This window comes from Cryobacterium sinapicolor, assembly GCF_004403465.1.
Classification (GTDB): Bacteria; Actinomycetota; Actinomycetes; order Actinomycetales; family Microbacteriaceae; genus Cryobacterium; species Cryobacterium sinapicolor.
This window is the reverse complement of record NZ_SOGQ01000048.1, coordinates 57,398-103,515: the sequence shown is the minus strand read 5'-3', so window position 1 is coordinate 103,515 and position 46,118 is coordinate 57,398. Positions and strand designations below refer to the sequence as shown.

Genomic DNA, 46,118 nt, shown 5'->3' with positions numbered 1-46,118 from the left:
CACCGCGGCAGCCCGAAACTCCGGGCTGAAGTGCTTGTGTTTCTCGTGTTCCATTTGTCTATCCAATCCTGAATTCAGGAGGACTGTCCGGAAACACTGGGTCACCCCAAGCCAGGAGAAGCGGCGTGTCGCGAAAATCTCCGCGTACAGAGGCGACGACGGATGTCGGCGCGCAACGGTCCGGAGGACGGCTCACCGGGTCTCGACGAGATCGACCACCGACGGGCGCAGGGCGCGGCCCGGGTTAGAGGGTGGTGTGGGTGAAGCGGCCGGCGAGCAGGGTGGCGGCCACGGACATCCGTCGCAGGTCGGGCACGGAGGCGCCGAACGGGTCGAGTTCGCACACCGCGAGGTCGGCCACGTCGCCCACCAGGACCCGGTGTCGGCCGCGCGCGGACGCGGCGAGCGCGGCCTGCCGGGAGATGGCCTGCTCGGGGTGCCACGGTTCGCGGCTGCCGCGGGTGCGTCCGACCGCGGCGGCGATGCTCACCCACGGGTCCAGCGGTGCGACCGGGGCGTCGGAGCCGAGGGCGATCGTGACCCCCGCGTTCAGCAGGCTCTTCAGCACGAAGGCCCGGTCGGTGCGTCCTGCCCAGTAGCGGTCGGCGACGTCCCGGTCGTCGAGGGCGTGTTCGGGCTGTACGCTCGCCACCACGCCGAGCCGGGCGAAGCGGGCGACGTCCTCCCGGTCGAGCAGTTGAGCGTGCTCGATGCTCCCGGCGCAGCCGAGCCGCTCGAAGGCGTCCAGGGCCAGCGCATTGGCCCGGTCGCCGATGGCGTGCACGGCGGGGCGGAGGCCGGCGGCCACGGCCCGTCCGAGGTACGTGAGCAGTTCCTCCGGCGGAACGGTGAGCACCCCGTGCGAACCGGGCTGCCCCTCCAGGCCGGGGTATTCGTCGACGCAATAGGCGGTGCGGGTGTTCAGCGAGCCGTCGGTGATCACCTTGTACGCCCCCACCGAGAGCAGCCCGCCGGTGCCGTCGACGCCGGCGCCGCTCTGCAACCCCAGCTCGATGGCGCGTTCCAGGTGCTGCGTGTACACACCGAACTCCACCCGCAGCGAGTCGGTGCCGCCCCGGATGCGCCGCCGCCAGGTGTCCAGGTTCCAGTCCATCTCCATGTCGACGATGCCCACGACCCCGCGGGATGCCGCGGCCCGGGCCGCGCTGTCGGCCCAGCCGTCCATCACCGCGTCGGGCACCTCGGCGAGCGCCCGCACGACGGCGAAGCAGTCCTCCTCGCGGAGCAGCCCGGTGGGGTGCTCCGGGTGACCGTGGCGGGCGAGGGCGGCCGAGTTCAGCCAGCAGGAGTGCAGGTCGCCGCTGATCAGCACGACCGGAACGGGGCCGGTGGCGGCGTCCAGGAGGGCCCGGCCCGGGGCATCCGGCCACAGACCGTCGCGAAAACCGAACCCGACCAGGGTCTCCCCCATCGAGATAACGGGCGCCCGCCCGGCCACCAGGTCGGCCGCGGCGGCGGCACTGCCGGCGCCGGACAGGTCCAACCGCTGGTTCGTCTGCGCCCACTGGCTGAAATGCACATGGTTGTCCCAGAGGCCCGGAATCAGCCAGCGCTCGGCCAGATCGACCGATCGGATGCCCGCAGCGACCTGGCCAAGATACCCCAGGCGGCGCACTCGGCCATCGACGATCAGCGTGTCGACGATCTCGTCGCTGCCCGGGAGCCGGCCGTTGCGCAGCACGAGCGGAGGTGCGGCCGCGGTGACGGGTGCGGGAGGGGACGCTGGAACGGGCACGGGCACGGGCCCGGGGACGGGCACGCTCACCGGTCGGCCCCGTGAACCCGGCGCATTTCGGCGGCGAGACCCGGGCTCGCGTAGGGGCCGTCGCCGTCGAGTTCGCCCAGGATGCGCGCCACGGTTTCGGCCGGCTTGTTCTGGCTGAGCTTGCTCTTGGCGGTGAAGCGGCTCACCGTGAGCCGGAAGCCGACCGTGCCGGCCACGATGCGGGAGGCGTAGGCGGCGTTCGCCTCGGTGCCGAACAGGCGGCGTGGTTCAGGCATCCGTTCCTCGAAGTGGTCGACCAGGCGGTCCAGCACCCGCAGGTTCTCCTCGTCGCTGAGCAGCTTGGGCGTGCCGTGCAGGTGCGCAGTGACGAAGTTCCAGGTGGGCACGGCGGGCGCGGCGTCATACCAGCCGGGCGAGATGTAACCGTGGGGACCCTGGATGATCACCATCAGTTCGTGCCGGCCGAGCTCGTGCAGGACCTCGTCGGGTCGTCCGACGTGGCTGACCAGCACCACACCGTCGGCCTCGTCGGCCTCGTCGTCGAGGAGCACGGGGTAGTGCGAGGCCACCAGCCCCGACTCGGTGTGACTGATCATCGTGGCCCACGGGTTGTCCCGGATGAGACGGCGGATCTCGGCCGGGTCGTCGAGGGCGAAAGTGCGGTTGTGTCTCATCGGTTTCCCGTTCTCTGCTGGGGGGCTCAGGTCAAGTCGGATCGGATCGGGTCACATCGGCTCAGGACTGGCACTCCGGGCACCAGTACAGCTTGCGGGCGGCCATCTCCTCGAGGGCGATGTGGGTGCCGCAGACCCGGCAGGGCAGTCCCTCGCGCTTGTAAACCCAGTGCCGGTCGGCCCGTCTGCGCAGGGCGCGCCCGTAGGCCGCGTCGCTGAGGCCATCCCTGGTCATCATCTGCCCGGTCTCCACGCCGATCTTCAGCAGGTACGCCCAGTCCTGCCAGAGCGCCCGGGCCTGCTCGTCGCTGAGCGACTTGCCCGGCGCGTGTGGATTCAGCCCCGCGCGGAACAGAAGCTCGGCCCGGTAGACGTTGCCGATGCCGCTGACCACCAACTGGTCCATCAGCAGGCGTCCGATCGGGGTGGGCTTCTTCCGAACCACCGTGACGAAGCGGTCCTCGGCGGCGCGGCTATCGTCGAGCAGCGGGTCGGGGCCGAGGCGGTCCATGGCCACCTGCACCTCCCGGGGGTCGAGCACCACGCAGGCCGTCGGCCCGCGCAGGTCCGCCACGACGTCATCGGCCAGCAGGCGCACGCGCACCTGGCCCACGGGTTCGGGCGGGAACCCATCGGGTTCGACGCTGACCTTCTCGTCTTCCGCCATCCGCAGCCGGGTCAGGCGGGGCGCGCCGATGCTCTGCAGCGAGTCCTCCCCTGCCAGGTCGAGCGTGACGTCGGCAGCACCCGGCCGGACGCTCCGGCGCCGGCGGCCTCTGAGGGCGGCGTCCGTGCCGCTGGCGTGGATGTCCCCGGCGAAGTCCCAGGCCCCGTAGAGCCCCAGGTGCACGCGCAGCCAGAGGCCGTTGTCGAACTCCAGGAACATCTGCTTGCCGACGGCACGGGCATCCGTCATGGTGTGGCCGTCGAGCATCGCCGCGCCGTCCACGAATCGGCCCTGCGGCGATGACAGCCGGATGCGTTTGCCCACGAAGTTGCGGGCGAACTGGCGCGCAATGCGGTGGACGGAATGACCCTCAGGCACAGTCAGTCGGTGAGGCGCGTGCCGTTGATGGTGCGATGAGTCTCGTACTCCGCCAGCTGCAGGATGCGGCGGCAGTGGCGCTCCTCGCCCGGGAACGGCTCGGCGATGAAGGCGTCGATGAAGGCGATCGCGTCCTCGATGGTGTGCTGCCTGGCACCGATCGAGATGACGTTGGCGTCGTTGTGCTCGCGCGCAAGCGTGGCGGTGCTGAGGCTCCAGACCAGCGCGGCGCGCACGCCCTTCACCTTGTTCGCCGCCATCTGCTCGCCATTGCCCGAACCGCCGAACACGACGCCGAGCGCGTCGACGCCGAGGGCCAGGTCGGCGACGACGGCCTCGGCCGCCCGGATGCAGAAAGCGGGGTAATCATCGAGGGCGTCGTAGACCTCCGGTCCGTGGTCCACGACCTCGTGGCCGGCCAGGGTGAGGTGCGTGACCAGCTGGTGAGAGAAGTCGAGTCCGGCGTGGTCAGTGGCGATGTGGATGCGCATGCATCCGATTCTATTTACTCGGCCGGGGCGCTCGTAGCCGCGGTGCTCGCAGCGGGCGCGAAGATCGGCTCGCGGGTGCGCGAGCGCTTCAGTTCGAAGAAGCCGTCGAACCCCGCCACGGCCACCACGCCGTCCCAGAGCTTGAGCGCGTCGTCCCCGGTGGGTGCGGGTGAGATGACCGGGCCGAAGAAGGCGACATCGTTCACGGCGATGACGGGCGTGCCGACATCCTGGCCCACCCGCTCCATGCCGTCGAAGTGGCTGGCGCGCATCCGATCGTCGTAGTGGTCACTGTCCGCCCAGTCTGCAAAGGATGCCGGCAGGCCCACCTCGGCGAGCGCGGCGGGAATGACCTCGTCGGGGTCCGTGCTGCCACCGAGGTGGATGCGGGCGCCCAGGGCGTCGTAGAGCGCCTTGACCGTTTTCTGGCCGTGCAGCTCCTGCGCGGCCTGAGTCAGGCGGGTGTACCTGAGGGCCCGCGGAAAGAATGCGCGGTACTCCTCGGACACGTCTTGGTCCTCGTTCAGGACGGCGAGGCTCATCACCTTCCACTCGACGTCGAAACCGCGCAGGGATGACACCTCGTCCACCCAGCGGGAGGTCATCCAGGCCCAGGGGCAGGAGGGGTCGAACCAGAACTTCACCGTGTCAGCCATGGGCTCAGCCTAGGTGTCCCCCGGCTGGGAAAGCGTCGACGAAGACCCGACGTAAACCCCTGTCCAGAGCGGATATCCCCGGCAAAATGTCTGATTAGTGACCATTTCCGACTAAAATTATTCGTTATGCCCGGAAGCGGGCCCCTACTTTTCGCAGCAACATGATCTCCACGAGAGAAGCTCCAATGCCTAGAACCAGCTCACTTTCCGGTGCCGACGGCACCGCGGTGAAAACCAAGAAGCCGCTCCTGCAGCGACGATTAAAGGTGTCCCACGTGAACGTGGTCGACCAGTCCAGACTGAAGAAGGCACTCGGCGGAACCATTGTGGGAAACACCATGGAATGGTACGACGTCGGCGTGTTCGGCTACCTGATCACCACCATGGGCCCGGTGTTCCTGCCCGAGTCCGACCCGACGGTGCAGACCCTGTTCCTGCTCGGCACCTTCGCCGCGACGTTCATCGCCCGCCCGCTGGGTGGCGTGTTCTTCGGTTGGCTCGGAGACAAGATCGGTCGCCAGAAGGTGCTGTCGATGACCCTGATGCTGATGGCGGCATCCACTTTCGCCGTGGGCTTGCTGCCCGGTTACGCCCAGGTGGGCATGCTCGCCGCCGCGTTGCTGGTCTTCACCAAGCTCGTGCAGGGCTTCTCCACCGGCGGTGAGTACGCCGGTGCGACCACCTTTGTCAGCGAACATTCGCCCGACAAGCACCGCGGCTTCTTCGCCAGCCTTCTCGACATGGGCAGCTACCTCGGTTTCGCGATCGGCGCCGCGCTCGTCTCGATCCTGCAGGTCACCCTCGGGCAGCCGACGATGGAGGACTGGGGTTGGCGCATCCCGTTCCTGATCGCCGGACCGCTCGGCCTGATCGCCATCTGGTTCCGCCTGAAGATCGAGGAATCCCCCACCTTCCAGGCCACCCTGGACGCGAAGGAACTGGCAGCGAGCGACCCGTCGTTCTCCGACGAGTCCGCCGCGTCCAACGGCCCGGTCAGCATTTTCAAGAACCACTGGCGCGGCATCATCGTCGCCATGATCCTCGTCGCCGCGGCCAACACCCTCGGTTACGCGCTCACCTCGTACATGCCCACGTACCTGACTGCCACCAAGGGCTATGACGAATTGAACGGCACGCTGTTGACCATCCCGATCCTCGTCATCATGGCGCTGTGTATCCCCCTGGCCGGCCGCCTGTCGGACAAGATCGGCCGCCGCCCGGTGCTGTGGATGGGCTCGGTCAGCGCCGTGCTGCTCTCCATCCCCGCCTTCCTGCTGATCGGCGTCGGAGAGATCTGGTCGACGCTGCTCGGCCTGGCCATGATCGCCCTGCCCGTCACGTTCTACGTCGCGAACCTCGCCTCGGCCCTGCCCGCGCTGTTCCCGACCGAAAGCCGTTACGGCGCCATGGGCATCGCGTACAACTTCTCGGTGGCCATCTTCGGTGGCACGACGCCGTTCATCATCGCGGCGCTGATCGCCACGACCGAGAACGACATGATGCCGGCGTACTACCTGATGGGGACATCCGTCATCGGTGGAATCGCGATCTTCTTCTTACGTGAGTCCGCCGGGCGTCCACTGATCGGGTCGATGCCCAGCGTGGACTCGGTCTTCGAGGCCCGCGAGCTGGTCGCCACCCAGGACGCCAACCCCGCCCTGGACACAGACGAGATGCCGTTCGACGAGACGTATGAGCCGCCGACCTCGTCGATGGACCTGTCCGTGCTGCTGACGAAGCCCGAAGCCGAGCCGGAGCCGGTGAAGGCCTAGCCACACCCGCTCCACCACCCGCTCCACCATGTGTTGCCCGAACGGACGACTGTTGCCGCCATGCCGGCAACAGTCGTCCGTTCGGGCAACACTTGCCTGTCGACACTTGCCTGTCGACCGATCGTAGAATTGTCCGATGATCACGACGCCTCCGACCGTGCCCGTTCCGGGGGCCGTTTCCTCGCCGGGCATCGACCCTGCCGAAATGGCCATCGCCCTGCGCGTGCTTGCCTCGCTCAGCGAGATCGACCCCGAAGACCCCGACTTCGTCACCGTGCGGCAGGCCACCGCCAAGATGTTCAAGTCCGTCAAGATGGTGCGCCGCGGCGAGAAGCGGCAGGCGATCGCGGATGCCGACCGTGAGGTGATCGCGGCGACCGCGACCGGCGCCCCCACCCGCATCGACGACGAGACCATCGGCGCCCAGCTGCGCCTGGGCACCGACCGGGCGTCGGCCGGCGAACTCCTCGTGCCACGGGCCTGCTACATCTGCAAGCAGAAGTACACCCTCGTCGACGCCTTCTATCACCAGCTCTGCCCGGCCTGCGCGGCGATGAGCCACGAGAAGCGGGATGCCCGCACGGACCTGACCGGCAAGCGCGCCCTGCTCACGGGCGGCCGCGCCAAGATCGGCATGTACATCGCCCTCCGCCTGCTGCGGGACGGCGCCCACACCACCATCACCACCCGGTTCCCGCGCGACGCGGTACGCCGCTTCGGCGCCATGCCCGACTCGGCCGACTGGCTGCACCGCCTGCGCATCGTCGGGATCGACCTGCGTGACCCGGCCCAGGTGATCGGCCTGGCCGACTCCGTGGCCGCGGCCGGGCCGTTGGACATCCTGATCAACAACGCCGCCCAGACCGTGCGCCGATCCCCCGGCTCGTACTCGATGCTGGTCGAAGCCGAGCTGTCACCGCTGCCGGAGGGCACCATCCCGGAGATCGTCACGTTCGGGCACACCAGCGACGCGCACCCGAGTGCGCTCGCGGCATCCGTCACCAGCCACCCGATCCTGGCCGCGGCGGCCGGCGCGACCACCGCGCTCACCGCCGACGACCTCACCGCCCTCGCGCTCGCGCCGGGTTCCTCCTCGCTGGAGCGCCTCGCCGCCGGCACCGCAATCGACGCCGGGGGGCTCGTGCCCGACCTGCACGACGAGAACAGCTGGACCGCGAACGTGGAGGACGTCGACCCGTTGGAGATGCTGGAGGTGCAGCTCTGCAACACCACGGCCCCGTTCCTGCTGGTCAGCCGACTGCGTTCCTCGCTCGCGGCATCCGGCGCCCGCCGCACCTACATCGTGAACGTGTCCGCGATGGAGGGCGTGTTCGGCCGCGGCTACAAGGGTCCCGGCCACCCGCACACGAACATGGCGAAGGCCGCGCTGAACATGCTTACCCGCACGAGCGCGAAGGAGATGCTGTCCGACGGCATCCTGATGACCAGCGTCGACACGGGTTGGATCACCGACGAGCGGCCGCACCCCACCAAGATCCGTCTCGCCGAGGAGGGCTTCCACGCCCCGCTCGACCTGGTCGACGGCGCGGCGCGGGTCTACGACCCCATCGTGCGCGGCGAGGCCGGCGAGGATCTCTGCGGAGTCTTCCTCAAGGACTACAAGCCCGGCACCTGGTAAGGCCCACCCGACCTGGAACAACTCGACCGTGCTGGCCACCGACATCCTCGCATCCGTGGTGCGACTGAAGGCCCAGCCGTGGCGCGAGCTGCCGGTACACGGCAAATGTCGGCTGGCACGCACCCTGCACGACGTCGGCCTCGTCGACGAATATCGGCTGGTGTACTTTCCCGTCGTCGTCGGCCAGGCCAAGCGGCTCTTCGAGACGGGCTCGGTGCCGTCGGCGTTCACGGTGCTCAACTGCGAAACCACCGATGCCGGAGCGCTCGGGCTGACGCTGCGTCCGACGGCGTTCGTGGCCGCCGACCTGGCGCTGCCTGAGAGTGGCGCCGAGGCGGGGTGGGAGCAGCCCTGACCACTCGACGACTCCGTGACGCGGGGATACACTCCGCCGCATGGAAAAACTGCACTTCACCGTTCAGATCGACGCCCCCGTTCACACCGTCTGGACGACGATGCTCGACGACGAGACCTACCGAGAATGGACGAGCGCGTTCAACGAGGGTTCCCAGTACGAGGGAAGCTGGGACCTCGGTCGCGAGATCCGCTTCCTCGGGCCGGAGGAGGACGGATCGATCAGCGGCATGATCGGCACGGTCATCGAGAACCGACCGGACGAGCTCGTCACCGTCGAATACACGGGCGAGATCATGCACGGTGTCGAGCGCACCGGTGACGAGGCGCAGTTCTTCGGCGCCCAGGAGAGCTACTCCTTCGCCGAGTCCGGCGGCGTCACCACGGTCGAGGTGGAGGTCGACACCCCGGAGGAGCACGCGTCGATGTTCGACGAGCTCTGGCCGGCCGCTCTCGGCAAGCTCAAGGAACTGGCCGAGGCACGCTGAGTCCGGCGGCTGACGAATTCGACGGAGATTTTCGGCTATCCGCATCTGAACGGGCGACTTTGGCCCGATTTCGGCAAAATCTCCGTCGAATTGGTTCGGGCGACTGAACGGATGCCGCCGCGCGCCGGCAGCGGGATCTCGCGGCCCGAAGCGCCAGTCAGTTGAGCGCCGCGGGAGTCCAGACATATGGAGTCGTCGTCGTGATGGCCTGGAAGCCCAGCCGGAGCAGGATCGGCTCACTGGCGGCGGAGGCGTCCACCTGCAGGTACCGCACGCCGCGGTCCTGCGCCAGCCGCGCGCGATGGGCCACCAGCGCCCGGTAGATGCCGCGACCGCGCCACTCCGACAGGGTCGACCCACCCCAGAGGCCAGCGAAGTCCGTTCCCGGGGTGAGCTCGAGCCGGCACGACGAGACAATCTGTCCGCCGGCCTCGGCGACGAAGACGAGCACGTCGTCCGGGGTATCGCAAACACTCGTCTCGAGCTCGGTGGCCAGCCAGGCGTGGTCCTCGTCCCAGACCTCGGTCTGCAACGCGGCGATGCGCTCGAAATCGGCGCGTGTTCCGACCTGCCGGATCGTGACGCCCACCGGCAGCACCGGCTCGGCGTTCAGGCGTCCGGTCTCGGCGACGACGACCGTCTCCCGTTCCTCGGGCGCGAACCCGGCCGCGTTCAGGCGTTCCGTCAGGTCGGCGGGCAGGTCGTGGCCGCGGGTCTTCCACTCGACGCCCTCGCTGCGGGCCGCGAAGAAGTCACGGTGCTCCGCGATCAGCGCGTCGAGGGCCGCACCGGCCACCCCCACATCGCGGGTTGTCTCGACGAAGCCCCGGTGCCGCCCCGAGATGCGCAGCACCGAACCCTGCACGTCGTAGCGGATGCCGGCAGGGAGGACGCCCGGCACGGCGCACCGCAGTTGGGCGTCATAGGCGGCGAGGAGCACATCACGGTTTGTCATAGAGCCTCACTCTAGGCCGAGGCCTCAGCGCCGACCCGTGTGCAGACGCTCGCTCTCATGCGGACACCATATTCCTTGGCTAGGCTGGTTATTCGTGCGCGGCGTCACCAGCGTCAGCATGCGCGCACACCGCGAAACCGAGATGGAGAAACCGTTGCCCGGAGAGAACCTCACCAGGATCGAAGCCCAGGAGCGCGCCGCGCTCATCACCGTTCAGAGCTACGACGTCACCCTCGACCTCACGGCCGGACCGGAAACGTTCGGCAGCGAGACCACGGTGCACTTCACCGCGACGCCTGGGGCGTCGACCTTCATCGACGCGATCACCCGCACGGTGCACTCGGTGACACTCAACGGAGCCGCGCTCGACCCGTCGGTCGTCAGTGACGGCATCCGGATTCAGCTCGACGGCCTCGCCGCCGAGAACACGCTCACCATCGTCGCCGACGCCGAGTACACCAACACCGGCGAGGGCCTGCACCGCTTCGTCGACCCGGTCGACAACGAGGTCTACCTCTACAGCCAGTTCGAGGTGCCCGACTCCCGTCGCGTCTTCGCCGTGTTCGAGCAGCCCGACCTCAAGGCCACGTTCGTCTTCACCGTCACCGCCCCCGCCGCCTGGGAGGTCATCTCCAACTCCGTCACGCCCGAACCGACGGATGCCGGCAACGAGAGCAAGACCTGGGCGTTCGCCCCCACCCACACCATCTCCAGCTACATCACGGCCCTCGTCGCCGGCCCCTACGCCGTCGTGCGCAGCGAGTTGACCTCCAGCGACGGCCGCGTCATCCCGCTCGGCCTCTTCTGCCGGAAGAGCCTGTTCGAGTACCTCGACGCCGACTACCTGTTCGAGAAGACCCGCCAGGGCTTCGAGTACTTCGAAGGCAAGTTCAACTACCCGTACCCGTTCGACAAGTACGACCAGATGTTCGTGCCGGAGTTCAACGCGGGCGCCATGGAGAACGCCGGCGCGGTCACCTTCACGGAAACCTACGTGTTCCGTTCCAAGGTCACCGACGCCATCAAGGAACGCCGCGTCGTCACGGTGCTGCACGAACTGGCGCACATGTGGTTCGGCGACCTGGTCACCATGAAGTGGTGGAACGACTTGTGGCTGAATGAGTCGTTCGCCGAGTGGGCGTCGACCATGGCCACCGCCGAGGCCACCGAATGGACCGAAGCCTGGACCACCTTCGCCGTGATGGAGAAGAGCTGGGCCTACAAGCAGGACCAGCTGCCCTCCACCCACCCGATCACCTCCACGATCACCGACCTCGAAGACGTGCAGGTCAACTTCGACGGCATCACCTACGCCAAGGGCGGCTCCGTTCTCAAGCAGCTCGTGGCCTGGGTCGGCCGCGACGAATTCTTCACCGGCGTCGCCGCGTACTTCCAGAAGCATCAGTGGGGCAACACCGAACTGAACGACCTGATGGTGGAGCTCGAGGCATCCAGCGGCCGCGACCTCGCTGAGTGGACGAAACTGTGGCTCGAGACCGCGGGCGTGAACACCCTGCGCCCCGAGATCGCCGTCGACGAGTCCGGCACCATCACCGGATTCACGGTGCTGCAGAGCGCCGCCGCCGACTACCCCACTATCCGCCCGCACCGCCTCGCCATCGGCTTCTACGACCTGGCTGACGGCACCCTGGTGCGCACGCACCGGGTTGAGATCGACGTCGACGGCGAGCAGACGGATGTCCCGTCGCTGCTCGGTAGGAAGCGCCCCGACCTCGTTCTGCTCAACGACGACGACCTGGCCTACGCCAAGATCCGCCTCGACCCGGCGTCGCAGGAGGTGGCCCTGGAGAACCTCTCCGCGATCGAGAGCCCCCTCGCCCGCGCCATCATCTGGGGCGCCGTCTGGGACGCCACCCGCGACGCCGAGACCGCGGCGCGCGACTTCATCACGCTCGTGCTCGGCAACGTCGCGACGGAGACCGAGTCCACCACGCTGCGCACCGTGCTCGGCCAGGTCGTGCTGGCCGCCACGTACTACGTCGCGGAGGAATTCCGCACGGCGACGATCAAGGAGGTCGGGGACGCGCTCTGGTCCCTCGCCCGCCACGCCGAGGCCGGCACCGACGAGCAGTTCCAGTTCGTGAAGTTCTTCGCCGCCATCGCGTCCACCGAGAGCCAGCTGGCATCCGTCGCCGCGCTCCTGGACGGCTCGGCGCCGCTCGACGGCCTCGAGATCGACACGGACCTGGCGTGGGAGCTGCTCATCGCCCTCGTGGCCGGCGGCAAGGCCGGCGCGGCCGAGATCGACGCCGCCCTGGCCGCGGACAACACCGCGACCGGCGCCCAGTCGGCCGCACAGGCCCGCGCCGCCGTTCCTACCCTGGAGGGCAAGCAGGCCGCCTGGTCGTCCCTGATCGACGTGGACACCGCGCCGAACACCATCGTGCGGGTCACGGCCGCCGGCTTCCTGCGCGCCACCGACACCGCGCTGCTGGAACCGTTCGTCGACCAGTACTTCGCCATGCTGCAGCCGGTCTGGGCCGCCCGCAGCTTCTCGATCGCGGAGAAGCTGGTTCTCGGCCTCTACCCGGCGCCGCTCGCGAACCAGGCACTCGTCAGCAAGACGCGCACCTGGCTCGACGCCAACCCGGAGCCGCTCGCGCTGCGCCGCCTGGTGATCGAGAACCTGGCCGGGGTCGAACGCGCCCTCGCCGCCCAGGAGCGCGACGCGGAGTAGTCGCGCCGCGGCATCCGCCGTCCCTGCCCGAACGCTCGAGGGCCCTGCCGCACCACTGCGGCAGGGCCCTCAGCAGTTGAACAGCACGCGGCTCTGTAGACTCGCCTTGTTATGGACTTTGACGCAATCTGGCTTGAACTGACCAACTTCTTCTCCATCATCCTGTGGCTCAAGGCCATCAATCTCGTGGTCATCATCGTGGGAGCGCTGGTGATCCGGTGGGTGTTACGCTTCGTGATCGACCGTGTCGTGCAACAGATCGTCACGGGGGTGAAGAAGAACCAGAACGTCGAGGACACGCAGGCGCTGAGCGTCTCGCCGCTGGCCGCCGTGCGCGTGGTGCAGCGCACCCGCACACTCGGTTCGGTGCTCTCGAACATCCTCAACGTGACACTGCTGATCGTGACGATCCTGCTGATCGTCAACATCATCAACACGGACATCCTCGGGTCCTTCGCCCTCCTCACCGCCGCACTCGGCGCCGGCCTCGGTTTCGGCGCGCAGAACATCGTCAAGGACATCCTGAACGGGCTGTTCATGGTGGTCGAGGACCAGATCGGCGTGGGCGATGTCGTCGATGTCGGCTTCGCCTCCGGTGTCGTCGAGAACGTCGGCATCCGGGTGACCCAGGTGCGCGACATCAACGGCACCCTGTGGTTCGTGCGCAACGGCGAGATCCTGCGCGTGGGCAACATGTCTCAGGGCTGGGCGCGCGTGATCATCGACCTGGCCATCCCCTACGCCTCCGACGTGGAGGCCGTGCAGAACGAGCTGCTGCGCGTCGCGAAGGCACTGGCCTCCAGCCGCAAGTGGCGGTCCGTGATTCTGGAGAAGCCGGAGATCTGGGGGCTCGAGTCGATCTCCGCCGAGGCCCTCGTCGTGCGCCTGGTGGTGAAGACCCGGGTGGCCGCCCAGTGGGACTTCGCCCGCGACCTGCGCCTGCACCTCAAGAAGGCCCTCGACGGCCTCGGCATCGGCCTGACCCCGCTCAACAGCGTCGTCATGGCCGGCACGGATGGCGCGGTCACCGCTGCCTCCGAGCCCGGCTCCGAGGGAACGCCCGACGCGGCCGCGGAGGCAGCCGCGGCCATGCCCGACCTCACCACAGGCCCGTTCACCGCCCCCATCCCGGTGCGCAAGAACAAGGCTCCCCGCGCTCCCCGCCGCCCCAAGAACGCCGGGATCGCCCTTCCCCACGCCGCGCAGACCCGAGCGGTGACGGCGGCGGTCACCGACAGCGACCCGGTGGCGCCTCCGGCACCGGTGACGCCCCCGGCCCCGGCAGCCAAAGCCCCGTCAGCCAAGACCCCGACCCCCAAGACCGAGGCGCCCAAGGCTCCGACGCCCCAGACCGAGGCGCCCACGCACACGGCCCCAGATCCGGAGACCCACGATGACGAATGACACCCCCACGCCGGCCACGCCCGGCGCGGTTCACCTGCGCGACGGCGAGAACGGCACCGCCATCGGCGCCACCTTTTACGAGCAGGTCGGCGGGAGGCCGTTCTTCGAGAAACTCGTGAACGAGTTCTACCGCGGCGTCGCCACCGACCCGGTGCTGAAGCCGATGTACCCCGAGGACGACCTGGGCCCCGCCGCCGAGCGCCTGACCATGTTCCTCGAGCAGTTCTGGGGCGGTCCGACCACCTACAGCGATCAGCGCGGCCACCCGCGGTTGCGCCAGCGACACCAGCCGTTCACGGTGAACCCGGACGCCCGCGACCGCTGGCTGAACCACATGCGCGTCGCCGTCGACAAGGCCGGCCTGCCCCCGCTGCAGCGCGACCAGCTCTGGGACTACCTCGAGCGCGCGGCGTACGCCATGATCAACACCTTCGACCACTAGCGGCACCGAACCGGTCCCGTTGCTCGCTCCCGGCGCACCCTGACCGGACGGATGCCGCCGCGCCGGCCCTACCTGTCGAGCTCGGCGACGATCTCCGCGGCCGACTGGCGTCCCATTCGAATGGCACCGTCGACGTGCTGGTAGCCCTTTCCGGCGAGGTCGCTGCAGGAGAAGAAGATCGGGCCGACCGGGGTGCGCAGATCCGCGCCGAAACGGGCGAGTCCACCCAGGTCGAAGCTGGCCGCGTAGGCGCCGCGGGTCCACTCCTCGGTGCCCCAGTCGCTCTCGTAGTAGACGACCGGCGTCAGCGCCTTCTCACCGAAGTAGTGCGAGAGCGAGGTGAGGATGCGCTGCTTTCGTTCCTCGGCCGACACGGTAAACACGCCGTCGGCGGCCTCATCGGAGACGAAACCGACCAGGGTACCGCGCGGGTCGCCGAAGTTGGTGTTGTCGTAGGCCTCGTGGGAGAGCTCGTAGGGGCTGAAGGCCGTGCCGGAGAGGCCGTCCTCCCGCCAGAACGGGGTCTCGTAGACCGCGTGCACCTTGATCACGAAGCCCATCGACAGGTGCTGGTGCATCATCTGCTGGCGGCGCGGCAGCGGCGGGTCGAACGAGATCCGAGTGTAGAGCACGGGTGGCACGGCCACGATCACGCGGCGCGCGCGCACCTCGAGGTCGTCGGTGAGCACGGTCACCCCGGCGTCGCGCCAACGAACGGTGCGCGCGGCCTGGCCGAGGAAGACGTCGCCGCCGAGGTTCTCGGCCAGCAGGATCGGCACCCGCTGCAGGCCGCCCACGACCCGCTCGTCGAGGATGAAGTCGGCGTCGACGAGGTTGCTGAAGCTGCCGGCGCTGGCCGCCATCAGCAGCGCTTGCAGGGTGGAGAAGGCGTGGGCCGGCTTGGTCAGCATGGCACCCGCGATGAACAGGCTGATGTTGTCGCGGGCTTCCTGGTCGTCGGTCTCCTGCTCCAGCCAGCGGCGGAAGGAGATCTGGTCGAGTTCGACGGCGCGCGGGTGCGCCCACGGGCGGTCGGGGTCCATCTGGGCCACGAGTTCGTCAAGGGTGCCGATCAGGGCGACCATCTCGCGCTCGGTGTCGGCCGAGACGGGGAAGATCTCCCCCTCGAACCGGGTGCGCTCCCCCGACGCGTTGATGTAGACGCTTTCGCCCTCGCGGTACCGCGCGAAGGTCTCGAGGCCCAGCTCGGCGATGGTCTCCTTGAGCGCGTCCTGGTCGGGCGAGACCCATTGGCCGCCGATCTCGAGCATGGCGCCCTCGATGTCGTCGGTGTGGAGCCGGCCGCCGACCCTGTCGCGCGCTTCGAGGACGGCCACGGTCAGGCCGGCCTTCCGCAGCTCGGTCGCGGCGGTCAGGCCCGTTGCGCCGGCGCCAATGATGACGATGTCACGTTCGATGATGCTCACGGAGTGCTCCAGTGCGTTCTTCAAGTGGGGAGAGGGAAATGATTGTGCAGGTGACGCGGGTGACGCGACCGGTCAGGAGACCGGGATGAGGGTGTACTTGGTGGACAGGTACTCCTGGATGCCCTCCAGCCCGCCCTCGCGGCCCAGACCGGACTGCTTGACCCCGCCGAACGGTGCCGCTGCATTGGAGACCAGGCCCGTGTTCAGGCCCATCATTCCGGTTTCAAGCTTGGCGATCATCCGCTGCCCGCGGGCGAGGTCCTGGGTGAAGACGTAGCTGATCAGGCCGTACTCGGTGGAATTGGCCAGGCGCACACCCTCGGCCTCGTCGGCGAAGGTGACGATGCCGACGACCGGGCCGAAGATCTCCTCGGTCAGGATGGCGCTGGCCGGGGCCACATTGGTCAGCACGGTCGGCTCGTAGAAGGAGCCGGGGCCTTCGGGGCGCTTGCCGCCGGCGAGCAGGGTGGCGCCCAGGGCCAGTGCGTCCTGCACGAGGGCGTCGGTGCCGGCGACGGCACTCTCGCTCACGAGCGGGCCGATGGTGACGCCGGTCTCGGTGCCACGGCCGATCTTCAGCGCGCCGACTCGCTCGGTGAGGCGCCGAGCGAATTCGGCGGCGACGGCCTCGTGCACGATGAAGCGGTTCGCCGCGGTGCAGGCCTGACCGATGTTGCGGAACTTGGCGAGCATCGCACCCTCGACGGCCTTGTCCAGGTCGGCGTCTTCGAAGACGACGAATGGAGCGTTGCCGCCGAGCTCCATCGAGGTGCGCAGCACACCCTCGGAGGCCTGCTGGATGAGCTTGCGGCCGACCGGGGTCGAACCGGTGAAGCTGAGTTTGCGCAGACGCGGGTCGGCGATGATCGGCCCGGCCACGGCGGAGGACGTCGACGTGGTGATCACGTTGACGACGCCGGCCGGCACCCCCGCGTCTTCGAGCAGCTGCACGAAGAAGAGGGTGGTCAGGGGGGTCAGTTCGGCGGGCTTCACGACGACCGTGCAACCGGCGGCGAGCGCGGGGGCGATCTTGCGAGTGGCCATGGCCAGCGGGAAGTTCCACGGGGTGATCAGCAGGCACGGGCCGACCGGGTGCTGGGAGACGACCATCGTGCCGGTGCCCTCCGGGTTCAACCCGTAGCGGCCGCCGACGCGCACGGCCTCCTCGCTGAACCAGCGCAGGAACTCACCGCCGTAGGTGACCTCACCATTGGCCTCGGCGAGAGGCTTGCCCATCTCCATGGTCATCAGCAGGGCGAAGTCGTCACGGCGCTCCTGCAGCAGGTCGAAGGCCCGGCGCAGAATCTCCGCCCGCGCACGCGGCGCGGTCGCCGCCCAGGACTCGGCCGCCTCGACGGCCGCGTCGAGGGCACGGATGCCATCAGCGGCATCCGCGTTCGCGATCCGTTTGAGCACGGCACCGGTCGCCGGATCGGTGACCTCGATGGCGGCGCCGCCGCCCTGCTGCCAGGTGCCGTTGATGTAGAGGCCGTCCGGGACGCGGGCGAGCAGTTCGGTTTCACGAGTGGACACGATGAGTCTCTTTCCGATGCGATGCGGGTGATGCGATGCGGGTGATGCGAATGGGGTGTGATCAGGGGTAGCGGTGCAGCAGGTGCGTTTCCGCCACCCTTCGCCGCGGCGTTCCCCCAGTATGACTGATCGCCCTGTACCCCCGTCGAGCGCGGGCAGCAGACCGCCGGGACCGGTTTCAGGCGGCGGCGAGTACGCTCCCCAGCACCTGCAGACCCTCGACGAGGAGGTCGTCGGGGATGCTCAGCGGCGGCAGGAAGCGGATCACGTTGCCGTAGGTGCCGCAGGTGAGCAGCACGACGCCCTGCGCGTGGGCGGCCGCCACGACGCGGCCGGTGAGGGCGGCATCCGGGTCGCCGGTCACCGGGTCGACCATTTCGATGGCGATCATGGCGCCGCGGCCGCGCACATCCCCCACGCGCTTGTCGACGGTTCGGATGGCGTTCAGCCGGCCGGTCAGGATGGCGCCGATTTCGCGGGCGCGCAGGGCCAGATTCTCGGTCTCATAGCTGTGCATGGTGGCCAGGGCCGCGGCGCAGGCGAGCGGGTTCCCGCCGTAGGTGCCGCCGATGCCGCCGACCTGAGGTGCGTCCATGATCTCAGCGCGGCCGGTGACGGCGGACAGCGGCAGTCCGCCGGCGATGCCCTTGGCCAGCACCATGATGTCGGGCACGATGCCCTCATGGTTGCTGGCGAACAAATCGCCGGTCCGGGCGAAGCCGGTCTGCACCTCGTCGGCAATGAATACGACCCGGTTGGCGCGGCACCAGTCCACCAGGGTGGGCAGAAAGCCGGGCGCGGGCACGATGAAGCCGCCCTCACCCTGGATAGGCTCGATGATCAGCGCGGCCAGGTTGTCGGCACCGATCTGCTTCTCGATCTGGGCGATGGCCCGCTTCGCGGCCCCGACACCGTCGAGGCCGGCGTCGCGGTAGGGGTACGACGTCGGTGCGCGGTAGATCTCCGCGGCGAACGGGCCGAAGCCGTTCTTGTAGGGGAGGTTCTTCGCGGTCAAACCCATGGTCAGGGTGGTGCGGCCGTGATAGGCGTGGTCGAACGCGACGACGGCCTGCTTGCCGGTGTAGTGGCGGGCGATCTTGACGGCGTTCTCCACGGCCTCGGCGCCGGAGTTGAACAGGGCGCTGCGCTTCGCGTGGTCGCCCGGAGTGATCCGGTTGAGCGTCTCAGCCACCTCGATGTAGGAGTCGTAGGGCGTGACGGTGAAGCAGGTGTGCGTGAACTGGGCGAGCTGCGCCGCCACGGCGGCCACGACCTCGGGGGCGCTGTTGCCGATGCCGGTCACGGCGATACCGCTGCCGAGGTCGATCAGCGAGTTGCCGTCGACGTCCACGAGCACGCCGCCGCCGGCCGCGACGATGTAGGCAGGCAGGGTGACGCCGACGCCGGCGGAGACGGCCTCGCTCTTACGACGGCTGAGCTCCTGGGACTTCGGGCCGGGGATGGCGGTGACCAGGCGTCGTTCCTGGGGAAGGGACGGTCCACCGACCGGGATCACGGAAAGGGCGTCTACGAGGGTCATGGCTGCTCCAGTTCTCTGGCTGTCGCATCGGCGAGGGGCCGGCGGCAATGCCAATTCCAGAAGGTTACGCAGGGCGACCACCCACGGCATCCGCCACCGTGTACAACTCCCTGGTGACCTTTCGCCACCGTGTACACTCGTCGCATGGCTCCGTCTACGGCACCGCCGCCTCTGCCCACCCTGCGCCGTCTGCTGGCCCAGCCCGGGCTCCAGCTGCGGCTGCTCACTTCCGAGCAGGAGCTACCCGCCCACGCGCTCGACCAGCCCGTGGAGTGGGTGCACAGCTCCGACCTGGCCGACCCGACGCCCTTCCTCTCTGCCAGCCAGGTGCTGCTCACCACCGGCACCCAGTTCGCCGACCCGGCGACGGATGCCTACTACCGCGACTATGTTCGCCGGCTCACGGCCCGCGGAATCGCCTGTCTCGGCTTCGGTACCGAGGTCGTGCGCGCCGGCACACCGGAGGCCCTCGTCGCGGCTTGCCTGGCCGAAGGGCTCACGCTGGTCGAGGTGCCCTACGACACACCTTTCATCGCGGTGGCCCGCGCGGCTGGCGACCTGGTCGCCGAGTTGCGCTACGCCCGCAACACCTGGGCTCAGGGTGCCCAACGCGCCATCTCGCACGCGGCCCTGCGACCCGACGGCCTGAGCAACATCCTCAGCGAGCTGTCCCGGCAGCTAGGCCACTGGGTGGCGCTCTTCGACGGGGGCGGCGCGCTCGACCGGGTCTTCCCCCGCGACGCATTCTCCGGCGCCGACGCCTCCCCGGCCCTGCCGCAGGTGCAGGCGGAGGCCGGCCGCCTGCTCCGTCGCGGGCAACGGGCCGGCACCACCCTCGACGAGGGCGGCGAGACGCTGACCCTGCAGACGCTGGGGCGGCAGGGCCGACTGCGCGGGGTGCTGGCCCTCGGCGGTGCCACCGAACTCGACCAGGCCAGCCAACAGGTGGTGACCAGCGTCGTCGCCCTCGCCGGGCTCGCGCTCGAGCAGAACAGCGCCCAGGATCGCGCCCGCGGGCACCTGAGGTCCGGGCTGCTGCAGGCGCTGCTCGGCGGCGAGCTGCCGCTGGTGCAGAGAATCTCCCGGGAGCTCTGGGGCACCCTTCCGGCCGAGCCGGTGCGGGTCGCCGTACTCTCCCCGCCGCCCGAGCGCCTGGACGCCCTCGCCGAACTGCTCGAACTGCGGGTCGAGGAGCGCCCCGGACACCTTTTCTTCGCCCGCGACGGCCGCCAGATGCTGCTGGTCGTCGACCCCGCCGTCGAGCCGCTGCTCACCGAACTGGTGGGCTTCGGCCTGCACGTGGGCGTCTCCGACCGGAGCGACTACGGCGCCCTGCCGCATGCGGTGGTCCAGGCACGGCAGGCGCTCGAGCGCGCCCACGAGGGTGCGGTCGGAATCGTCGACTTCGAGGTCATCTCGCGACAGGGGGTGCTCGCCTTCCTGGCCCGAACTGATGCCTCGGAAGTCGGCCGCGCCACCCTCCAGCCGCTCTCGGACCACGATGCCTCGCACGGCACCGCCCTCCTCCCGACCCTGCGGGTCTGGCTCGAGCACAACGGCCAGTTCGGCCCGGCCGCGACGGAACTCGGCGTGCACCGGCACACCGTTCGTGCCCGGATCAGCCACGCCGAGCAGCTGCTCGGCCGCGACCTGGGAGCCTTCCACGCCCGCGCCGACCTCTGGGCGGCGCTGCTGGCGGCGGGCTAGCCGTACTGCTAGCACGGACACACCATACGCACTGCGCAGCACGCACCAAACACTGGGGAGAGACCATGTTCAGCCTGACAGACCTTCGCGTTCCGATCATCGCCGCGCCCATGGCCGGTGGCGCATCCACCCCAGAGCTCGTGCGCAGCGTCAGCGCGGAGGGCGGCCTCGGCTTCCTCGCCGCGGGGTACAAGACCCCGGATGCGCTGGCCTGGCAGATCACCGATGCGCAGCGGAGTCCACGACGACCATTCGGCGTAAACGTGTTCGTCCCCGCGCCACCGCTCACCGATCGGACCGGAGTCGAGGCCTACCGCCAGGAACTGGAGGCGACAGCACGGGATCACGGTGTGGGATTGCCCCCGACCCGGGACGCGGACGATGACGGGTTCTCCGGCAAGGTGGCCCTTCTCATCGAGCAACAGGTCCCCGTGGTGTCGTTCACCTTCGGGTTGCCGCCGGCCGAGGCGGTGGACGGGCTTCACGCCGTCGACTCATGCGTGATCGCCACCGTCACCTCGGTTCGGGAGGCGGTGCTCGCGGCGGAACGCGGAGTCGACGTGCTCTGCGTGCAGGGTCCGGAGGCAGGCGGACACCGGGCGACCTTCACGACGGCCGAGGAACCGGGGACCACTCCTCTGCCGGACCTGATCTCCGCCATTCTGGAACTGTCGAAGCTTCCGCTCATCGCGGCCGGGGGCATCCGCTCCGGCGCCGGGATCGCGGCGCTCCTAGCGGCCGGAGCGCATGCCGTGCAACTGGGCACGGCGTTCCTCCGCACCGAGGAGTCCGGCGCTCACCAGGCGCACAAGGACGCTCTCGTCAACCCGAACTTCGATCGCACCGTGGTCACGCGCGCGTTCTCCGGGCGTCCGGCGCGGGGGCTGCGCAACGCGTTCATCGCCGAGCACGACACCACCGCGCCCCGGGCGTATCCCCAGGTGCACCACCTCACGAGCGGCCTCCGGGCGGATGCGGGTCGACGCGGAGACCCCGACGGGCTTGCCCTCTGGGCCGGAACCGGGTTCCGCGCTGCACGGGACGAACCGGCGTCGGTCGTGCTCGCCCGGCTCTGGCAGGACACCAGCCGAGCTGAATGAGTGTCTGACGCTGAACCAATTCGACGGAGATTTTAGTGTCTAAGCCGGTTTTCGGCCAGTTTCAGGCCGATCAAGGCAAAATCTCCGTCGAATTCGTTCGAGGCAGAGTGCGAACACTGCCACGCGACACAGGTGGCCAGCGGGCCAGCGCCTCGGCAAACCGGCGGGCGATCGGGCCAGCGGCTCGGCAAACCGGCGGGCGATCGGGCCAGCGGCTCGGCAAACCGGCGGGCGATCGGGCCAGCGGCTCGGCAAACCGGCGGCTCAGCGGCTCAGCGACCAGGGCTTGCGACGCACGAGGATGTGGCCGCGGCTCGTGCTCAGCCGAGTCCACAGGCCCGTCTCGAACAGGCGCACGGGTTCGTCTTTCGGTAGGAAGCCGAGACTGACCGCCGCGAAGGCGGCGCCGGCCGGCACGATCTCCAGGCCGGGGATGGGGCGGCTCCAGACCTCGGAGCGCACCCGCTGCACGATCTGCCCGCCGGTCCCGGCCGGGATGACGGCGGCGACCTCCTCGATGCCGGCCTGGGCGGCGCCGTCGAGCAATGCGGCATCCGTTTCACCGAGCAGGGTCCAGCCGCCCTTGGGCGGAGAGATGCCGGCCCAGGTCACGGTGGTCACTTCAAGGGGCACGGTGACGGCCACCGGCACCTCCTCCGCCCGCACGGCCGCGGTCAGTCGGGCGAGGCGGTCCAGCAGGGAGCGCACGGGCACGACGGCGTCGAGCTCGACCGGCGCGGTGAGCGCGAAGGTGCGCAGGCCCAGAACCGTGGGGCTGGAGTCGAGGAGACCGCGGGGATAGAGGATCGCGGTGTACACGGCGAGCACCCCTGCGGCCTGCATCAGGCGCACGGAACCGTCTTCCACCCGGCTGGCACGGGACAGGTACACCTGGAGGTCGCGAAGGGACAGGGAGTCTGGGAGAGAAAATGACTTGCTCATCTGCTCCTAAACTACCAAGGTACGGCGGGCATCACAGCGACGCCCCGACACGTAACGCCACGCGCCTGAGGAGGCCACATGGACTTGCCGATGGAGGGCCTTCTGGCCGCCCTGGACCTCACCGACACCGGCGCACGCACCAGCGAAGACATCTTCACCGGACCGTCGCAGTGGATGCCGCTCGGCCGGGTTTTCGGCGGTCAGGTGCTCGCCCAGTCCCTGGTGGCGGCGATGCGCACGGTGCCCGACGATCGTCATGTGCATTCGATGCACGGCTACTTCCTGCGTCCCGGCGACGTGGGCCAGCCGATCACGTTCTCCGTCGACCGCATCCACGACGGCCGTTCGTTCTCCACCCGCCGCACGCAGGCCTATCAGGACGGGCACCCGATCCTGTCGATGATCGCCTCGTTCCAGGACGAGGATGAGGGTCTCGAGCACCAGATCGAGATGCCGGCCGACATGCCCGAACCCGAGTCTCTGCCGACCGCCGCGGATGCCCTCGCCCAGGTCGACCACTCCATCGCCCGGTACTGGGCGAACGAACGCCCGTTCGACATGAGGCACCTACCGTCGCCCATCTACCTCAAGGTGAACGGCGAGCACACTTCCCGCCAGGCCGTGTGGATGAAGACCATGGGCCCGCTGCCCGACGACCCGGACCTGCATCGCGCCGCCCTGGCCTACGCCAGCGACTACTCGATCATGGAGCCCGTCATGCGCCGCCACGGCGTCGCCTGGGCCACCCCGGGCCTCAAGGTCGCGAGTCTGGACCACGCCATGTGGTTCCACCGTTTCGGCCGGGTCGACGAGTGGATGCTCTACGTGCAGGATTCCCCGACCGCCCAAGGCGGGCGTGGGCTCTCCACCGGCAGCATCTACAGCCGGGCGGGCCTGCTCCTGGCCACCGTCGCACAGGAGGGCATGCTGCGCGTGCCCACGAACGCGGAGTAGATTCTCAGAACGGTCTTCATCCGCACGCCCCCGGACCGACCCCGCATGCCCCGACCGAGGAGAACCATGACGAATGACACCGACATCTCCCGCCGCACCGCCCTCCTGCTCGGAACGGCAGGGACCGCCGTTGCACTGGTCGGGTGCGGCACGGGTGGGGCGGATGACTCCGGCACCAGCGACAACGGGCCCGTCGAGATCACCAAGCTCGCGGACATTCCCGTGGGCGGATCGATCGAGGCTTCCCTCGACGGCAAGCCGATCCTGATCAGCCAGCCCACCGCCGGCACCGTGGTGGCGTTCAGCGCCATTTGCACGCACCAGGGATGCGTGGTCAAGCCCGTGGAAAACGAGTTCGATTGCCCCTGCCACGGCTCGAAGTTCGACCCGACTACCGGCGAAGCCCTTGCCGGGCCGGCGACCACGCCGCTGGCGACGGTGAAGGTCACCGTCACCGGCGACGCGGTCATGGCCGGTTGAGCCGAACCGTTCTGCCCGGTCTGTTTCGGGGCTGCCCTACTCCGCCGGCACGCTCGCACGGCGGGTGAACCGGATGGGCTCGTCCACGTACGGAGCCCAGGCGGCCCGCTCGACCTCGTTGATCTTGCGGGGCCGCTCGGTCGCGGCGTCGACCAACACGATCGTGGTGCTCGCCTGCGCGAAGAGGACCGCCGGCTCCAGGCCGATCGGGGTCCACACCTCGTAGCAGACCTCGAGGCTGGCGCCGCCGAGCTTTCCGAGCCAGAGACGGATGTCCAGAGGCTGCCTCAGATACGGGATCGGAGCCAGGTACTCGGCCTCCATTCGCGCGATCAGTGTCAGCGTCGCTGCGCCCGGGCGCCCGTCCAGCACCGCGGTGCCGGCGAATGCCCCGGGCCCGTCGCCGTCTTCATCCGGCCAGAACGCCTGGATGCGCGCATCCTCGAGCACACGCAAGAGCTCGGCGTTGTTGACGTGACCGTAGGCGTCCAGGTCCGACCAGCGCAGCTTGACCGGCACATGCAGCTTCATCGTGGGCCCTAGTCGCGGGTCAGCTTGCGGTACGCGGAGCGGTGCGGCTTCGCGGCATCCGGACCGAGGCGCTCGATCTTGTTCTGCTCGTACGACTCGAAGTTCCCCTCGAACCAGTACCAGTTCGCCGGGTCTTCGTCGGTGCCCTCATAGGAGAGGATGTGCGTGGCGATGCGGTCGAGGAACCACCGGTCGTGAGTGATGACCACGGCGCAGCCGGGGAATTCGAGGAGCGCGTTCTCGAGTGAGCCGAGCGTCTCGACGTCCAGGTCGTTGGTGGGCTCGTCGAGCAGCAGCAGGTTGCCGCCCTGCTTGAGAGTGAGGGCCAGGTTGAGGCGGTTGCGCTCACCGCCGGAGAGCACGCCGGCCTTCTTCTGCTGGTCGGGGCCCTTGAACCCGAACGTGGACACGTAGGCCCGCGACGGAATCTCGGTCTTGCCGACCTGGATATAGTCCTGGCCGTCGGAGACGACCTCCCACAGCGACTTGTTCGGGTCGATGCCGGCGCGGCTCTGGTCGACGTAGGAGATGTCGACCGTCTCACCGATCTTCAGCTCACCCTGGTCGAGCGGCTCAAGCCCGACGATGGTCTTGAACAGCGTGGTCTTGCCCACGCCGTTGGGGCCGATGATGCCGACGATGCCGTTTCGCGGGAGTGTGAAGGAAAGGTCCTCGATCAGAACCCGGTCGCCGAATCCCTTCTTGACCTTCTTGGCGTCGATGACCTGGGCGCCGAGGCGCGGGCCGACGGGAATCTGGATTTCTTCGAAGTCGAGCTTGCGGGTGCTCTCCGCAGCCGCCGCCATCTCTTCGTAGCGGGCGAGGCGCGCCTTCGACTTCGCTTGGCGGCCCTTCGCGTTCGAGCGCACCCATTCGAGCTCGTCCGCGAGGCGCTTGGCCATCTTCGCGTCCTTCTTGCCCGCGATCATCAGTCGTTCCTGCTTCTTCTCGAGATAGGTCGAGTAGTTGCCCTCGTAGGGGTACAGGTGGCCACGGTCGACTTCGGCGATCCACTCGGCCACGTGATCGAGGAAGTACCGGTCGTGGGTGACGGCCAGAACGGCGCCGGCGTACTGGGCCAGGTGCTGTTCGAGCCAGAGCACGCTCTCGGCGTCGAGGTGGTTGGTGGGCTCGTCGAGGAGGAGCAGGTCGGGCTTCTGCAGCAGCAGCTTGGTCAGCGCCACGCGACGCTTCTCACCACCGGAGAGGTCGGCCACGGCGTAGTCGCCCGGCGGGGTACGGAGGGCGTCCATGGCCTGCTCGAGCTGGGAGTCTAGATCCCAGGCGTCGGCGGCGTCGATGGCCTCCTGCAGCGTGCCCATTTCGGCCAGCAGCGCGTCGAAGTCCGCATCGGGTTCGGCGAGCGCGAGGCTGATCTCGTTGAAGCGGTCGACCTTGGCCTTGATCGGGCCGACGCCTTCCTGCACGTTCTCAAGGACCGTCTTGGTCTCGTCGAGCTCGGGCTCCTGCATCAGGATGCCGACGGAGTAGCCGGGCGAGAGCTTCGCCTCGCCGTTGCTGGGGGTGTCCAGCCCGGCCATGATCTTCAGGATCGTGGACTTACCCGCGCCGTTCGGCCCCACGATACCGATTTTGGCGCCCGGGAAGAATGACATGGTGACGTCGTCGAGGATCAGCTTGTCGCCGACCGCCTTGCGAGCGCGGACCATCGTGTAGATAAATTCAGCCATAGTGTCTACCAGTCTATTTGCCGCGTGGCCCCGACCAGACACGTTCCCGATGCAAGGATCGCCGTCACCGTGCTGTGGTAGCCGTCCGTTGCCGGTCCGTTCTGCCCGATCAGGCATTCCCCGTTGAACCGAACGGAGAATTGGATCGAGTCCGCGGCCAGGTCGATGTTGGTCTCGTCGAAGGTGACCTCCATCTCCGCCTTGTCGAAGCCCGCGGCCACCAGCGCGTCCACGAACGCCCGCCCGCCTGCGTTCTCGTCGCCGGCCACGACCTTGGTCGCGACGGTGTCGAAGTAGTCCAGGTTCGCCGCGGCGTCCTTCCCCGGCTGCAGCGCCGGGGCGGGGGCAGCCGTCGCGCTCGGTGCCGGAGTGTCCGTCGCCGAGGCAGTGGCGGGCGCCGACGGTGTTGCGTCGGGCACCGCCGAACAGGCCGCCAGGCTCACACCGACCGCCAGCCCGAGCACGAGCGAGCCCCAGGCGCGTCCGAAACGGATGCCGGTTCGGCGCCTCCGGGGTACCCGATCTGATCCTGCCGGCACGTGATCCTTCCGCGACCGCGGTGCGGCCAGACCTCCGAGTCTGCCAGATCCGCGAGCGCCCCTAGGAATCGACCCCGACCAGTGCCGCGGGCTCTGCCTCGCCGCCCAGCCGAGGTGCGTCGTCGCTGTCCGACGGTAGAAAGCCATCGGTCGGCTCGGTCTGCTCGGTCTGCTCGGTCTGCTCGGTCGGCTCGGTCGGATGTGGTGCGGAAGCCGCGCCGGGCGGCGGCGAGCGCGTGTACACCGTGCTGCACCAGGCCAGGTCGTGCCCGACGGTCTCGGCCTCGACCTCGACCGAGGTGCCGTTGCGGTCGGCGTTTTCCCAGGGCCGGATGCGCAACCGCCCAGCGACGACCACGTGCTCGCCCTTCCGCACCGAGCTCACCACATTGTGGGCGAGCTGCCGGAAGGAGGAGACCGTATACCAGTTGGTCTCGGCGTCGACCCAGGACTGTTTGACCCGGTCGAAGCGGCGCTGGCTGGACGCCAGCCGAAACGAGGTGATGGCCAGTCCGGAACTGGTCACGAGGTGACGGGGCGTGGTGGCCACGATTCCGGTCACAGTGATGGTGTCGCTCATTGCGGTCTCCCTCATCCAGCGGGCCCCGGACGCATGCCCGGAACACGCGACCTGGGAGCGACGGCTCGTGCCTGTCTCCGCCGCCCCCCAGATCACGTTCTCCGAGTGTGCGGCGGCAGAATGACGCGCGGGGCGGTCATTCGGAACCTGTGCTTGATGACTGCCCCGCGCGCCTGGGGAGGGTTGGACGAGCCGCTAGAGCAGGTACCCGGCGTAGGACTTGCGGATCTTGTTCACCTTGGGCACCGCGACGGCCATGCAGTAGCCCTGGCCGGGGTTTTTCGCGAAGAAGTCCTGGTGGTAGTCCTCGGCCACGAAGTACTCGCCGAGCGGCTCGATCGTCGTGACGATGCCGTCGCCCCACCATTCGGCGGCGCGAGTGCGAGCCGTTTCGAAGAGCTGCTTCTGCTCGTCGTCGGTGTAGAACATGGCCGACCGGTACTGGGTGCCCACGTCGGCGCCCTGGCGGTTCAGCTGGGTCGGGTCGTGCAGTGTGAAGAACACGTCGAGGATGACGCTGGCCGGGATGACCTCCGGCTCGAACGTCACGGCGATGGCCTCGGCATGGCCGGTGCGGCCCGAGCACACCGACTCATACGTGGGCCTCTGAGACTCGCCTCCGGTATAGCCGGAGACCACCTCACTCACGCCACGTAACACCCGATACACAGCATCGAGACACCAGAAACATCCACCTGCGACCACAAAAGTTTGCACCCCCCTAGAGTAACGGCATGACCTTCGTACCAGCTCCGAACCGCTATGCCGACATGACCTACCGCCGCACCGGACGGAGCGGCCTCAAGCTGCCGGCGCTGTCCCTCGGCCTCTGGCACAACTTCGGCCACGAGCGCCCGATCGAGCCACAACGCGCCATCCTGAGGCGTGCTTTCGACTTGGGGGTCACCCACTTCGACCTGGCCAACAACTACGGCCCTCCTCCCGGGGCCGCCGAGACCAACTTCGGCCGCATCTTTGCCGAGGACTTCCGCGCCTACCGGGACGAGATGATCATCTCCAGCAAGGCCGGCTACGACATGTGGCCCGGCCCCTACGGCGATTTCGGCTCCCGCAAGTACCTGCTCTCCTCCCTCGACGCGAGCCTGGGCCGGCTCGGCGTCGACTACGTCGACATCTTCTACTCGCACCGCCCCGACCCGGAGACGCCGATCGAGGAGACCATGGGCGCGCTGGCGTCGGCGGTGCAGCAGGGCAAGGCGCTGTATGTGGGCATCTCCAGCTACACGCCCGAGCAGACGCGGGCGGCGGCGACGGCGCTGGCCGAGCACAGGATCCCGCTGCTGATCCACCAGCCGCGCTACTCGATGTTCGACCGGCACGTCGAAGACGGGCTCTTCCCCGTGCTCGACGAGCTCGGCATGGGCAGTATCGTGTTCTCGCCCCTCGCGCAGGGTCTGCTCACCGACCGTTACCTGGACGGGTCCGTGCCGGCCGGCTCGCGGGTCGCGACGAGCGGTTTTCTTTCGGAAGAGGTGCTCACGGACACCTACCTGGGCCGTGCCCGTGCCCTCAATGCGATCGCCGCCGAACGCGGCCAGACGCTGGCCCAGCTGGCGGTAACCTGGATCCTGCGCCAGCCATCCGTCACCAGCGTGCTGGTCGGCGCGAGCAGCGTGAACCAGCTCGAGCAGACCGTGGCCGCGCTCGATGCCCCGGCCCTGACTCAGGGCGAGATCGACGCGATCGAACCGTACGCTGTGCACGGCACCGGACTGGGCTGAACCACCTGGGCTACCTCTACGCTCTCCTCGCGGCGATCAGCCTGCTGCCGGTGGGCATCGCCCTGATGATCGAATTCACCGGCGTGCTGCTCGTCGCCCTGGTGGCCCGGTTCCTACCGGGTCGTGGACCTCGACCTGGCCAGCCAGGACATGGCCCTGCTGAACGGGCCTCCGCGCTAACGCCGCAGCGATGTCGGCGGCTCTCCATAGCCTGAGGGGACCATCACCCCTGAACGGTTGACCTCGGAGGAATTCATGTCCGCACCAGCGTCCGCACCACCCCGCCTGCCGGTCATCCGCGGCCTGCTGCTCGTTCCCGTGAAAGACGGCCTCTGGCGGGTCTCGAATCCGTCCGGCATGGTCCTCGGACACATCGAGCGGCGCACCGAGGCCGACGGCGACCGCTTCTCCGCTCGTCGCCTGCTTGCCGCCAGCCGAACGATGAACGTCGGTTCGTTCTGGCGCATCGACGACGCGGCGGACTGCTTCCGCTGACGGGGCGCACCTCCTCGCGGGGCACGCCGCGCCGCTCCCGGAGAACGGGCCGAGACGCCGGTAAAGTGCGCTCATGCAGTGGTGGAATAATTTCGTATCCTGGCTCACGGCAGCCAGCAATCAGTCCATGGTTTTCAGTGCCGTGGTGCTCATCGTCTCGATCGTTGTCGCCAGCGTTCTGGCGGCACTGATCTCCCGAGGGGCGATCAAACGCCTCCTCGCGCAGAACGACCGGGCTCTCAAGGCGGCCGTGATCGGGACCCTCGTGGATGCCGCGACCGAGGCATCCGTCTGGAACTCCCTCACGCCGCAGGAGCAGGTCATGGCGGACCGGGCGGTGGGCCAGGCCGACGTGCAGCTGCGCCTCCTGCCGATCAAGGGTTCGGGAGTCGCCGCGAACTGGGCCGCGCATCAGCTCGCCGAGCTCAAGCGCACCTCGGCCACGTTCGGTTATCAGCTCGAGCCCGCGCTGCTCGAATTCCGAGACCGACTGGTCGAATGGCAGGAGAAGCCGGGCCGCACCCGCAAGATCTTCCAGAGCGACCTCGACCGGTGGAAGGTCTCCAAGAACAGCACCGAGAAGAACCTCCTCGCCGAGCAGGATGCCTGGACCGCCCAGCAGCACCACGACCAGTTCGACGCTGCGCCGGCCGCTCCCGTCCCGCACCAGTACGCGTCCGGAACGGCCTCCGCGTCGACGGAGACCCAGCGCCTCCTCGACGACGTGCAGGCTCTCGAGGTGCGCCCCACCCCGCTCCAGAGCTAGACATCCGTCAGCCGCCGCCGCGCTCCCGAGCGAGGCGGCGGTTCACGCTTTAACGGCTAGCGCCACCACTCGTCGAACATCGACACCGGCACCTGGCGCTTGTGCTCGGTGTTGAGGTAGCGCTTTTCCAGCGTCTCGGCGACGTCGTCGTCGACGGGCAGCCCCTCCAGGAAGTCGTCGATCTGCTCGTACCGCAGCCCCAGGTTGGCCTCGTCGGTCTGGCCGGGGTTGTCGTCGAGAAGGTCGGCGGTCGGCGCCTTGAGGTACAACCGGTCCGGTGCCCCCAGCTCCACCAGCAGCGCGCGACCCTGACGCTTGGTCAGTCCGGTCAACGGCAGGATGTCCGTGCCGCCGTCCCCGTACTTGGTGAAGAATCCGGTGACTGCCTCGGCCGCGTGGTCGGTGCCAACGACCAGCAGGCCGGCCGAGCCTGCGAGGGCGTACTGGGCAACCATACGCACGCGGGCCTTGACGTTCCCCTTATCGAAGTCGGGCAGCGACCGGCCCGTCGCGTCGGCGAATTCCGCTTCGATGCCGTCGACGGCGCGCAGGATGTCGAAGGTGACGGTCTCCGCGGGACGAATGAACTCCAGGGCGAGCTGCGCGTCATCCTCGTCTCGCTGCACCCGGTAGGGCAGGCGCACGGCCCGGAACGTGACCGGTCGTCCGTCCGCGGCGAGCTGCTCCACGGCCAGCTGGCACAGGCGGCCGGCGAGGCTGGAATCCTGGCCTCCGCTGATGCCGAGCACGAGACCCTTCGCACCGGTTCGCACCAGATAGTCCGCGAGGAACTGCACCCTGCGGCGTACCTCCGCGGCGGCATCGATCCGGGGGGACACGTTCAGCTCCGCGATGATTCGCGCCTGTAGTTCTCGCATCCTGCAAATCTACCAAGCCGAGGGATCGGCGACGGGATTCACGGGTGTCGTGCAGTGCCCCCGGTAGGAATCGAACCTACGACAAGCGGATTAGAAGGCCGCTGCTCTATCCACTGAGCTACGGGGGCCGAACAACGCTCAACAATACCGCAGACCCGGCCTCTCGGCGCTCAAACGGCCTTCGCGGCCGCGACCAGGACCTGGGCGAGTGTCGGCACACCGACGCCGCGGAAGACCTCGACCCCGGCCGCGTCCCGGATGATCACTGTAGGGGTGATCCGGATTCCTGCGGCCTCGGCCTCCGCGGCATCGCGCGTCACGTCGAACTCGCGCACCGTCGCCTGGGGCACGAGGCGTTCGACCTCGGCCAGGACCGCCCGGGTCTGCATGCAGGGCTCACAGAACGCGGAGGAGAAGTACGTCAGTTCCATGCTGGGTAGTCTACGGAGCGCGCGTGGCGGCCTCGCCGGTGCCGGTGCCGGTGCCGGTGCCGGGACTGGGACTTGGACTAGGACCGGGGCAACGGGACCGGTCGGTGGCCGCCGTTAGACTCGGCACATGACAAAAAGTAGTGACCGGTTGGTATGGATTGACTGCGAAATGACCGGTCTGGACATTGATTCCGACGAGTTGGTGGAGATCGCCGTGGTGATCACCGACTACGACCTCAACATCATCGACCCGGGACTCGACCTCATCATCAAGCCGAATCCGGCATCGCTGGAGAACATGAACGATTTCGTGCGCAACATGCACGAGACCAGCGGGCTGATCAACGAGATCCCGAACGGAATCAGTGCGACGGAGGCCGAGACCCTGGTTCTCGAATACGTGCTGAAGTTCATCCCGGCCGATCAGAAGGCTCCGTTGGCCGGCAATTCCATCGGCACGGACCGGGCCTTCCTGACCAAGTACATGCCCCGCCTCGATGACCAGCTGCACTACCGCAACGTCGACGTGTCCTCGATCAAGGAACTCGCCCGCCGCTGGTACCCGCGGGTCTACTTCAACGCCCCGGCGAAAGACGGCGGACACCGCGCGCTGGCCGACATCCTCGAATCCATCCGCGAGCTCGCCTACTACCGCCAGACCGTGTTCGTGGCCGATCCCGGGCCGTCCAGCGAACAGGCCAAGACCAGCGCGGCCGAGGCCGTGAACATTTTCGCTCCCAACATGTAATACACTTGTGGAGTTGCTTTCCCCTGGGAAAGTGCCGAATGGTGGGTATAGCTCAGCTGGTAGAGCATCCGGTTGTGGTCCGGAAGGCCGCGGGTTCAAGCCCCGTTACTCACCCCAACTGAAACATGTAGTACCGGTGATGCGAACGCACATCGGGAGCCTCGGCTCCCGGTGTGCGTTTCGTTTTACCCGCTGTCGCCGCCGTGAGATGCTGAACGGATGCCGCAGCTGACCCACGAGGAATTCGAACGTCTCGTCGTCGACGAGCTCGATCTCCTGCCCGACGATATGGTCGACGGCCTGGACAACGTGATCTTCGTGGTCGAGGACCGCCCCGAAGACGGAACGATGGACACCCTGGGGCTCTACGACGGGGTTGCCCTGACCGAACGCGGACAGTACGGCTTCGGCGAGATGCCCGACCGGATCGTGCTTTACCGAGAACCGCTGCTGGAGCTCTGCGCAGATCTCGAGGAGTTGCGCGACCAGGTTCACATCACCCTGGTGCATGAGATCGCGCATTTCTACGGTATCGACGACGACAGGCTGCACGACCTCGGCTGGGGATGACGAACCACCGTTAGCCTTGCGTCATGAGTAGATCCCGGCCTGCCCGCGTCATCGGCGCCGCGATCGGCGCCCTCGTCATCCTGTCCGTCGGCGTCTATGGGCCGGCCACCCTGCTGGGGCCGCTACCCGAAGCCACCGCCACCGTGATCGCCCCGGCGGCAGACGAGACGGTTCCGGTCCCACCGGCGCTGCCGCCCACCGGCGGCAGCGCCGTCATCGGCCTGTCCCGGGTCACGCCCACCCCGGCCGCCCCGGAGACGACAGTGCTGGACGTCGACGCTCTCGCCACCACCCTGCCGCTCGCCGTGGCCGGCACGGCAGATCCACTGCCGATGGCAGCGGCGACGAAGATCGTGACCGCCCTGGTCGTGCTCGACGCCAAGCCATTGGCCCTCGGTGACCCAGGGCCGCAGATCCCGATCACGGCCGCCGACTACCAGGACTACATCGATTACGGCAATTCCGGCGCCCGAACCGTCACCGTCTTCCCGGGCGAATCGTGGACCGAGAACGAGCTGCTCCAGGCGATGGTCCTGGGTTCCAGCAACAACCACGCCGACACGCTCGCCCGCTGGGCCTTCGGCTCCCTCGACGCCTACACCGCCGCCGCCAACACCTGGCTGGCCGAGCAGGGACTCGACGGCACCCGCGTCGCCGACGCCACCGGGCTCAGCGACGACAGCGTGGGAACGGCCATCGACCTCGCCCGGCTGGCGGGCCTGGCCGCCGCCGACCCGGTGATCGGCGCCATCCTCTCCCAGCCGGCGTCCGCCCTGGTGGGCCAGCGCGGCGTGGACAACACCACGGCGTTCCTCGCCGAGGAGGGAGTCACCGGCATCACCCGCAGCTACACCGACGGTGCCGGCGTCTGCTTCCTCTTCACCGGCCAGGTTCAGGGCCCCGACTCGGTGTACACCTTCGCCGGCGCCCTGATCGGCGAACCCGACTACGACACTCTCACGGCCGACGTCACCGCCCTGATGGCGAGCGCCCGCGCCGGGGTGCGCGAGCTGCCCACCCTCGCACTGGGTGACGCCTACGTGGACTTCCGCACCCCGTGGGGCGCCGAAGCCTCCGGGACCGTGCGCACGGCCACGACCACGTACGGCTGGCAGGCGCAGGCCCCGGGCGAGGCCGAGGTGACCGTGGACACACTGTCGACCGGCCGCGCGGGCACGACCGTCGGCCGGGTCACTGTGGAGGCCGGAGGCGCCGAGGTGACGTCGACGCTGGTGCTCGACCGCACGATCAGCGCACCGGGCCTCGGCTGGAGGCTCCTGCACCCGGTGCCGATGATCTCGGCGCTGATCGGCGCGAACCGCTAGCGGCAAACGGCCGCGGCGGGCGGGCGGCGGGCCACGGCAGCCACTCGTCGGCGGCTACGGGTCGGCGGCTACTCGCCCTCGCCGGTAGGCAGGTACGGGTCGCTCTCGCCCGCGTCGAACCGGTAGCGCACGTGCAGGCGGCCCTGCACATCGCGGGTGTCCTCCTCGTCGTACCAGAACAGTGTTTCGACCCCCTCGACGGCGGCCATCATACTGACCCGAGGTTCGTGCTTGCCGTGGAGCAGCACCCGGGAATCGACCTGACCGGCCAGGGGCCCGTCGATGAACTCCGCGGTGTAGACGACAGCTTCCGTGCTCTTACCAGTCATGACCTCACCCTAGCCCGGCAGGCGGGCATCCGGCGGGCGCCGGGCACGATTCCCCGGACGCGTCGGGGCGACGGATGCCCGGGGTCCCCGTGATCCGGATCGTCGCCTGCCGCTCGGGCGCTTCCCTCTCCCGGTAGGCCTCCCAGCTGGTCTCCCACTGGTCCCAGCGCGACCGGAACAGCTCGCCGTCCCGGGCGAGGGCCCGCTGCTTGCGGATCCGGTCGTCGGCGTGCAGCCAGACCCGGATGTCGCTGAGCGGCGCGTGGGCGGCCGCGAGCGTTCCGCAGCCCTCCACGATCAGCGGGCGGGCCGGGTCGACGGGGTGCCATCCTGCCGCCTCTCCCCGTTCCCAGTCGTAGCGTTGCCAGGCCGCGGGCAGGCCGCGCGCCCGCGGCGCGAGCACGTGCTCGGCCAGATGCGCAACGGCGGCGTCCAGGCCCTGCCAGCCGGGGTAGATGTCGTCCAACCGCACCAGGGTGGGGCGGAGCGGTCCAGGCCAGGCGTCGACGAGCGCGTCGGCGAGGGTGCTCTTGCCGGCGCCGCTCGGCCCGTCGATAAGAATGACGGGTGCCACCCCGGCGGCCGCGAGGGCGCGGAACACGGGGGCCAGCAGCATCCGCCGGTCGCCGGCCGTGTGCAGATCAGGTGAGGACACAGTTCCAGCTTCCCGTCGCGACGGAGACGCCCACCGCGAGCAGGGCCACGGCCAGGCCGATGCCGACCAGGGCCACCTCGCACCCCCGGAAGGTCGACGGGCGGGCCCAGGTGCGCCGCACCGGGGCGCCGAACCCGCGAGCCTCCATCGCGGTCGCGAGCTTGCTGCCGCGCCGGATCGACAGCACCAACAGGGCGAAGGCCTGGCTGAGCAGTCGGCGCAGGGCGCCGTGGTCCGCAATGCCCCGGGCCCGCCGGGCCAGTTCGAGGGCACGCCAGTCCTCGAGGAACAGGCCGACCAGACGCAGCCCGGCCAGGCCGCCCAGCACGAAGCGGGCCGGCAGTTTCACGACCTGGGCAAGGCCGTCGGCCAGGTCGGTGGGGTCGACGGTCACGAAGAGCACGACCGAGGGCAGCCCGATGGCGAGGATGCGCAGGGTCGTCGCGATGGCGAGCTCGAGCGATCCCTCGGTCACGTTGACCAATCCGAAGGACCAGTAGACCGCTCCGGCTGCTTGCCCGTAGAGCAGGGTGGTGACGCCGGCGGTGGGGGCGGCGATCCAGACCGGCAGGGTGCGCAGCGCGAAGGCCTTCAGGGACAGTCCGGCCCAGAAGAAGAGAACGAACTCGCAGGCCAGGGCGACCGCGGCGGAGACCCAGTCGATGGTCAGGATGAGCACGCCCGCCAGCAGCAGCGCGGCGGCCAGCTTCGCGACCGGGTTGATCCGGAAGATGGCCTGAGTTCCTCGGGCCGGCGTCAGCACACTCACCGGGACACCGCGGCCCGCGGCGTGACGCCGGGGCCGGCCTGCCCGGTCAGACGGTATTCCCGCTCGAAGAGGGCGGCCACGAAGTCGGTGTCATGCGAGACGGCCACCACCGCCGTGCCCTCCAGCAGAAGCTCGTCGAGCAGGACCACGATCTCCCGCCAGGTGCGCAGGTCCTGGCCGAACGTGGGTTCGTCGAGCACGAGCAGCCGTGGCTGGGTCGCCAGCACGGTGCCCACCGACAGTCGGCGCTTCTCGCCGCCGGAGAGTGTGAACGGGTTCGCCTCCGCCAGGTGGTCCAGGCGCAGGCGCTGCAGCACCTCGTCGACCCGGGCGTTGACGGCCGCCTCCGGCTGGGTGAGGGCGCGCGGCCCCACGGCGAGTTCGGCCCGCACTGTGGCGGCCACGAACTGGTGCTCGGGGCTCTGGAACACGGTGCCGATGCGGGTGAGCAGTTGGCGGGACTTCCACCGGATCGGTTCCGCGTCGGCCCCGGCGGCAAATTCGGGGCTGGCGAGCACGGCTCCCCCGGCCGGTTTCAGCAGGCCGGCGAGGGTGAGCGCCAGGGTCGATTTTCCGGCGCCGTTGGGCCCGGTGACAGCCAGGGCGGTGCCGGCGTGCACCGTGAGGTCGATGTCCCGGGCGATGACCTCGGTGCGCGTGCGGGCGATTGCCAGTCCGGGTGTGCGGAGCAGAGGCACCGAGCCGGGCGCCGAAGCGGGATGCGTCCCGCCGCGCGATGATGCCAGGCCACTGCCTCGCCCGGGCACCCAGACGCCCGCGGCCGCGAGCCGTTCACCCTGTCTCGTCAGCACCTCGTCGGGGTGACCGTCGGCCAGCACTCCCCCGGCCGCGTCGAGCACGATCACCCGGTTCACGAGGTTCTGCCAGACCGCCACGCGGTGTTCGATCACGATGAACGTCGCCTCGGAGTGCTCGAGCACGCGGGCGACGGAATCGCGCACGTCGAGCACTCCCGCCGGGTCGAGGTTCGCCGTGGGTTCGTCGAGCAGGAGCAGCCCCGGCCGCATCGCCAACACCCCGGCAAGGGCGAGGCGCTGCTTCTGCCCGCCCGACAGCGCCGACGTCGGATGACTGAGCGGCAGGTGTAGGCCGACCATGTCCAGGGCGTCGTGCACCCGGCGCCAGATCTCCTCACGCGGTACCCCGAGATTCTCGCAGCCGAAGGCGACGTCGTCGCCCACCCGCGCCAGGATCACCTGGGAGTCCGGGTCCTGCAGCAGCAGCCCGGCCTGGCCGCGCGCAGCGGTCGGTTCGGCGCCGTTCACGAGCAGCTGACCGCGCTGCTCACCCTCCTCGTCGCCGCCGAGAACACCGGCGAGGGCGTGCAGCAGGGTGGATTTGCCGGCCCCGGAGGCGCCGAGCAGCAGCACGCGCTCGCCCGGCTCGATTCGCAGGTCGAGACCGTCGACGGCCCAGCCCCGCCGCCCGGCATGCCGCCAGCCCCAGCCGCGGGCGACGACGGACGCGCCCAAGACGGATGCCGCTGCTGCCGGTGTCATCGCCCGTCCCTAAACCCGGGCGCGGTTCGATCGCCCCGCGGCGAAGCGAGACAGCGCACCGGTGCGGGCGAGACCGCGCATGGCCAACCAGGACAGCAGCCCGGCCACCAGAACGCCGGAGACGATCGAGGAGGTGGTGTAGATGGCGATGAACGGCGCGGCCGACCCGGGGTACCAGAGCACCAGGTCGTTGACCGCGAGGGCCAGGCCGGCTCCCGCGCCGGCGAGCAGGGCCACGACGAGGCGGTAGTTGGCGTAGAAGAACAGCGCGAAGACCAGCTCGGCGCCGAGACCCTGCACCAGGCCGGACACCAGGATGGTGGCTCCCCAAGCGGTGCCACCCACCAGGGTCGACACGACAGCCGCGAGCAGCTCGGTGTAGAGGGCCGCGCCGGGTTTGCGGATGATGAGGCCGCCGAGAACGCCGGCGAACAGCCATCCGCCGCCCAGCAGGGCCTGCAAGCCCGGCAGCAGCGGAGTGAGCAGGCCGCTGAGCGGGTTGTAGGCCTGGTTCCAGACGACGAAGATGAGCCCGCTGGCCACGCCGATGACGCTGGCGATGACGATATCGACGACCCGCCAGCGGAAATTCCGCGGCTTACGGTTCGTGGCGGAGGTGAGAAGGGTGGTTGTTGCGTGCACTGGTCGTGCCCTTTCCGTAGATGGTTCCAGGGCACGGGAACGAGAAGATCTGCCTCCCTGCGCTGGCATGATCCAGATCAGGTTCGACGGTCGAAGCTTCAGAAGCTTCCTCTCAGCCCGGTTGACCGGACTCCCGTGTTCGAACCCAGTATAGACCGCGGCCTAGAATCGCGGGATGGAGTCCACGTCTCGCCGCCGCATCGCCGACGGGATCGAATGATGTTCACCGTTCCCCTGATCCTCGCCACGCTGCTGCTTCTGCTGCTGCGTCACTTCGTTCTGCGGCGGCGACGGATGCGCCGTGGGCTGCCCGTGCGCGGCCCCTGGCATATCCCCCAGGGCTGGCGCGACCTTCCGAGCCGGTGGTGGCGCGGACGGCGCTGACGGCGCTGAGCCCCCGAACGCGGTACGCTGGAAGTGGTGAGTCGGGAAGTCTGGTCGACAGAATTGTTCGTGTGCCACAAAATCCCGATTGTCTGAGGCTCGTCTATGACGAAACCATCACCCCTTCCTGCCACTCCAAAACTGAATGTCTTCAACCGGAGCAGCTACCCCGAGTACCTGCACGTCTCGACGATCCTGCGCAAGGAGACCGTGGGTGGTGCGCTCCTGCTGGTGGCGACGGTGCTCGCCCTGGTCCTGGCCAACACCGGCGCCGCCGATCTCTACTATTCCGTGCGGGATTTCACGATCGGCTATGAGCCGTGGCACCTCAACCTGAGTCTCGGCGCGTGGGCCGCCGACGGGCTCCTGGCAATCTTCTTCTTCATCGCCGGGCTCGAACTCAAGCGCGAGTTCGTCGCCGGAGACCTGCGCACCTTCAGCCGCGCGGTCGTCCCGGTGGCCGCGGCCATCGGCGGCGTCATCGTCCCCGCGCTGATCTTCACCGCGATCGCGTTCAGCTCGGGGCCGGAGATGCTGCGCGGCTGGGCGATCCCCACCGCAACCGACATCGCCTTCGCCGTTGCCGTCCTCGCCGTGATCGGCTCCAAACTGCCCAGCGCACTGCGCATCTTCCTGCTGACCCTGGCGGTGGTCGACGACCTGCTCGCCATCGCCATCATCGCCTTCTTTTATTCCGGCGACCTCCAGCCGGTCCTGCTGCTGCTCGCCCTCGTGCCGCTGGGCCTCTTCGCATTCCTGTCGCACAAGTACTCCTATGTGTTCGCGACCACCAAGTGGGCCGCCGGCACGATCCTGCTGCCGCTCGGCCTGGTCACCTGGGCACTCGTGCACGGCTCCGGCATCCACGCCACCGTCGCCGGAGTGCTGCTCGGCTTCGCCGTGCCCGTGCTGCGCAGCCGCCGAGGCGGCGGACCCGACGCCGGCCCGGGCCTCGCCCAGAACCTGGAGCACCGCATCCGCCCGCTGTCAGCCGGCTTCGCCGTGCCCGTGTTCGCGTTCTTTTCCGCTGGCGTCACGCTCGGCGGCGTGGAGGGTTTGACCACGGCCCTCACCGACCCGGTCGCGATCGGAATCGTCGTCGCCCTGGTGGTCGGCAAGCCGGTCGGCATCATGCTGGCCACGTGGCTGGTCACCAAGACCACCCGGGGCGCCCTCGACCCGGATCTCGCCTGGGTGGACGTGCTCGGTGTGGCCATGCTCGCCGGTGTCGGCTTCACGGTGTCGCTGCTGATCAGCGAACTGGCCTTCGGACAGGGCAGCCCGCACGACGATCACGCCAAGGTGGCCATCCTGACCGGGTCGCTGCTGGCCGCGCTGCTGGCGAGCGTCGTGCTGCGCAGCCGCAACCGGCACTACGGGCGCATCGCCGAGAAGGAGGCGCTCGACGCCGACAACGACGGCATCCCCGATGTGTTCCAGGCCGACCCTGCACGAAGCGAACGGCCCGGCGGGCGCTGACCGCCCCGGAGTGCAGTCGACCGCCCAGCCGACGTGGCTGGGCGGCTGGTGGTTTTCGCGCCTAGCGCTTGAGGGCGCGGATGATGCGGGAGATGGCCTTGCCGGCCACCCACAGGAACGGGATGCCGACCGAGAGCAACGAGATGACGTTGGGCTCGAAGCGCACCGTCGTTCCCGACTTGACGTAGGCGCCGATCGGCAAAGATGCCCCGCCGCCGCCGCCGCCGGAACCGGTGCCGGTGGCGGCGGAATCGCCCTCACCGCCGCCGAAACCGTAGTAGACGAGAGCAACGGGAATCAGGGTGACACCGTCGACCTGGACTGGATCACCGTAGGCCGACCTGACGCCGGCGGTACGAGAGATATCTGCGAGCTTCTCTGGAAGGCTAGTCATGGTTTCAGGCTACCCCCTGTCTGGTTCGAGATCGCCGAACGGAAGTCGTCCGGCGCGTGGCTGCTCAGGAGTTGCCGTTCGGGGGGTGTCCGGGTCCAGCAGTGAGGCAGGCCGCAGCGTGCCGCGGCCGAACCGTGCGGTCACCGAATCGACAGCCCGTTCGGCGCTGCGCCAGTCGTCGTCGGGGTCCCAGAGGCCCGCACCGCTGCCGTCGCCGTCGCTGAGCTGCTCGACGCGCACGCCGATCAGGCGCACCCGGATACCGGACGCCGCCAGCACCTCGAAGCTGGCGGCCACCTCCTCGTAGATCCGGCGGCCGACACTGGTCGGCTCCGACAGGGTGCGCGAGCGGGTGACGGTGCTGAAATCGGTGTAGCGCAACTTGAGCACCACGCAGCGGCCGACGAGGCCGGCGCGGCGCAGCCGGGCAGCCACCGCGACGGACTGCCGCAGCAGTTCGCTGCGGAGCCGGGCGGCATCCGTCACGTCGTATTCGAACGTGACCTCGTGGCCGACGCTCTTCTCCTCGTGTTCCACGGTGACCACCCGCGGGTCCCTCCCCCAGGCCAGCTCGTGCAGTTTGCGGCCGGAAGCATCCCCCACGCACTTCTGCAGCACGGCGAGCGGGGTGCGGGCGAGGTCGCCGATCTGACGCAGGCCCTGCCCGAGCAACGCCTGCTCGGTCGTTGCGCCGACCCCCCACAGGGCGCCGACGGGCAACGGATGCAGAAACGCCAGCGTGTCCTCGGCGGGGATCACCAGCAGGCCGTCGGGTTTGGCCCGGCCCGAGGCCATTTTGGCGACGAACTTCGTGCTCGCCGCACCGACCGAGCAGGTCAACCCCGTCTCCGCCTTGACCTGGGCCCGGATCTTGGCGCCGATCTCGGCGGGCGAGCCGTGCAGGCGGCGGGCACCGGCCACATCCAGGAACGCCTCGTCGATGCCGAGCTGCTCGACCAGCGGCGTGAAATCTTCGAAGATGCGCATCACCCGGTCGGAATACTCCCTGTACCGGCCCATGTGCGGCTCGAGTACCACCGCCGCCGGGCAGCGCCGCAGGGCGAGCGCCATGGGCATGGCCGAATTAACACCGTAACGACGGGCCACATAGTTCGCCGCCGTGACCACCGAGCGCCCTGATCGGTGCCCCACGATCACCGGGTGGTGCACCAGCTCGGGGTGATCGAGCAGTTCGACCGACGCGAAGAAGGCGTCCAGGTCGATGTGGAGCAGAGTCGCGGTGCTGTCGTCGACGGCGTCGGTCGAGACCGTGCGATCGCTGCCGTCCTGCCTGCTCATGCGTCCTGCCTGCTCGTCGTCCTTCAACTCCTGGAGAGACCCTAACCCGGACCGGCGACAGGCCGCACCGATTCCGCGACAGGAGAACGCGCCCGGTGCCGGGAATGAATGCACGGTGACGGAATGCACCGTGACGGAATGCACAGTGACCGATGCCGGTTGTAGCGTTGCAGGGGCATCCGTTCCAGTGTTCCAGTGTTCCAGTGTTCCATCGTTCCACCGAAGGAGTCCCATGACGCATGGCTGGCTTGCGCTGCAGAAACGGGCCGCGGAGGAGTTCGGCAGCCGCGTCGACCTGATCACCGACTGGGCTGCCGCCACACCAGACACCGAGTGGAACGTGACCGACCTGGTGCGCCACGTGGTGCTGGAACAGCAGTGGATCCCGCCACTGCTCAACGGCCTCTCGGTGCTCGACGCCCGACGCTCGCTCGCCCCGCTGGGCCCGGACCTGGCGAAGGAATGGGCCACCCACTCGGCGCTGGCGTCCGCTGCCTGGGCGGCGACCTCGGCCGACGCGCCGGTGACTCTGTCGTATGACACGGTGACGGCATCCGACTATCTGCGCGAGCAGGTCTCCGACGTCACGATCCACTCCTGGGACCTGGCCCGGGCCACGGATGCCGACGAGTCCCTCGACCCGACCCTGATCGAGGCGGTCTGGACGGTGTTCGAGGCCCAGCGCGACACCCTCGAGGCCAGCGGACTCTTCGCCTCCCCCGTACCGGCCGACGAGAACGCGCCGTTGCAGACCCGACTTCTCGCCCTCACCGGGCGGGACCCGAGCCCGCAGTAGCCCGCGGGCTGCGGTGACCGGAACGGGGCCCTACCGGCTCACCTTCTCCGCCCCGGCGATGCGCTGCGCAATGTAGATCGGGATGATCGACATCAGCACCAGCACCACGGCGATGACATTGACGATCGGCGCCTGGCTCGGACGGAACAGGTTGTCCAGAATCCAGATCGGAAGCGTCTTGACGCCGGCCCCCGCAGTGAAGGTCGTCACGATAATCTCGTCGAAGCTGAGGGCGAAGGCGAGCAGGCCGCCCGCAAGCAGCGCCGAGCGCAGCTGCGGGAAGGTGACCAGCCGGAACGTGGTCCAGAGCCCCGCGCCGAGGTCGGCCGACGCCTCCTCGTAGCTGGTTCCGAGGCGCCGCAGCCGGGCGATCACGTTGTTGAACACGGTGACGATACAGAACGTGGCGTGGGCGACGATCACGGTCGCGATCGACAGTTGCACCCCAAGAATGGTGCGGAAGGCGTTGTTCAGGGCGATCCCCGTGATGATACCGGGTAGGGCGATCGGCAGGATCACCAGCAGACTCACCGCCTCGCGGCCGAAGAAGGCGAACCGCTGCAGCGCCAGGGAGATCAGGGTGCCGAGCACGAGCGAGACCAGGGTGGCGATGAGGGCGATCTGCACGCTCGTGAGCACCGCGTCGAGCGCCCCCTCGCTCTGGAAGGCCCGCCCCCACCATTCCAGGGTGAGTCCCGGCGGCGGCCAGACGAGGCTGGTGCTCGTGCTGAAGGAGTTCACCAGCACGACCATCAGCGGCAGGTAGATCACGAGCAGGATGAGACCGGTGACGATGCTCAGGACGCCTCGTGCGGGCCTCGACAGACGCATGATTCTCCCCTTACAGGTTTTCCAGGGCGCCGGTGCGGCGCACCACGGCCAGGTAGCCGAAGATGATGACGATCGGGATCAGGGCGATCGCCGCGGCGAGCGGCAGGTTGTTGGCCGCGCCGACGTTCGTGTAGACGAGGTTGCCGAGCATCTGGTTCGCCCCGCCCACGATATTGACGGTGATGTAGTCGCCGAGCGACAGGGAGAAGCTGAAGATGGACCCGGCGATGATGGCCGGCCAGATCATCGGCAGCACGACCAGGCACAGGGTGGCCCAGGTCTTGCCGCCCAGGTCCCCGGACGCCTCGAGCAGGGAGTCCGGAACCCGTTCCAGGCCGGCATAGATGGGCAGGATCACATAGGGCAGCCAAAGATAGGCGAGCGTGATCACGGTCGCCGGCAGGCCGTAGCCGGGGCTCTGCCCACCGAACGGGGCCACCAGCCATTCGAAGATGCCGTTCTGGGAGAGCACCGACCGCCACGCGTAGGCCTTGACCAGGTAGCTGGCCCACAGCGGCATCAGCACCGCGATCACCAGGATGCGCTGCCACCGGGGACTGGCGACCTTCGCCATGAAGAACGCGATCGGCAGGGCCACCAAAATGTCGATCAGGGTCACCAGCAACGCCACCCCCACCGTGCGCACCGTCACCGTCTGGTAGAGCGAGCCGGTAAGGACAGTGATGATGTTGTCGAGCGTCCACGACCGCGTGATGGTGCCCGTGAAGCTGTCCACCGTCCACAGGGCGGTGATCAGCAGGGCTGCGAGGGCGACGATGTAGATCAGGCCGAGCCAGAGCAGAGGGGCGGACAGCATCAGCGTCAGTCGCAACCGCGGATGCGCGCTGAGCGTGATGGAACCGCGTCGGGCGAGCGTGTCGCGGTGCGGGGGCACCGGTATCCGTTGCCCCGATGACGCCGTGTCAACAGCCATGATTCCTCCGTTCCGGCTCGGCCTGACAGGATGCCGCGCTAGCCCTTGATCTCCTGCCAGGCGGTCGTCCAGTCGGAGTAGTCGGTGCACTTCACGTCGGTGCGGCCGTCGAGGCAGTCCTCGATCGGAGTCGACCAGTACCAGATCTGCGACGCGTACTCCTCGTCGCCGGCGTGGAAGATCTCGCACTGGTCGGGGTTCACCGTGAAGTCGCAGGCGCCCTGGTTGGAGGGGGCCTCACCGAAGTACTCGGTGGCCTGGGCGTTCGCTTCCGGGCTGGCGATGTAGTTCAGCCAGGCGTAGGCGCAGTTCGGGCTCTGCGCCCCGGATGCGACCATCCAGGTGTCGGACCATCCGGTGACGCCCTCCTCGGGGAGCACAACCTCGGCCGGGGTTCCTTCGGCCAGGGAATTGCGGATGACCTGCCAGGTGGTGCCGACGACGGTGTCACCGGTCTCGAAGGCCTGGATCGACTTGAGGTAGTCCGACCAGTATTCGCCGATGTTCTCCCGCTGCGCCTTGAGCAGGTCGACGGCCGCGGCAAGCTGGGTCTCGTCCAGCGAGTACGGGTTCTCGATGCCGAGATCGGGCTGGTGGGTCATCAGGTACATGGCGGCGTCCGCGATATAGATCGGGGAATCGTAGGCCGTCACCTTGCCCGCGTACTGGCTGGACTCGTCGAAGACGACGTCCCAGGAGGTCGGCGCCGGCGTCACGGCATCGGTGTTGTACATCAGCAGGTTCGCACCGTAGCCGTGCGGAATCCCGTAGGCGACGCCGTCGACGCTGTTCCAGTCCTGCATCTTCAGGAAGTCATAGATGCCCTCGTAGTTGGGGATGAGGTCGGTGTTGACCGGGGCCACGTCTCCGGCCGCGACCAGGCGCAGCGATGCATCGCCGGAAGCCGCGACCACGTCGTACTCGCCGGTCTTCATCAGGTTGAAAGCCTCGTCGGAGGTGCCATAGGTCTTGCTGGTGACCATGCAACCGGTCTCCTCCTCGAAGGCGCTCACCCAGTCGACGGACGGGTCGTTGCCGCCGTCTTCGACGTAGCCCGGCCAGGCCAGGATCGAGACCGTGTCCTCGTTCTCGGCGAGTTCCGTGGGCGCTTCGCTTCTCTCCGCTCCCCCGGTGCCCGTGTCGCCCCCGGTGCCGCAGGCGGTCAACAACGCCACCGAGGCGATCGCCAATCCCGTGAGGATTGACGAACGAATACGGGTGCGTCGTGCTGAAAGATGTGTCATTGCATTCTCCATTCCGGTTATCGTGCTGTGTCGGTGGTGTGTTTCGGGGCTGGAACGGTGGCTGGAACGGTGGCTGGAACGGTGGCTGGGTCGGTGGTGACGGCGGTCGCCTTCTCGAGCGCAACGATGTCGCCGTCCTGCCAGCCGACGCTCACCCGGGATCCGCGCTCGTCCTCCGTCACCCGGTGCGCGTCGTTCTGCTCGAGCGCGATGATGCGCATGCCGGCGTCGAGGTCGACGATCAGCCGGGAGGTGCTGCCGACGTAGATCACCTCGGCGAGTGTGCCGGGTGCCGTGCGCTGGGTGGACAGCGCGGCATCCGCCCGGCCGACCGTGACCTTCTCAGGGCGCAGGGCGTGCATGCCGACGCGACCGAGCACGGCCCGGGAGAGGGCGTCAGGGAAGATGTTGGAGGTACCGACGAAGGCGGCCACGAACGGCGACAGTGGTCGGTCGTAGATCTCCGCCGGTGTGCCGAGCTGCTCGATGCGCCCCTCG

The 46,118-nt window shown here is 68.7% G+C and carries 47 protein-coding genes, 2 tRNA genes, 1 pseudogene and 1 riboswitch (1 of these 51 cut by a window edge); of the genes and pseudogenes, 21 read left to right on the top strand and 29 right to left on the bottom strand.

All coding sequences use genetic code 11. The annotated features are described in order from the left end of the window. Nucleotides 1–244: 244 nt before the first annotated feature. The 5 genes from E3T28_RS09785 to E3T28_RS09765 all read right to left on the bottom strand — a co-directional run bounded on the left by E3T28_RS09785 (nucleotide 245) and on the right by E3T28_RS09765 (nucleotide 4,613). Nucleotides 245–1,786, bottom strand: a complete 1,542-nt coding sequence (locus tag E3T28_RS09785; RefSeq protein ID WP_241979270.1) for an amidohydrolase — start codon at nucleotides 1,784–1,786, stop codon at nucleotides 245–247. Then, nucleotides 1,783–2,421: an FMN-binding negative transcriptional regulator gene (locus E3T28_RS09780; RefSeq protein ID WP_134430320.1), complete on the bottom strand. Its 639-nt coding sequence runs from the start codon at nucleotides 2,419–2,421 to the stop codon at nucleotides 1,783–1,785. Before E3T28_RS09780 ends, E3T28_RS09785 begins: the two co-directional genes overlap by 4 nt. 61 nt (nucleotides 2,422–2,482) lie before the next feature. Beyond that, nucleotides 2,483–3,466, bottom strand: a complete 984-nt coding sequence (locus E3T28_RS09775) for an Fpg/Nei family DNA glycosylase (RefSeq protein WP_134430317.1) — start codon at nucleotides 3,464–3,466, stop codon at nucleotides 2,483–2,485. Between the two features lie 2 nt (nucleotides 3,467–3,468). Then, entirely contained in the window at nucleotides 3,469–3,957 is a 489-nt protein-coding gene (locus tag E3T28_RS09770; RefSeq protein WP_134430314.1) for a ribose-5-phosphate isomerase, read from the bottom strand. Between the two features lie 14 nt (nucleotides 3,958–3,971). Then, on the bottom strand, nucleotides 3,972–4,613 hold the full coding sequence (locus tag E3T28_RS09765; protein ID WP_134430311.1) for a mycothiol-dependent nitroreductase Rv2466c family protein: 642 nt from the start codon (nucleotides 4,611–4,613) through the stop codon (nucleotides 3,972–3,974). A 185-nt stretch (nucleotides 4,614–4,798) separates the two neighbouring features. Between E3T28_RS09765 and E3T28_RS09760 the strand changes: the two genes are divergently transcribed. The 4 genes and pseudogenes from E3T28_RS09760 to E3T28_RS09745 all read left to right on the top strand — a co-directional run bounded on the left by E3T28_RS09760 (nucleotide 4,799) and on the right by E3T28_RS09745 (nucleotide 8,866). Then, nucleotides 4,799–6,385 (top strand): MFS transporter, encoded by a 1,587-nt coding sequence (locus tag E3T28_RS09760; RefSeq protein ID WP_241979269.1) that lies wholly within the window; start codon nucleotides 4,799–4,801, stop codon nucleotides 6,383–6,385. A 136-nt stretch (nucleotides 6,386–6,521) separates the two neighbouring features. Further along, entirely contained in the window at nucleotides 6,522–8,024 is a 1,503-nt protein-coding gene (locus tag E3T28_RS09755; protein ID WP_134430305.1) for an SDR family oxidoreductase, read from the top strand. Further along, nucleotides 7,930–8,379 (top strand): annotated as a pseudogene (locus tag E3T28_RS09750) (dihydrofolate reductase family protein); the annotation flags it as partial. The gene E3T28_RS09755 and the pseudogene E3T28_RS09750, both read left to right, overlap by 95 nt. A 40-nt stretch (nucleotides 8,380–8,419) precedes the next feature. Then, entirely contained in the window at nucleotides 8,420–8,866 is a 447-nt protein-coding gene (locus E3T28_RS09745; protein ID WP_134430300.1) for an SRPBCC family protein, read from the top strand. A 157-nt stretch (nucleotides 8,867–9,023) separates the two neighbouring features. On the opposite strand, the gene E3T28_RS09740 is transcribed toward E3T28_RS09745, so the two are convergent. Beyond that, nucleotides 9,024–9,821 carry a GNAT family N-acetyltransferase gene (locus tag E3T28_RS09740; protein WP_134430297.1) on the bottom strand — a complete coding sequence of 266 codons (798 nt, stop codon included), beginning with the start codon at nucleotides 9,819–9,821 and terminating at the stop codon, nucleotides 9,024–9,026. Between the two features lie 154 nt (nucleotides 9,822–9,975). Here E3T28_RS09740 and pepN point away from each other — a divergent pair, with 154 nt between their 5' ends. The 3 genes from pepN to E3T28_RS09725 all read left to right on the top strand — a co-directional run bounded on the left by pepN (nucleotide 9,976) and on the right by E3T28_RS09725 (nucleotide 14,365). Beyond that, entirely contained in the window at nucleotides 9,976–12,519 is a 2,544-nt protein-coding gene (gene pepN, locus E3T28_RS09735) for an aminopeptidase N (RefSeq protein ID WP_134430351.1), read from the top strand. Between the two features lie 111 nt (nucleotides 12,520–12,630). Then, a complete protein-coding gene (locus E3T28_RS09730) occupies nucleotides 12,631–13,923 on the top strand; it encodes a mechanosensitive ion channel family protein (protein ID WP_134430295.1) in 1,293 nt (430 codons plus the stop codon). Continuing rightward, nucleotides 13,913–14,365, top strand: coding sequence for a globin (locus E3T28_RS09725; protein WP_134430292.1), 453 nt, complete (start codon nucleotides 13,913–13,915; stop codon nucleotides 14,363–14,365). The genes E3T28_RS09730 and E3T28_RS09725 overlap by 11 nt, the downstream gene beginning before the upstream one ends. Nucleotides 14,366–14,433: 68 nt before the next feature. On the opposite strand, the gene E3T28_RS09720 is transcribed toward E3T28_RS09725, so the two are convergent. The 3 genes from E3T28_RS09720 to gabT form a co-directional block, all read right to left on the bottom strand. Next, nucleotides 14,434–15,804, bottom strand: coding sequence for a flavin monoamine oxidase family protein (locus E3T28_RS09720; protein ID WP_134430348.1), 1,371 nt, complete (start codon nucleotides 15,802–15,804; stop codon nucleotides 14,434–14,436). A 60-nt stretch (nucleotides 15,805–15,864) separates the two neighbouring features. After that, on the bottom strand, nucleotides 15,865–17,328 hold the full coding sequence (locus E3T28_RS09715) for an NAD-dependent succinate-semialdehyde dehydrogenase (protein WP_198417186.1): 1,464 nt from the start codon (nucleotides 17,326–17,328) through the stop codon (nucleotides 15,865–15,867). Between the two features lie 175 nt (nucleotides 17,329–17,503). After that, nucleotides 17,504–18,865 (bottom strand): 4-aminobutyrate--2-oxoglutarate transaminase, encoded by a 1,362-nt coding sequence (gene gabT, locus E3T28_RS09710; RefSeq protein WP_134430287.1) that lies wholly within the window; start codon nucleotides 18,863–18,865, stop codon nucleotides 17,504–17,506. Nucleotides 18,866–19,009: 144 nt separating this feature from the next. Here gabT and E3T28_RS09705 point away from each other — a divergent pair, with 144 nt between their 5' ends. Continuing rightward, a complete protein-coding gene (locus E3T28_RS09705) occupies nucleotides 19,010–20,572 on the top strand; it encodes a PucR family transcriptional regulator (protein WP_134430284.1) in 1,563 nt (520 codons plus the stop codon). Nucleotides 20,573–20,637: 65 nt separating this feature from the next. Next, nucleotides 20,638–21,672 carry a nitronate monooxygenase gene (locus E3T28_RS09700; RefSeq protein WP_134430281.1) on the top strand — a complete coding sequence of 345 codons (1,035 nt, stop codon included), beginning with the start codon at nucleotides 20,638–20,640 and terminating at the stop codon, nucleotides 21,670–21,672. Between the two features lie 264 nt (nucleotides 21,673–21,936). On the opposite strand, the gene E3T28_RS09695 is transcribed toward E3T28_RS09700, so the two are convergent. Then, entirely contained in the window at nucleotides 21,937–22,614 is a 678-nt protein-coding gene (locus E3T28_RS09695; RefSeq protein WP_134430279.1) for a DUF8185 domain-containing protein, read from the bottom strand. Nucleotides 22,615–22,692: 78 nt separating this feature from the next. Here E3T28_RS09695 and E3T28_RS09690 point away from each other — a divergent pair, with 78 nt between their 5' ends. Then, nucleotides 22,693–23,568: an acyl-CoA thioesterase gene (locus E3T28_RS09690; RefSeq protein ID WP_241979267.1), complete on the top strand. Its 876-nt coding sequence runs from the start codon at nucleotides 22,693–22,695 to the stop codon at nucleotides 23,566–23,568. 66 nt (nucleotides 23,569–23,634) lie between these two features. Then, nucleotides 23,635–24,048, top strand: coding sequence for a QcrA and Rieske domain-containing protein (locus E3T28_RS09685; RefSeq protein ID WP_134430276.1), 414 nt, complete (start codon nucleotides 23,635–23,637; stop codon nucleotides 24,046–24,048). A gap of 36 nt (nucleotides 24,049–24,084) precedes the next feature. On the opposite strand, the gene E3T28_RS09680 is transcribed toward E3T28_RS09685, so the two are convergent. The 5 genes from E3T28_RS09680 to msrA form a co-directional block, all read right to left on the bottom strand. Then, a complete protein-coding gene (locus E3T28_RS09680; RefSeq protein WP_134430273.1) occupies nucleotides 24,085–24,579 on the bottom strand; it encodes an acyl-CoA thioesterase in 495 nt (164 codons plus the stop codon). 8 nt (nucleotides 24,580–24,587) lie between these two features. Continuing rightward, complete coding sequence (gene ettA / locus E3T28_RS09675) at nucleotides 24,588–26,270, bottom strand: energy-dependent translational throttle protein EttA (RefSeq protein WP_134430270.1); 1,683 nt, start codon at nucleotides 26,268–26,270, stop codon at nucleotides 24,588–24,590. A gap of 5 nt (nucleotides 26,271–26,275) precedes the next feature. Beyond that, entirely contained in the window at nucleotides 26,276–26,809 is a 534-nt protein-coding gene (locus tag E3T28_RS09670; RefSeq protein ID WP_241979266.1) for a DUF6993 domain-containing protein, read from the bottom strand. Between the two features lie 61 nt (nucleotides 26,810–26,870). Further along, the gene (locus E3T28_RS09665) at nucleotides 26,871–27,389 is read right to left on the bottom strand and encodes a single-stranded DNA-binding protein (protein WP_134430267.1); all 519 of its coding nucleotides are present in this window, start codon (nucleotides 27,387–27,389) and stop codon (nucleotides 26,871–26,873) included. Between the two features lie 195 nt (nucleotides 27,390–27,584). Further along, a complete protein-coding gene (gene msrA / locus E3T28_RS09660; RefSeq protein WP_134430264.1) occupies nucleotides 27,585–28,106 on the bottom strand; it encodes a peptide-methionine (S)-S-oxide reductase MsrA in 522 nt (173 codons plus the stop codon). A gap of 17 nt (nucleotides 28,107–28,123) precedes the next feature. Here msrA and mgrA point away from each other — a divergent pair, with 17 nt between their 5' ends. The 3 genes from mgrA (at nucleotide 28,124) to E3T28_RS09645 (ending at nucleotide 30,392) form a co-directional block, all read left to right on the top strand. Next, nucleotides 28,124–29,131, top strand: a complete 1,008-nt coding sequence (mgrA, locus tag E3T28_RS09655) for an L-glyceraldehyde 3-phosphate reductase (protein ID WP_134430261.1) — start codon at nucleotides 28,124–28,126, stop codon at nucleotides 29,129–29,131. A 255-nt stretch (nucleotides 29,132–29,386) separates the two neighbouring features. After that, nucleotides 29,387–29,626: a hypothetical protein gene (locus E3T28_RS09650; protein WP_134430258.1), complete on the top strand. Its 240-nt coding sequence runs from the start codon at nucleotides 29,387–29,389 to the stop codon at nucleotides 29,624–29,626. 127 nt (nucleotides 29,627–29,753) lie between these two features. After that, nucleotides 29,754–30,392: a hypothetical protein gene (locus E3T28_RS09645; protein WP_134430255.1), complete on the top strand. Its 639-nt coding sequence runs from the start codon at nucleotides 29,754–29,756 to the stop codon at nucleotides 30,390–30,392. Between the two features lie 56 nt (nucleotides 30,393–30,448). Here the strand turns inward: E3T28_RS09645 and nadE are convergent, their stop codons facing one another. The 3 genes from nadE to E3T28_RS09630 all read right to left on the bottom strand — a co-directional run bounded on the left by nadE (nucleotide 30,449) and on the right by E3T28_RS09630 (nucleotide 31,701). After that, complete coding sequence (gene nadE / locus E3T28_RS09640; RefSeq protein ID WP_134430252.1) at nucleotides 30,449–31,270, bottom strand: ammonia-dependent NAD(+) synthetase; 822 nt, start codon at nucleotides 31,268–31,270, stop codon at nucleotides 30,449–30,451. A gap of 55 nt (nucleotides 31,271–31,325) precedes the next feature. Then, nucleotides 31,326–31,398: transfer RNA gene (locus tag E3T28_RS09635), tRNA-Arg, on the bottom strand. Between the two features lie 42 nt (nucleotides 31,399–31,440). After that, nucleotides 31,441–31,701, bottom strand: coding sequence for a YbbN family protein (locus tag E3T28_RS09630; RefSeq protein WP_134430250.1), 261 nt, complete (start codon nucleotides 31,699–31,701; stop codon nucleotides 31,441–31,443). Nucleotides 31,702–31,828: 127 nt separating this feature from the next. Between E3T28_RS09630 and orn the strand changes: the two genes are divergently transcribed. From orn to E3T28_RS09610, 4 genes are all read left to right on the top strand, one after another. Further along, the gene (orn, locus tag E3T28_RS09625; protein ID WP_134430247.1) at nucleotides 31,829–32,449 is read left to right on the top strand and encodes an oligoribonuclease; all 621 of its coding nucleotides are present in this window, start codon (nucleotides 31,829–31,831) and stop codon (nucleotides 32,447–32,449) included. A gap of 41 nt (nucleotides 32,450–32,490) precedes the next feature. After that, nucleotides 32,491–32,566 (top strand) — tRNA-His (locus E3T28_RS09620). A 102-nt stretch (nucleotides 32,567–32,668) separates the two neighbouring features. After that, nucleotides 32,669–33,019: a metallopeptidase family protein gene (locus E3T28_RS09615; protein ID WP_104170257.1), complete on the top strand. Its 351-nt coding sequence runs from the start codon at nucleotides 32,669–32,671 to the stop codon at nucleotides 33,017–33,019. Between the two features lie 23 nt (nucleotides 33,020–33,042). Next, complete coding sequence (locus tag E3T28_RS09610; protein ID WP_134430245.1) at nucleotides 33,043–34,344, top strand: D-alanyl-D-alanine carboxypeptidase family protein; 1,302 nt, start codon at nucleotides 33,043–33,045, stop codon at nucleotides 34,342–34,344. A 68-nt stretch (nucleotides 34,345–34,412) separates the two neighbouring features. Here E3T28_RS09610 and E3T28_RS09605 read toward each other — a convergent pair whose 3' ends face one another. From E3T28_RS09605 to E3T28_RS09585, 5 genes are read right to left on the bottom strand one after another with little or no spacing between them, the layout of a single operon-like run. Further along, nucleotides 34,413–34,673: a hypothetical protein gene (locus E3T28_RS09605; protein WP_134430243.1), complete on the bottom strand. Its 261-nt coding sequence runs from the start codon at nucleotides 34,671–34,673 to the stop codon at nucleotides 34,413–34,415. Nucleotides 34,674–34,677: 4 nt separating this feature from the next. Beyond that, the gene (locus E3T28_RS09600; RefSeq protein WP_241979265.1) at nucleotides 34,678–35,328 is read right to left on the bottom strand and encodes a nucleoside/nucleotide kinase family protein; all 651 of its coding nucleotides are present in this window, start codon (nucleotides 35,326–35,328) and stop codon (nucleotides 34,678–34,680) included. Then, nucleotides 35,315–36,097, bottom strand: coding sequence for an energy-coupling factor transporter transmembrane component T family protein (locus tag E3T28_RS09595; protein WP_134430241.1), 783 nt, complete (start codon nucleotides 36,095–36,097; stop codon nucleotides 35,315–35,317). Before E3T28_RS09595 ends, E3T28_RS09600 begins: the two co-directional genes overlap by 14 nt. Next, complete coding sequence (locus E3T28_RS09590) at nucleotides 36,094–37,617, bottom strand: ABC transporter ATP-binding protein (protein WP_134430238.1); 1,524 nt, start codon at nucleotides 37,615–37,617, stop codon at nucleotides 36,094–36,096. Before E3T28_RS09590 ends, E3T28_RS09595 begins: the two co-directional genes overlap by 4 nt. 9 nt (nucleotides 37,618–37,626) lie before the next feature. Further along, complete coding sequence (locus tag E3T28_RS09585; RefSeq protein ID WP_134430236.1) at nucleotides 37,627–38,259, bottom strand: ECF transporter S component; 633 nt, start codon at nucleotides 38,257–38,259, stop codon at nucleotides 37,627–37,629. Between the two features lie 37 nt (nucleotides 38,260–38,296). Continuing rightward, a riboswitch (TPP riboswitch) is annotated at nucleotides 38,297–38,406 on the bottom strand. Nucleotides 38,407–38,475: 69 nt separating this feature from the next. Between E3T28_RS09585 and E3T28_RS16865 the strand changes: the two genes are divergently transcribed. Together E3T28_RS16865 and nhaA are read left to right on the top strand one after the other, a co-directional pair. After that, a complete protein-coding gene (locus E3T28_RS16865; protein ID WP_166786980.1) occupies nucleotides 38,476–38,643 on the top strand; it encodes a hypothetical protein in 168 nt (55 codons plus the stop codon). 105 nt (nucleotides 38,644–38,748) lie between these two features. Further along, entirely contained in the window at nucleotides 38,749–40,122 is a 1,374-nt protein-coding gene (gene nhaA / locus E3T28_RS09580) for a Na+/H+ antiporter NhaA (RefSeq protein WP_134430234.1), read from the top strand. A gap of 61 nt (nucleotides 40,123–40,183) precedes the next feature. Here nhaA and E3T28_RS09575 read toward each other — a convergent pair whose 3' ends face one another. Continuing rightward, nucleotides 40,184–40,516, bottom strand: a complete 333-nt coding sequence (locus tag E3T28_RS09575; protein WP_134430231.1) for a hypothetical protein — start codon at nucleotides 40,514–40,516, stop codon at nucleotides 40,184–40,186. A gap of 9 nt (nucleotides 40,517–40,525) precedes the next feature. Next, on the bottom strand, nucleotides 40,526–41,815 hold the full coding sequence (locus E3T28_RS09570) for a DNA polymerase IV (RefSeq protein ID WP_134430228.1): 1,290 nt from the start codon (nucleotides 41,813–41,815) through the stop codon (nucleotides 40,526–40,528). Nucleotides 41,816–42,047: 232 nt separating this feature from the next. Between E3T28_RS09570 and E3T28_RS09565 the strand changes: the two genes are divergently transcribed. Continuing rightward, the gene (locus E3T28_RS09565; protein WP_134430226.1) at nucleotides 42,048–42,611 is read left to right on the top strand and encodes a TIGR03086 family metal-binding protein; all 564 of its coding nucleotides are present in this window, start codon (nucleotides 42,048–42,050) and stop codon (nucleotides 42,609–42,611) included. Between the two features lie 30 nt (nucleotides 42,612–42,641). Here the strand turns inward: E3T28_RS09565 and E3T28_RS09560 are convergent, their stop codons facing one another. The 4 genes in view from E3T28_RS09560 to E3T28_RS09545 are tightly spaced (at most 38 nt apart) and all read right to left on the bottom strand, a layout consistent with a single transcriptional unit that may run on beyond the window. Further along, nucleotides 42,642–43,442 (bottom strand): ABC transporter permease, encoded by an 801-nt coding sequence (locus tag E3T28_RS09560; RefSeq protein ID WP_134430223.1) that lies wholly within the window; start codon nucleotides 43,440–43,442, stop codon nucleotides 42,642–42,644. 10 nt (nucleotides 43,443–43,452) lie between these two features. Further along, nucleotides 43,453–44,376 (bottom strand): ABC transporter permease, encoded by a 924-nt coding sequence (locus E3T28_RS09555; RefSeq protein ID WP_134430220.1) that lies wholly within the window; start codon nucleotides 44,374–44,376, stop codon nucleotides 43,453–43,455. Nucleotides 44,377–44,414: 38 nt separating this feature from the next. Next, a complete protein-coding gene (locus E3T28_RS09550) occupies nucleotides 44,415–45,620 on the bottom strand; it encodes an ABC transporter substrate-binding protein (protein ID WP_134430217.1) in 1,206 nt (401 codons plus the stop codon). A 17-nt stretch (nucleotides 45,621–45,637) separates the two neighbouring features. Further along, nucleotides 45,638–46,118, bottom strand: partial view of an ABC transporter ATP-binding protein gene (locus E3T28_RS09545; protein WP_134430214.1) — the final stretch only. It continues 638 nt past the right edge of the window; the window shows 481 of its 1,119 coding nt (coding positions 639–1,119); the start codon falls outside the window, past its right edge — the gene reads right to left on this strand; it ends in the stop codon at nucleotides 45,638–45,640.

Excerpts from the sequence above, each read along its gene's own strand:
- nhaA (WP_134430234.1), top strand. The coding sequence starts at position 38,749 with ATGACGAAACCATCACCCCTTCCTGCCACTCCAAAACTGAATGTCTTC.
- E3T28_RS09765 (WP_134430311.1), bottom strand. The coding sequence starts at position 4,613 with ATGGCTGACACGGTGAAGTTCTGGTTCGACCCCTCCTGCCCCTGGGCC.
- E3T28_RS09730 (WP_134430295.1), top strand. The coding sequence starts at position 12,631 with ATGGACTTTGACGCAATCTGGCTTGAACTGACCAACTTCTTCTCCATC.
- E3T28_RS09690 (WP_241979267.1), top strand. The coding sequence starts at position 22,693 with ATGGACTTGCCGATGGAGGGCCTTCTGGCCGCCCTGGACCTCACCGAC.
- E3T28_RS09780 (WP_134430320.1), bottom strand. The coding sequence starts at position 2,421 with ATGAGACACAACCGCACTTTCGCCCTCGACGACCCGGCCGAGATCCGC.
- E3T28_RS09705 (WP_134430284.1), top strand. The coding sequence starts at position 19,010 with ATGGCTCCGTCTACGGCACCGCCGCCTCTGCCCACCCTGCGCCGTCTG.
- E3T28_RS09555 (WP_134430220.1), bottom strand. The coding sequence starts at position 44,376 with ATGGCTGTTGACACGGCGTCATCGGGGCAACGGATACCGGTGCCCCCG.
- E3T28_RS09590 (WP_134430238.1), bottom strand. The coding sequence starts at position 37,617 with ATGACACCGGCAGCAGCGGCATCCGTCTTGGGCGCGTCCGTCGTCGCC.
- E3T28_RS09760 (WP_241979269.1), top strand. The coding sequence starts at position 4,799 with ATGCCTAGAACCAGCTCACTTTCCGGTGCCGACGGCACCGCGGTGAAA.
- E3T28_RS09755 (WP_134430305.1), top strand. The coding sequence starts at position 6,522 with ATGATCACGACGCCTCCGACCGTGCCCGTTCCGGGGGCCGTTTCCTCG.
- gabT (WP_134430287.1), bottom strand. The coding sequence starts at position 18,865 with ATGACCCTCGTAGACGCCCTTTCCGTGATCCCGGTCGGTGGACCGTCC.
- E3T28_RS09610 (WP_134430245.1), top strand. The coding sequence starts at position 33,043 with ATGAGTAGATCCCGGCCTGCCCGCGTCATCGGCGCCGCGATCGGCGCC.
- E3T28_RS09700 (WP_134430281.1), top strand. The coding sequence starts at position 20,638 with ATGTTCAGCCTGACAGACCTTCGCGTTCCGATCATCGCCGCGCCCATG.
- E3T28_RS09575 (WP_134430231.1), bottom strand. The coding sequence starts at position 40,516 with ATGACTAGCCTTCCAGAGAAGCTCGCAGATATCTCTCGTACCGCCGGC.
- E3T28_RS09645 (WP_134430255.1), top strand. The coding sequence starts at position 29,754 with ATGGTTTTCAGTGCCGTGGTGCTCATCGTCTCGATCGTTGTCGCCAGC.
- E3T28_RS16865 (WP_166786980.1), top strand. The coding sequence starts at position 38,476 with ATGATGTTCACCGTTCCCCTGATCCTCGCCACGCTGCTGCTTCTGCTG.
- E3T28_RS09650 (WP_134430258.1), top strand. The coding sequence starts at position 29,387 with ATGTCCGCACCAGCGTCCGCACCACCCCGCCTGCCGGTCATCCGCGGC.
- orn (WP_134430247.1), top strand. The coding sequence starts at position 31,829 with ATGACAAAAAGTAGTGACCGGTTGGTATGGATTGACTGCGAAATGACC.
- E3T28_RS09570 (WP_134430228.1), bottom strand. The coding sequence starts at position 41,815 with ATGAGCAGGCAGGACGGCAGCGATCGCACGGTCTCGACCGACGCCGTC.
- E3T28_RS09745 (WP_134430300.1), top strand. The coding sequence starts at position 8,420 with ATGGAAAAACTGCACTTCACCGTTCAGATCGACGCCCCCGTTCACACC.
- E3T28_RS09740 (WP_134430297.1), bottom strand. The coding sequence starts at position 9,821 with ATGACAAACCGTGATGTGCTCCTCGCCGCCTATGACGCCCAACTGCGG.
- E3T28_RS09560 (WP_134430223.1), bottom strand. The coding sequence starts at position 43,442 with ATGCGTCTGTCGAGGCCCGCACGAGGCGTCCTGAGCATCGTCACCGGT.
- E3T28_RS09550 (WP_134430217.1), bottom strand. The coding sequence starts at position 45,620 with ATGACACATCTTTCAGCACGACGCACCCGTATTCGTTCGTCAATCCTC.
- E3T28_RS09725 (WP_134430292.1), top strand. The coding sequence starts at position 13,913 with ATGACGAATGACACCCCCACGCCGGCCACGCCCGGCGCGGTTCACCTG.
- E3T28_RS09770 (WP_134430314.1), bottom strand. The coding sequence starts at position 3,957 with ATGCGCATCCACATCGCCACTGACCACGCCGGACTCGACTTCTCTCAC.
- mgrA (WP_134430261.1), top strand. The coding sequence starts at position 28,124 with ATGACCTTCGTACCAGCTCCGAACCGCTATGCCGACATGACCTACCGC.
- E3T28_RS09680 (WP_134430273.1), bottom strand. The coding sequence starts at position 24,579 with ATGAAGCTGCATGTGCCGGTCAAGCTGCGCTGGTCGGACCTGGACGCC.
- E3T28_RS09695 (WP_134430279.1), bottom strand. The coding sequence starts at position 22,614 with ATGAGCAAGTCATTTTCTCTCCCAGACTCCCTGTCCCTTCGCGACCTC.
- E3T28_RS09665 (WP_134430267.1), bottom strand. The coding sequence starts at position 27,389 with ATGAGCGACACCATCACTGTGACCGGAATCGTGGCCACCACGCCCCGT.
- E3T28_RS09565 (WP_134430226.1), top strand. The coding sequence starts at position 42,048 with ATGACGCATGGCTGGCTTGCGCTGCAGAAACGGGCCGCGGAGGAGTTC.
- ettA (WP_134430270.1), bottom strand. The coding sequence starts at position 26,270 with ATGGCTGAATTTATCTACACGATGGTCCGCGCTCGCAAGGCGGTCGGC.
- E3T28_RS09605 (WP_134430243.1), bottom strand. The coding sequence starts at position 34,673 with ATGACTGGTAAGAGCACGGAAGCTGTCGTCTACACCGCGGAGTTCATC.
- nadE (WP_134430252.1), bottom strand. The coding sequence starts at position 31,270 with ATGCGAGAACTACAGGCGCGAATCATCGCGGAGCTGAACGTGTCCCCC.
- E3T28_RS09685 (WP_134430276.1), top strand. The coding sequence starts at position 23,635 with ATGACGAATGACACCGACATCTCCCGCCGCACCGCCCTCCTGCTCGGA.
- E3T28_RS09615 (WP_104170257.1), top strand. The coding sequence starts at position 32,669 with ATGCCGCAGCTGACCCACGAGGAATTCGAACGTCTCGTCGTCGACGAG.
- E3T28_RS09630 (WP_134430250.1), bottom strand. The coding sequence starts at position 31,701 with ATGGAACTGACGTACTTCTCCTCCGCGTTCTGTGAGCCCTGCATGCAG.